The 56,834-nt window shown below is 63.2% G+C and carries 55 protein-coding genes and 3 pseudogenes (1 of these 58 running past the window's edge); 31 read left to right on the top strand and 27 right to left on the bottom strand.

Annotated features, from left to right (window positions below; all coding sequences use genetic code 11):
- Positions 1-375: the 3' portion of an SDR family oxidoreductase gene (locus INS93_RS21040; RefSeq protein ID WP_192985397.1), read on the top strand. It extends 603 nt beyond the left edge of the window; 375 of the gene's 978 nt are visible here — the last part of the coding sequence; the start codon falls outside the window, past its left edge; the stop codon is at positions 373-375.
- On the opposite strand, the gene INS93_RS21035 is transcribed toward INS93_RS21040, so the two are convergent.
- Positions 344-559 (bottom strand): dodecin, encoded by a 216-nt coding sequence (locus INS93_RS21035; RefSeq protein WP_160018592.1) that lies wholly within the window; start codon positions 557-559, stop codon positions 344-346. The genes INS93_RS21040 and INS93_RS21035 overlap by 32 nt on opposite strands.
- Positions 560-683: 124 nt before the next feature.
- Here INS93_RS21035 and INS93_RS21030 point away from each other — a divergent pair, with 124 nt between their 5' ends.
- The 6 genes from INS93_RS21030 (at position 684) to INS93_RS21005 (ending at position 9,108) form a co-directional block, all read left to right on the top strand.
- Positions 684-1,184 carry a sigma-70 family RNA polymerase sigma factor gene (locus INS93_RS21030; RefSeq protein ID WP_256667065.1) on the top strand — a complete coding sequence of 167 codons (501 nt, stop codon included), beginning with the start codon at positions 684-686 and terminating at the stop codon, positions 1,182-1,184.
- A complete protein-coding gene (locus INS93_RS21025) occupies positions 1,181-2,131 on the top strand; it encodes a FecR domain-containing protein (protein WP_192985395.1) in 951 nt (316 codons plus the stop codon). The genes INS93_RS21030 and INS93_RS21025 overlap by 4 nt, the downstream gene beginning before the upstream one ends.
- A gap of 207 nt (positions 2,132-2,338) precedes the next feature.
- Complete coding sequence (locus tag INS93_RS21020; RefSeq protein WP_192985394.1) at positions 2,339-4,762, top strand: TonB-dependent siderophore receptor; 2,424 nt, start codon at positions 2,339-2,341, stop codon at positions 4,760-4,762.
- Between the two features lie 234 nt (positions 4,763-4,996).
- Positions 4,997-5,515: a sigma-70 family RNA polymerase sigma factor gene (locus INS93_RS21015; protein WP_160018596.1), complete on the top strand. Its 519-nt coding sequence runs from the start codon at positions 4,997-4,999 to the stop codon at positions 5,513-5,515.
- Positions 5,512-6,468 carry a FecR domain-containing protein gene (locus tag INS93_RS21010; RefSeq protein ID WP_192985393.1) on the top strand — a complete coding sequence of 319 codons (957 nt, stop codon included), beginning with the start codon at positions 5,512-5,514 and terminating at the stop codon, positions 6,466-6,468. Before INS93_RS21015 ends, INS93_RS21010 begins: the two co-directional genes overlap by 4 nt.
- A 198-nt stretch (positions 6,469-6,666) precedes the next feature.
- Positions 6,667-9,108 (top strand): TonB-dependent receptor, encoded by a 2,442-nt coding sequence (locus tag INS93_RS21005; protein ID WP_192985392.1) that lies wholly within the window; start codon positions 6,667-6,669, stop codon positions 9,106-9,108.
- A gap of 157 nt (positions 9,109-9,265) precedes the next feature.
- On the opposite strand, the gene INS93_RS21000 is transcribed toward INS93_RS21005, so the two are convergent.
- Both INS93_RS21000 and INS93_RS20995 read right to left on the bottom strand, forming a co-directional pair.
- Entirely contained in the window at positions 9,266-10,168 is a 903-nt protein-coding gene (locus INS93_RS21000) for a LysR family transcriptional regulator (protein WP_192985391.1), read from the bottom strand.
- A 72-nt stretch (positions 10,169-10,240) separates the two neighbouring features.
- Positions 10,241-10,840 carry a DUF3592 domain-containing protein gene (locus INS93_RS20995; protein ID WP_192985390.1) on the bottom strand — a complete coding sequence of 200 codons (600 nt, stop codon included), beginning with the start codon at positions 10,838-10,840 and terminating at the stop codon, positions 10,241-10,243.
- Between the two features lie 123 nt (positions 10,841-10,963).
- On the opposite strand from INS93_RS20995, the gene trpB reads away from it, so the two are divergent.
- Positions 10,964-12,190, top strand: a complete 1,227-nt coding sequence (gene trpB, locus INS93_RS20990; RefSeq protein ID WP_192985389.1) for a tryptophan synthase subunit beta — start codon at positions 10,964-10,966, stop codon at positions 12,188-12,190.
- The gene (gene trpA / locus INS93_RS20985) at positions 12,187-12,996 is read left to right on the top strand and encodes a tryptophan synthase subunit alpha (RefSeq protein ID WP_192985388.1); all 810 of its coding nucleotides are present in this window, start codon (positions 12,187-12,189) and stop codon (positions 12,994-12,996) included. Before trpB ends, trpA begins: the two co-directional genes overlap by 4 nt.
- Before the next feature lie 158 nt (positions 12,997-13,154).
- Here the strand turns inward: trpA and INS93_RS20980 are convergent, their stop codons facing one another.
- From INS93_RS20980 to ybaL, 5 genes are all read right to left on the bottom strand, one after another.
- The gene (locus tag INS93_RS20980; RefSeq protein ID WP_192985387.1) at positions 13,155-13,595 is read right to left on the bottom strand and encodes a hypothetical protein; all 441 of its coding nucleotides are present in this window, start codon (positions 13,593-13,595) and stop codon (positions 13,155-13,157) included.
- Positions 13,585-14,187, bottom strand: coding sequence for a nucleotidyltransferase domain-containing protein (locus tag INS93_RS20975; RefSeq protein ID WP_192985386.1), 603 nt, complete (start codon positions 14,185-14,187; stop codon positions 13,585-13,587). Before INS93_RS20975 ends, INS93_RS20980 begins: the two co-directional genes overlap by 11 nt.
- Before the next feature lie 132 nt (positions 14,188-14,319).
- Positions 14,320-15,756 carry a SulP family inorganic anion transporter gene (locus INS93_RS20970; protein WP_192985385.1) on the bottom strand — a complete coding sequence of 479 codons (1,437 nt, stop codon included), beginning with the start codon at positions 15,754-15,756 and terminating at the stop codon, positions 14,320-14,322.
- A 151-nt stretch (positions 15,757-15,907) separates the two neighbouring features.
- The gene (locus INS93_RS20965) at positions 15,908-16,315 is read right to left on the bottom strand and encodes a hypothetical protein (RefSeq protein ID WP_192985384.1); all 408 of its coding nucleotides are present in this window, start codon (positions 16,313-16,315) and stop codon (positions 15,908-15,910) included.
- Between the two features lie 173 nt (positions 16,316-16,488).
- The gene (ybaL, locus tag INS93_RS20960; RefSeq protein WP_192985383.1) at positions 16,489-18,219 is read right to left on the bottom strand and encodes a YbaL family putative K(+) efflux transporter; all 1,731 of its coding nucleotides are present in this window, start codon (positions 18,217-18,219) and stop codon (positions 16,489-16,491) included.
- Between the two features lie 279 nt (positions 18,220-18,498).
- Between ybaL and INS93_RS20955 the strand changes: the two genes are divergently transcribed.
- A complete protein-coding gene (locus INS93_RS20955) occupies positions 18,499-19,242 on the top strand; it encodes an SDR family oxidoreductase (RefSeq protein WP_192985382.1) in 744 nt (247 codons plus the stop codon).
- Between the two features lie 332 nt (positions 19,243-19,574).
- On the top strand, positions 19,575-20,468 hold the full coding sequence (locus INS93_RS20950) for a LysR substrate-binding domain-containing protein (RefSeq protein ID WP_192985381.1): 894 nt from the start codon (positions 19,575-19,577) through the stop codon (positions 20,466-20,468).
- Positions 20,469-20,609: 141 nt separating this feature from the next.
- Here the strand turns inward: INS93_RS20950 and pbpG are convergent, their stop codons facing one another.
- Positions 20,610-21,512: a D-alanyl-D-alanine endopeptidase gene (gene pbpG / locus INS93_RS20945; RefSeq protein WP_192985380.1), complete on the bottom strand. Its 903-nt coding sequence runs from the start codon at positions 21,510-21,512 to the stop codon at positions 20,610-20,612.
- Between the two features lie 112 nt (positions 21,513-21,624).
- Positions 21,625-22,545, bottom strand: coding sequence for a choline sulfate utilization transcriptional regulator (locus INS93_RS20940; RefSeq protein WP_160018612.1), 921 nt, complete (start codon positions 22,543-22,545; stop codon positions 21,625-21,627).
- Positions 22,546-22,658: 113 nt separating this feature from the next.
- Here INS93_RS20940 and betC point away from each other — a divergent pair, with 113 nt between their 5' ends.
- From betC to INS93_RS20925, 3 genes are read left to right on the top strand one after another with little or no spacing between them, the layout of a single operon-like run.
- Positions 22,659-24,167: a choline-sulfatase gene (betC, locus tag INS93_RS20935; protein WP_192985379.1), complete on the top strand. Its 1,509-nt coding sequence runs from the start codon at positions 22,659-22,661 to the stop codon at positions 24,165-24,167.
- Between the two features lie 47 nt (positions 24,168-24,214).
- Positions 24,215-25,135, top strand: a complete 921-nt coding sequence (gene choX, locus INS93_RS20930) for a choline ABC transporter substrate-binding protein (RefSeq protein ID WP_160018614.1) — start codon at positions 24,215-24,217, stop codon at positions 25,133-25,135.
- A gap of 58 nt (positions 25,136-25,193) precedes the next feature.
- A complete protein-coding gene (locus INS93_RS20925) occupies positions 25,194-26,765 on the top strand; it encodes a SulP family inorganic anion transporter (protein ID WP_192985378.1) in 1,572 nt (523 codons plus the stop codon).
- Positions 26,766-26,955: 190 nt separating this feature from the next.
- On the opposite strand, the gene aroE is transcribed toward INS93_RS20925, so the two are convergent.
- On the bottom strand, positions 26,956-27,777 hold the full coding sequence (gene aroE, locus INS93_RS20920) for a shikimate dehydrogenase (RefSeq protein ID WP_192985377.1): 822 nt from the start codon (positions 27,775-27,777) through the stop codon (positions 26,956-26,958).
- Between the two features lie 160 nt (positions 27,778-27,937).
- A complete protein-coding gene (gene hemF / locus INS93_RS20915; protein WP_192985463.1) occupies positions 27,938-28,855 on the bottom strand; it encodes an oxygen-dependent coproporphyrinogen oxidase in 918 nt (305 codons plus the stop codon).
- A 147-nt stretch (positions 28,856-29,002) separates the two neighbouring features.
- Here hemF and INS93_RS20910 point away from each other — a divergent pair, with 147 nt between their 5' ends.
- Positions 29,003-29,980: an NADPH:quinone reductase gene (locus INS93_RS20910; RefSeq protein ID WP_192985376.1), complete on the top strand. Its 978-nt coding sequence runs from the start codon at positions 29,003-29,005 to the stop codon at positions 29,978-29,980.
- A gap of 73 nt (positions 29,981-30,053) precedes the next feature.
- Here the strand turns inward: INS93_RS20910 and INS93_RS20905 are convergent, their stop codons facing one another.
- From INS93_RS20905 to INS93_RS20895, 3 genes are all read right to left on the bottom strand, one after another.
- Positions 30,054-30,611 carry an L-threonylcarbamoyladenylate synthase gene (locus tag INS93_RS20905; protein ID WP_160018619.1) on the bottom strand — a complete coding sequence of 186 codons (558 nt, stop codon included), beginning with the start codon at positions 30,609-30,611 and terminating at the stop codon, positions 30,054-30,056.
- Between the two features lie 65 nt (positions 30,612-30,676).
- Positions 30,677-31,792 carry a DNA-processing protein DprA gene (gene dprA, locus INS93_RS20900; RefSeq protein WP_192985375.1) on the bottom strand — a complete coding sequence of 372 codons (1,116 nt, stop codon included), beginning with the start codon at positions 31,790-31,792 and terminating at the stop codon, positions 30,677-30,679.
- An 81-nt stretch (positions 31,793-31,873) separates the two neighbouring features.
- The gene (locus INS93_RS20895; RefSeq protein ID WP_192985374.1) at positions 31,874-32,911 is read right to left on the bottom strand and encodes a LysM peptidoglycan-binding domain-containing protein; all 1,038 of its coding nucleotides are present in this window, start codon (positions 32,909-32,911) and stop codon (positions 31,874-31,876) included.
- Between the two features lie 153 nt (positions 32,912-33,064).
- On the opposite strand from INS93_RS20895, the gene def reads away from it, so the two are divergent.
- From def to INS93_RS20870, 5 genes are all read left to right on the top strand, one after another.
- The gene (def, locus tag INS93_RS20890; RefSeq protein ID WP_013713230.1) at positions 33,065-33,571 is read left to right on the top strand and encodes a peptide deformylase; all 507 of its coding nucleotides are present in this window, start codon (positions 33,065-33,067) and stop codon (positions 33,569-33,571) included.
- Positions 33,572-33,623: 52 nt separating this feature from the next.
- Positions 33,624-34,568 (top strand): methionyl-tRNA formyltransferase, encoded by a 945-nt coding sequence (gene fmt, locus INS93_RS20885; protein WP_192985373.1) that lies wholly within the window; start codon positions 33,624-33,626, stop codon positions 34,566-34,568.
- Entirely contained in the window at positions 34,565-35,878 is a 1,314-nt protein-coding gene (gene rsmB, locus INS93_RS20880; protein WP_192985372.1) for a 16S rRNA (cytosine(967)-C(5))-methyltransferase RsmB, read from the top strand. The genes fmt and rsmB overlap by 4 nt, the downstream gene beginning before the upstream one ends.
- 11 nt (positions 35,879-35,889) lie before the next feature.
- Positions 35,890-37,263 (top strand): Trk system potassium transporter TrkA, encoded by a 1,374-nt coding sequence (trkA, locus tag INS93_RS20875; protein WP_192985371.1) that lies wholly within the window; start codon positions 35,890-35,892, stop codon positions 37,261-37,263.
- A 78-nt stretch (positions 37,264-37,341) separates the two neighbouring features.
- Entirely contained in the window at positions 37,342-37,656 is a 315-nt protein-coding gene (locus tag INS93_RS20870; RefSeq protein WP_192985370.1) for a tetratricopeptide repeat protein, read from the top strand.
- A 237-nt stretch (positions 37,657-37,893) separates the two neighbouring features.
- Here INS93_RS20870 and INS93_RS20865 read toward each other — a convergent pair whose 3' ends face one another.
- The 7 genes and pseudogenes from INS93_RS20865 to INS93_RS20840 form a co-directional block, all read right to left on the bottom strand.
- The gene (locus INS93_RS20865; RefSeq protein WP_192985369.1) at positions 37,894-38,544 is read right to left on the bottom strand and encodes a 7-cyano-7-deazaguanine/7-aminomethyl-7-deazaguanine transporter; all 651 of its coding nucleotides are present in this window, start codon (positions 38,542-38,544) and stop codon (positions 37,894-37,896) included.
- A gap of 245 nt (positions 38,545-38,789) precedes the next feature.
- The gene (locus INS93_RS20860; protein WP_420707336.1) at positions 38,790-39,161 is read right to left on the bottom strand and encodes a C40 family peptidase; all 372 of its coding nucleotides are present in this window, start codon (positions 39,159-39,161) and stop codon (positions 38,790-38,792) included.
- A 434-nt stretch (positions 39,162-39,595) separates the two neighbouring features.
- Positions 39,596-39,729: pseudogene (locus INS93_RS24725) on the bottom strand (Lrp/AsnC family transcriptional regulator); the annotation flags it as partial.
- A gap of 48 nt (positions 39,730-39,777) precedes the next feature.
- Complete coding sequence (locus tag INS93_RS20855) at positions 39,778-40,044, bottom strand: PilZ domain-containing protein (RefSeq protein WP_192985367.1); 267 nt, start codon at positions 40,042-40,044, stop codon at positions 39,778-39,780.
- 127 nt (positions 40,045-40,171) lie between these two features.
- On the bottom strand, positions 40,172-41,059 hold the full coding sequence (locus INS93_RS20850) for a lysophospholipid acyltransferase (RefSeq protein WP_192985366.1): 888 nt from the start codon (positions 41,057-41,059) through the stop codon (positions 40,172-40,174).
- Positions 41,060-41,115: 56 nt separating this feature from the next.
- Positions 41,116-41,724, bottom strand: coding sequence for a pyridoxamine 5'-phosphate oxidase family protein (locus INS93_RS20845; protein WP_192985365.1), 609 nt, complete (start codon positions 41,722-41,724; stop codon positions 41,116-41,118).
- On the bottom strand, positions 41,721-42,275 hold the full coding sequence (locus tag INS93_RS20840) for a DNA-3-methyladenine glycosylase I (protein ID WP_192985364.1): 555 nt from the start codon (positions 42,273-42,275) through the stop codon (positions 41,721-41,723). The genes INS93_RS20845 and INS93_RS20840 overlap by 4 nt, the downstream gene beginning before the upstream one ends.
- A 172-nt stretch (positions 42,276-42,447) precedes the next feature.
- Here INS93_RS20840 and glyQ point away from each other — a divergent pair, with 172 nt between their 5' ends.
- From glyQ to INS93_RS20785, 11 genes are all read left to right on the top strand, one after another.
- Positions 42,448-43,395: a glycine--tRNA ligase subunit alpha gene (gene glyQ / locus INS93_RS20835; RefSeq protein ID WP_037001019.1), complete on the top strand. Its 948-nt coding sequence runs from the start codon at positions 42,448-42,450 to the stop codon at positions 43,393-43,395.
- Positions 43,392-45,446, top strand: coding sequence for a glycine--tRNA ligase subunit beta (gene glyS, locus INS93_RS20830; protein ID WP_192985363.1), 2,055 nt, complete (start codon positions 43,392-43,394; stop codon positions 45,444-45,446). Before glyQ ends, glyS begins: the two co-directional genes overlap by 4 nt.
- 75 nt (positions 45,447-45,521) lie before the next feature.
- Positions 45,522-46,058 carry a D-glycero-beta-D-manno-heptose 1,7-bisphosphate 7-phosphatase gene (gmhB, locus tag INS93_RS20825; protein ID WP_192985362.1) on the top strand — a complete coding sequence of 179 codons (537 nt, stop codon included), beginning with the start codon at positions 45,522-45,524 and terminating at the stop codon, positions 46,056-46,058.
- A gap of 13 nt (positions 46,059-46,071) precedes the next feature.
- Positions 46,072-46,839 carry a lysophospholipid acyltransferase family protein gene (locus INS93_RS20820; protein ID WP_160018653.1) on the top strand — a complete coding sequence of 256 codons (768 nt, stop codon included), beginning with the start codon at positions 46,072-46,074 and terminating at the stop codon, positions 46,837-46,839.
- Positions 46,840-47,082: 243 nt separating this feature from the next.
- Positions 47,083-47,688: a CDP-alcohol phosphatidyltransferase family protein gene (locus INS93_RS20815; protein WP_192985361.1), complete on the top strand. Its 606-nt coding sequence runs from the start codon at positions 47,083-47,085 to the stop codon at positions 47,686-47,688.
- Positions 47,689-47,714: 26 nt separating this feature from the next.
- A complete protein-coding gene (locus INS93_RS20810) occupies positions 47,715-49,469 on the top strand; it encodes a bifunctional alpha/beta hydrolase/class I SAM-dependent methyltransferase (protein ID WP_192985360.1) in 1,755 nt (584 codons plus the stop codon).
- A complete protein-coding gene (locus INS93_RS20805) occupies positions 49,469-50,806 on the top strand; it encodes a phosphatase PAP2/dual specificity phosphatase family protein (RefSeq protein WP_192985359.1) in 1,338 nt (445 codons plus the stop codon). Before INS93_RS20810 ends, INS93_RS20805 begins: the two co-directional genes overlap by 1 nt.
- Positions 50,796-51,230: a hypothetical protein gene (locus tag INS93_RS20800; RefSeq protein WP_192985358.1), complete on the top strand. Its 435-nt coding sequence runs from the start codon at positions 50,796-50,798 to the stop codon at positions 51,228-51,230. Before INS93_RS20805 ends, INS93_RS20800 begins: the two co-directional genes overlap by 11 nt.
- A gap of 9 nt (positions 51,231-51,239) precedes the next feature.
- On the top strand, positions 51,240-51,860 hold the full coding sequence (locus INS93_RS20795) for a lysophospholipid acyltransferase family protein (RefSeq protein ID WP_074677272.1): 621 nt from the start codon (positions 51,240-51,242) through the stop codon (positions 51,858-51,860).
- A 1-nt stretch (position 51,861) separates the two neighbouring features.
- Positions 51,862-52,794, top strand: coding sequence for a phosphatidate cytidylyltransferase (locus INS93_RS20790; RefSeq protein ID WP_192985357.1), 933 nt, complete (start codon positions 51,862-51,864; stop codon positions 52,792-52,794).
- 68 nt (positions 52,795-52,862) lie between these two features.
- Positions 52,863-54,014 carry a GGDEF domain-containing protein gene (locus INS93_RS20785; RefSeq protein WP_192985356.1) on the top strand — a complete coding sequence of 384 codons (1,152 nt, stop codon included), beginning with the start codon at positions 52,863-52,865 and terminating at the stop codon, positions 54,012-54,014.
- Between the two features lie 378 nt (positions 54,015-54,392).
- Here INS93_RS20785 and INS93_RS25165 read toward each other — a convergent pair.
- The 5 genes and pseudogenes from INS93_RS25165 to INS93_RS20760 all read right to left on the bottom strand — a co-directional run.
- Positions 54,393-54,581 (bottom strand): annotated as a pseudogene (locus INS93_RS25165) (RHS repeat-associated core domain-containing protein); the annotation flags it as partial.
- 103 nt (positions 54,582-54,684) lie between these two features.
- A complete protein-coding gene (locus INS93_RS20775; protein ID WP_192985355.1) occupies positions 54,685-55,089 on the bottom strand; it encodes an immunity 22 family protein in 405 nt (134 codons plus the stop codon).
- Between the two features lie 395 nt (positions 55,090-55,484).
- A pseudogene (locus INS93_RS20770) lies at positions 55,485-55,787 on the bottom strand (RHS repeat-associated core domain-containing protein); the annotation flags it as partial.
- Between the two features lie 80 nt (positions 55,788-55,867).
- Positions 55,868-56,302 (bottom strand): hypothetical protein, encoded by a 435-nt coding sequence (locus tag INS93_RS20765; RefSeq protein ID WP_192985354.1) that lies wholly within the window; start codon positions 56,300-56,302, stop codon positions 55,868-55,870.
- Between the two features lie 8 nt (positions 56,303-56,310).
- Positions 56,311-56,834 (bottom strand): RHS repeat-associated core domain-containing protein (locus INS93_RS20760; RefSeq protein WP_264294432.1); only part of this gene is annotated, 524 nt, incomplete at its 5' end.

The raw sequence follows: 56,834 nt of genomic DNA, 5'->3' as shown, positions 1-56,834 counted from the left end.
AGCCGTTTCGTGTTCATCTGGGAGCAGGATGTGGTCAGCATCATCCGTCAGGGCCTGGAAGAGAACCGCGAAGGTATCTACAACCTGGCCGGCGATGGCGCGTTGAGCCTCAAGGAAATCGCCGAGATCCTCGGCAAACCTTATCGGCCGCTACCAGCGCCGCTGCTCAGCGGCGCGCTGCGCCTGCTCAAGCCACTGGGGCTGAGCCAGTACGGCCCGGAGCAGCTGGATTTTCTGCGCTACCGGCCAGTGCTGGCCAATCAGCGGCTAAAGGAAGAGTTCGGCTACCAACCGCGCTATTCAAGCCGCGAAGCGTTCTTCGCCTTCCTCGCCGCCCAGGGCATCAGCTACCACTCAAGCGAAAGCCAATCTTGAGCGTGACCTGGTAGTGACCCACCTTGCCATTCTCGATATGGCCACGGGTATCGACGACCTCGAACCAGTCCATGTTGCGCACGCTCTTGGCGCATTCGGCCAAGGCGTTCTCGATGGCCTCCTCGATACTCGTGCGGGACGAGCCGACGATTTCGATCTTCTTGTAGGTGTGATGGGTGGACATGATGGGCTCCTGAGTCTTGAGGGTTCATCCTTGAGACTAGCCTGCTGAGCATTAGTGTCATTTACAGGCAGCTCGTTACATCGTTAAGATGCGACAAATTCTCATTCGTCATGAGACGATTGCCGTGTCGACTGCTTCCAAATTGGGCTTTCTCTTTAGCGACCACCATCGCTGGCTACTGCAGTATGTTCAGCGCCAATTGCGTAACCGCGCTGACGCCGAAGACACCGCTGCAGAAACCTTCTGCCAACTGCTCACCGCCCGTGTCGATCCGGAAAGCCTCGAACAGCCTCGCGCCTTTCTCTCCACTGTCGCCCGGAGGCTGATCTACGATCGCTACCGCCGCCAGCGTCTGGAGCAGGCCTACCTGGAGCGCCTGGCGCTGCTGCCCGAAGAGTTCGCCCCCTCGCCCGAGGAAAAGATCCTCCTGTTGGAAGCGCTTACCAGCATCGACCGCACGCTTTCAGACCTGCCCCTGGCAGTGAAACAGGCGTTCCTCTACAGCCAGCTCGATGGTTTTTCCTATGCAGAGATCGGCCGGCGCCTTGGTGTCTCCGAGCGTACGGTGGGCCGCTACATGACCCAGGCCATTCGCCAGTGCTGGCTGAGCGGTATGCAGCCGTGAAAAGCGAAGCGCTCGACCCCGTCGTCGAACAGGCCATCGACTGGATGGTGCGCTTGCGCTCGGGCCGTGTTGACGTACGTACCGAGGATGCCTTCCAGAACTGGCTGAATGCCGCACCCGGCCATGCCCATACCTGGCAACAGCTGCAGAGTCGGTTGGGCGAGCCCTACGACATCGTGCGCCGCGCGCCGAGCGCCCTGCGCGAGCCCTTGTTGCAACCCACCCATGGCCGCCGCGATGTATTACGTGGGCTGGTTGGTGTCGGCCTGCTCGGTGGCGGCCTCTGGCTGGCGGCGCGCAGCGACAGCGGCCAGACCCTGCTGGCCGATCTGCATACGGGCACGGGCGAGCGGCGCAACCTGACACTGGCCGATGGCAGCCGTTTGAGCCTGAATGCCGGCAGTGCTGTGGATCTTGATTTCTCCGCCGGGCAACGCTTGCTCCGCCTGCGTCGCGGAGCACTGGTGGTGCAGGTGGCGACAGATCCGTCGCGGCCTTTCATCGTGCGTACCGAGCAAGGTGATGCACGCGCACTGGGTACCCGCTTTCTGGTCGAGCGCCAGGACGAGTCGACCCGTGTGGTGGTTCTGGAGCACTCCGTGCGGGTCTCCCTGCCCACGGGCAGCCAGCTCGACCTGCAGGAGGGGCAGTCCGCTGTACTGCACGCGGCACGCATCGAGCGTCTCGACAGCGACCAGCGCTTCCGTGCCGACTGGCAGGAGGGCCAGCTCAGCGTGCTTGATGAGCCGCTGGATGCGGTGATCGAGGCCCTGAGGCCTTATCGTCGCGGTCTTCTGCGCCTCGACCCACAGATACGCAACCTGCGGGTGCAGGGCGTATTCCCACTGGACGACAGCGACCGCGCGTTGAACGCACTGGCTGAGACGCTGCCGCTCAAGATCGAGCGTTATGGCCCCTGGCTGACCCTGATCAGGCCGCGCGGCTAGGAGCCAGGCCGTACAAGGTGCTGAAGCGGTTGCCGGATGATCGATCCAGACGGCGGTGGCGCAAGCAGATCGCCGACTTGTCCACGAATGTGAATACAGACCTCATGATCAGCCCGGGAAAAGAATGAAAACTCTTCGCATCCGTGTCCGGTTTTCATATTTCGCGGCACCTCTCTCCTGACGACACACATATTCAGGAGAATTTCCGTGCTCAAACCCTGGCCACTCGCCCTGGCAGTCGCGCTTTCCTCCGGCCTGCCGCTTGCCATTGCTCATGCCGAATCTACCGTGCAACAGCAGGTGCTGACCTTCGATCTAGCCGCCGCCAGCCTGGGCGAAACGCTCAACGCCATTGCCCGCCAAAGTGGCCAGGTGATCTCTCTCGATCCGCAACTGGTCAGCGGCAAACGGGCGTCTGCCGTACGCGGTTCGATGACCGCCCAGCAGGCCATGCAACAGGCGTTGGCAGGCAGTGGGCTGCAATTGGTGGTGACTGCCGGTGGCAATTTGAGCGTGCAGCCCAAAGCAGATAACGCCGACGCACTGGAGCTCGGCGCCATGACCGTGAATGCCGCTCAACTGAGCGCAACCACCGAAGCCAGCGGCTCCTACACCTCCAATGCCGTGTCGCTGGGCAAAGGCGTGCAACGCCTGAAGGACATCCCACAGTCGATTACCGTGATGACCCGCAAGCAAATGGATGATCAGAACACCCAGACGATCTCCGAACTGGTCAGCCGCACCCCAGGACTTACCGCGACCCGCTCACCGGGTTCGGGTCTGTTCATCTACTCCCGTGGTTTCAGCATCGACACCTTGCAGTACGACGGCGTGCCGATCCCGCGCAACACCTACTCGCTAGGGAGCTACCTTACCGAAGACCTTGGTTTTTACGATCGTGTCGAGGTACTGCGTGGCCCAGCTGCGCTGTTGCAAGGCGGCGATAGCCCGGGCGGCGCGATGAACCTGGTGCGCAAGCGTGGCCAGCAGCAGGCCGCAGCCACTCTTACCGGCAAGGCGGGCTCATGGGATCGCTATGGTCTTCAGGTGGATGCTGGCGGGCCACTGAACGACAGCGGCACGCTGCGTGGTCGTACCGTGGTCAGCTACAACGACAGCGACTCCTTCATCGACTATGTGGGGGGCTGGAACCAGACGGTCTATGCCGCAGTGGACTACGACTTCACCCCGGATCTAACCGTGGGCGTCGGCGTGGCCAACCAGAAAGGCCACGCGCGCCCGGCAATGCTCGGTCTGCCACGCTACGCCAATGGCAGCGACCCGGATTGGTCGCGTTCGACCTACGTCGGTGCCGACTGGAACCGCTCCAACAACGACCAGACCAGCGTCTTTCTCGATGCCGCCTATCGCCTCAACGACAACTGGCAGGTCAAGGCCGCCAGCGTCTACATGAGCGAACATAACGGCGCCACCTACCAGGCCCTGTGGGATGCCTTGCCGACCAACGGCTCGACCGACAACACCTACATCGACTGGAGCACCGACTTCACTACCCACAGCAAGGGCCTCGATCTCTACCTGGATGGTGATTTCACCGGCTTCGGTTTCGAGCAGACCTTCCTGCTGGGCGCCAACTACTCGCGCATCAACACCGACGACCGCTGGGCGCGCGCGCCCACCTTCGGTGCCGATTCGTCCAACGTCGACCATCACCGGCCGATGCCGAACATCTACGACCTGGCCAATCGTGGCCATGGAGAAACGCCCCAGTATGAGGTGGAGCAGAAAGGCCTCTACTCGCGCTGGTCGATCAACCTGACCGATCCACTGAAACTGATCGTGGGCGCCCGCGTCAGCTGGTACGACTACAGCTACGGGTCGGAAAACTTCGACGGCAGCAATCCCAGCGAAACCACCACCAAGAGCACCGGCAAGGTCTCGCCCTACGCGGGCCTGGTCTATGAACTGGATCAGCAGTGGTCGGTGTACGCCAGCTACACCGATGTGTTCCAGCCGCAGAGCACACTCGCCTCGCCGACCTCGGTGGTCGAGCCGATCATTGGCACTAACTACGAGCTGGGACTCAAGGGCGAACTGCTGGACGGCGCCGTAAACACCTCGATCGCCCTGTTCCGTTACGACCATGAAAACCGTGCCGTGCAAAACCGTAACGGACCGATGGATTGCAACGGCTGGTACTGCTCGACGGCGTCGGGCAAGGTGCGCAGCCAGGGCCTGGAAGCGCAGATCAGCGGTGAAGTGCTGAGCGGCCTGCAGGTGATGGCCGGTTACGTCTTCAACACCACCCGCTATCTGGAAGACGGCACCTACAAGGACAAGGTCTTCAGTACCTGGACGCCCAAGCACCAGCTCAAGCTGTGGGCTGACTACACCTTGCCAGGTGACTGGAGCCGCACCTCGGTGGGTCTGGGTACCACGGCCGTCAGCGGCACCACGTCCTATGACCATGTGTTCGACCTGCCCGGTTACACCGTCTGGGATGCGCGGGTGGCCTACAAGGTCAGCGACGAGATCAGCGTGGCAGCCAACCTGAACAACCTGCTCGACAAGAAGTACTACGTGCCTGCGTACAGCACCATCGACTACAACAACTACTATGGCGAGCCGCGCAACGTGATGTTTAGCGTCCAGTACACGCCGGAGTTCTGAGCCGTAGAGGCATCGACTGACGAGTATTGATCGTCGATCGTTCCCACGCTCTGCGTGGGAACGAAGCCCAGGGCGCTCCGCGCCCGTGCGCTATACGAGAGAAACCACCCACAGCGCCCTGGCGCAGCCGTCCGAATATTCAGCCAATTCTCACTGCAGCTGTTCCCAAACCCGTGGCGCCTCCATGCAATCGCGATCAATTCTTATCTGCATCGGCGCGCCAGGGAGTTTCGGGTGTCCAGCGTTCTGCCGCCTTCATCGCTGCACGATGACGTACACAGGCTTTACAACAATCACCATGGTTGGCTGCAAGGCTGGCTACGCCGCCGCCTGGGCGATCGTGAACGGGCCGCCGATATTGCCCAGGACACCTTCCTCCGCCTGCTGGTAACACGGCGCATGCCGCAACACGGCGAAGGCCGCCGCTTCCTCGCGCAGATCGCCCGCAACCTGATCATCGACCAGTGGCGCCGTCAGCGTATTGAACAGGCCTATCTGGAAAGCCTCGCCGCTCTGCCGGAACCGGAAACCCCGTCGCTGGAGACCCGTGCCATGGTCATCGAAACCCTGATGCAGATCGACGCCATGCTCGACGGCATGCCGGCCAAGGTGCGCGAGGCCTTCCTACTGTCGCAGTTCGAGGGGCTGACTTATCCACAGATCGCCGAGCGCCTCGAAGTCAGCGTCAGCTCGGTGCAGAAGTACATGCTGCGCGCCATCGCCGCCTGCTATCAGGTGCTCTACGCCGAATGAAAACCGCCCAGGACGCGCCCATCGCTCCCGCCATCGTCGAGCAGGCCAGCCACTGGCTGATGCTGCGCTGGGGCGGCGAACTGGATGATGAACAGCAGCGCCGTTTTACCGAGTGGCAGGCCGCCGACCCGGAGCACAACCGTGCCTGGCAGCGCCTGGAGCAACTGCAAAGCACCCTGACCGGCGTACCGAGCGACACCGCCCGCGCCGTCTTGCGTGAAATGCCCGATGCACGCAGGCGGCAGGCACTCAAACTGCTCGGAGCGCTACTGGTAACCGGCGGCAGCGGTTTTCTCGCCCACTCGCAACTGCCCTGGCGCGAGGTCATGGCCGACCTGCGCAGCGGCACCGGCGAACGCCTGCAACGCACCTTGCCGGATGGCAGTCGACTGAGCCTGAACAGCGGCAGCGCGGTGGACATCCTGTTCGGCGCGAGCGAGCGACGCATCCGCTTGCTCGACGGCGAACTGCTGCTCGACAGCGGCCACGATGCGACCCATCGTCCGCTGATCGTGGAAACCGCCGCCGGGGAGATCCAGGCGCTGGGCACACGCTTCTCGGTGTACCAGCAGGGCGGCGGCAGCCAGGTCGAACTGTTCGAGGGCCAGCTGGAATTGCGTCCACGGCATGCACCGCCAGTGCGCCTGCAAGCCGGACAAAGTCGCTGGTTCTCCGCCACGCGCCTGGGTGAGGTTGCTCCGGCAAACGCCAACGCCATCGCTTGGAACGACAGCCGCTTGATCGCTGAGCGCATGCCACTGGGCCAGTTTATCGCTGAGCTGTCACGCCATCGCCCTGGTGTGTTGCGCTGCGACCCGGCAGTCGCCAGCCTGCCGCTGACTGGCGTATTCCCCCTGGCCGACACCGACCGGGTGCTGACGGCGCTGCAGCAGTCGCTGCCGGTCAGGGTGCACAGCCTGACGCGCTACTGGGTCACGGTAGGGCCGGCGTAGAAGCCTTCCCCGGAGACAGCGCAACCGTGGGAGGGGCTTTAGCCGCGACCGTTACGGGCCTGAAGCGCCTCTCACAAGTGCCTGCTTAAGTGCTGAAGGCGATTGAAAAGATTTCTGCAGACCCTTGTCGGTTTTGCCGGGTCGTCCGGGATACCTCTTGAAACTAACAAAGAAGCATTCTCAAGAGGATTATCCAGAATGCCGCATCTGCCCACTTCGACCCATTCCCGGCTTAGCCTCGCGGTTCGCCACGCCCTGTTCGCCGGCCTGCTGGCCGGCACTCCGCTGCTCCTCGCCACGCCCATCGTCCAGGCCCAGCCGGCTGCCAGCGAGCAGGTACGTGCCTACGCCATCCCCGCCGGCCCGCTGGATCAGGCGCTAAACCGTTTTGCGAGCGAAGCCGGCATTCTGCTGTCCGTCGATGCACAACTTACGGCCGGTAAACGCAGCCCGGGGCTCAATGGCAGTTACTCGGTGGAGGAAGGCTTCCCCCTGCTGCTGGCCGGCACCGGTCTGCGCCCCCTCAACCAGGGCGGCAATTATGCGTTGGCCGTAGCGGTGCAAGGCGGCGATGCGCTGGAGTTGGCGGCAACCACGGTGACTGGTACTCGGCTTGGCGCCACCACCGAGGGCACCGGCTCCTACACCACCGGCTCAAGCAACACCGCGACCAAGATGGCCATGAGCCTGCGCGAAACACCGCAGTCGGTCACCGTACTGACGCGGCAGAAGATGGACGACCAGAATGTCCAGTCGCTGGACGATGCGGCGCGCACCACCACCGGCATCACCTACACCAAGATCGGTACCGGGCGCTCCACCTACTACTCGCGCGGCTTCGAGGTCAGCGACCTGCAATTCGACGGCATTCCGAGCAACATCTCGGAAAACTACTCGATGGACGTCATGTCCACGGCGAACATGGCGATCTACGACCGCGTCGAAATCGTGCGTGGCGCCAACGGTTTACTGCAAGGCACCGGAAACCCCTCCGCGACCATCAATCTGGTGCGCAAGCGGCCGACGGAGGACTTCCGCCTGGGCGCTGAACTGGGTGCCGGCTCCTGGGACAACTACCGCAGCCAGATCGATGTGTCTGGCCCACTCACCGACAGCGGCAACATCCGTGGCCGGGCAGTGGCCTACTACAACAACGCCAACAGCTACCGCGATGGCTCGGAGAACGACAACCAGCTGCTGTACATGATCGGCGAAGCCGACCTGAACGACTCCACCGTGCTCACCCTGGGCGCCAGCGCGCAGAAGGACAACAGCAACGGTTACGACTGGGGCGGCCTGAATACCCGTGCCGACGGCTCGTTCTATCCGCTGTCGCGCTCGACCAACTTGGCCGGCGAATGGGCCTATCTGGATCGCAACAACTACACCCTGTTCGGCGACATCACCCACCACTTCGCCAACGAGTGGAAGCTGACCCTGGCACTGAACTCGATCTGGTCCGACGCTGGCTTCCTCTCCTCGTACCCGGCGCGCACCAGCGGCGACAACTACCGGCTGGTGGTGTCCCAGGCCGACTACAAGGATCGCCAAATGGGCGTCGATCTGTACGCTACCGGCCCCTTCGAACTGTTCGGTCGCAAACACCAGCTGATGCTGGGCGCCAATGATCGCAAGGACGAGTTCGACGTGGGCATCCACACCGCCAGCAACACGCCGACCATCGACATCACCGATTTCGATCACAGCGCAATTCCCGCACCCAACCTCAACGCCGCCCAGTCCGACTACGCCTACGTGCGCAAGGAGCGCGGCCTGTATGCCGCCTCGCGCTTCAGCCTCAGCGACGACCTGAGCCTGATCATCGGCAGCCGCGCCAGCTGGTCCGACTACAAGGTAGACAGCCCCTACGTGCATGACCAGTACAAGGAGGACGGACGCCTGATTCCCTATGCAGGCGTGGTGTACGACCTCGAACAAAACCACTCTCTGTACGCCAGCTACACCGAGATCTACAAGACCCAGAGCTATTACAGCGTGGGCGACACGCTGCTCAATCCGATCGAGGGTGAAAACTACGAATTGGGGCTCAAGGGTGAATATTTCGGCGGCCGCCTCAACACCGCCGTCGCGCTGTTCCAGACCGACCTGCTGAACATGCCAGAGGCACAGGTGGCGGCCCCAACCTGCGGTGTGACCGGAACGAGCAGATGCTATGAAGAAGGGGCCAAGGTGCGTAACCGCGGCTTCGAGCTGGACATTTCCGGCGAGCCGCTCGAAGGCTGGAACGTCAGTGCCGACTACACCTACAGCGACCCCGAGTATGTCGGGGGTGCGAGCAAGGGGTCAGACTACTACCGGCGCATCCCACGCCGCTTGCTGAAGGTGTCGACCAACTACCGCCTGCCCGGCGTGCTGGAGAAGTGGCGCGTAGGGGGCGACGTCTATGCGCAAAACCATACCGCTGCCGACGTCACCTCATACACCATCGAGCAGGGCGGCTACACGCTGCTCAACCTGTACGCCAACTATCAGATCAACCATCAGTTCAGCGTGCAGTACAACCTCAACAACGTCCTGGACAGGAGCTACTACCAGTCGCTGCCAACCTCCAACAACTGGGGCGGCCTGCATTACGGCGACCCGCGCAACTTCAGCCTGACCCTGCGTTACACCTACTGAGATGGCTTGCCGGGCTCAGAACAATATGGCGACGCCAAGCAAGCCGTAAAGAAGGTGACTGGCCACCCGTGGAAGGCCACAAAGCGTCTTCCACCAGCCCGGCGCCATACCCTGCAACGGTGGATAAGCTGGCGCTGCGGCTGAAGGAGCAGTGAGCTCAGCCCGAGAAGCTCTCGCTACCCAGCTCCGCGCGTAGCCACTCGGCCAGACGTTCGGCGCGCGGATCGCGGGCGCGACCAGGCACCCAGAGCGCCAGCCGCGCAGCGGTTTCGACGAAGCCCCAGGGCGCGACCAGGCGGCCGGCGGCCAGGTCGTCGGCCACCAGCGGCTGCGGCGCGATGGCCACGCCCAGGCCGGCGGCGGCCGCCTCCAGCAGGTAGTAGAGATGCTCGAAACCCTGGCCCTGTTGCAGCCGCGCCGGCTCCAGGCCCTGCGCCGCGGCCCACTGCGGCCAGGCCTGGGGGCGCGAAGCGGTGTGCAGCAACGGTTCCTCGAGCAGCGCCGCAGCGGGCGCATCGCGCAAGCGCGCATAGCCGGCAAAGCGCGGACTGAGCACTGGCCCGATCCGTTCGATATCGAGCTCATGCACCTGCATGTCCGCCGGCCAGGGCGGCGCGGCGAAGCACAGGGTGGCGTCCACCCCGGGGCGGCGCGGGTCCAGCTCGCCCTCACTGGCCGATAGCTGCAGGCGCAGCTCCGGCAGCTCGCGATTGAGGCGATCCAGGCGTGGGATAAACCAGCGTGCCAGCAGGCTACCGGGGCAAGCGAGGACGAAGGGCGCATCGTCCTGGCGTTGCCGGAGCTCGGCGCAGACCCCACGCAGGCGCTCGAAGGCGTCGCCGGCAGCATCGCGCAAACGCATGCCGGCATCGGTGAGCTTCACCCCACGACCGTCCTTGTCAAACAAACTGACGCCGAGCTGTTCTTCCAGCGCACGAATCTGCCGACTGATCGCACCATGGGTGACATGCAGCTCCTCACCCGCACGACTCACACTCTGCAGGCGGGCGGCGGCCTCGAAGGCGCGCAGGGCGTTTAGCGGGGGCAGATCTCGATTCATGTCATCAATCTGCAAGGCGCGGAAGGAAGCTGGTATCGACGCTGTAACGTCGAGGGTCATTGGGGTCGACCATTACCTGCAGAAATTCATTCCCGATAAACGGCTGCGGGTCGAACCACAGGTCTTCGCTGTAGAACAGATGTACTTCGCCGGTACTCGGGTTGCACCACTGACAGACCAATTGCCAGGCCGGCACATTGTTGAAGGTGGAAAACGGGTTGCGCCGGATTTCCACGAACTGTGCCTGTACGGCCTGGCCTTTAGTTTGAGCCGTTTGCGCCGGCTGTCGACCAGCGCCTCCGGTATTAACAGCACCAGCCCGATCAACGTGAAGAACAAACCAATGGCACCCAGTATCAGGCTGATGAACCAGTTCTGCAGGAAGCTATCGATATGCGCGTGCTGCGGCTCCAGGGGGTCGTAGAACAATTCGACCGTGTCGCCTTCGGCATAGCCAGGCCGACTGCAGACCTCGCCCGTAAAGGTAATGCGCTCCCCCGGGCGGGGAAAGAATTCGACGAGAGGGCAGCCCCGGCCCATCAACGCCACCACACTGCCAGTCGTTCGCACCATGCGTTCCTCTTCATTCCATCTGTGATTTTGTAGAACCAATGCGATGGCAATAAGAAAAGCGCCTACCACAGGAAAAGTCCATAACCAGCGATCATTCATGCTATTCATCCATGATTAATATGTCAGAAAAAATCACATGTTTAAGCAAATTAATCAGTTTTTATCTACCCCCTTCAAGCCTTAAGCTACCTCCATTGTCTGACCAACCAACGGATGACAGCCATGCCTGGTTCACAGAATTCCTTTCGCACCGGCCCCGACGCTCGCGGCCTGTTCGGTCGCTTCGGCGGCCAGTTCGTCGCCGAAACCCTGATGCCGCTGATCAACTCACTGGCCGCCGAATACGAGAAGGCCAAGAGCGATCCAGCCTTCCTCGAAGAACTCGCCTACTTCCAGCGCGACTACATCGGCCGTGCCAGCCCGCTGTACTACGCCGAGCGCCTCTCCGAGCACTTCGGCGGAGCGAAGATCTACCTCAAGCGCGAAGACCTGAACCACACCGGCGCGCACAAGATCAACAACTGCATCGGCCAGATCCTGCTGGCCAAGCGCATGGGCAAGCAGCGCATCATCGCCGAGACCGGCGCTGGCATGCATGGCGTGGCCACCGCCACCGTGGCTGCACGTTTCGGCATGCAGTGCGTGGTGTACATGGGCACCACCGACATCGACCGCCAGCAGGCCAACGTCTTCCGCATGAAGCTGCTCGGCGCCGAGGTGATCCCGGTCACTGCCGGCACCGGCACCCTCAAGGACGCCATGAACGAAGCCCTGCGCGACTGGGTGACCAACGTCCACAACACCTTCTACCTGATCGGCACTGCCGCCGGCCCACATCCGTATCCGGCCATGGTGCGCGACTTCCAGTCGGTGATCGGTAACGAAGTGCGTGAGCAGATCCTCGACAAGGAAGGGCGCCTGCCCGACTCGCTGGTGGCCTGCATCGGCGGCGGCTCCAACGCCATCGGCCTGTTCCACCCCTTCCTCGACGACAGCGGCGTGCAGATCGTCGGCGTCGAGGCGGCCGGCCACGGCATCGACACCGGCAAGCATGCGGCGAGCATGGCTGGCGGCGCACCGGGCGTGCTGCACGGCAACCGTACCTTCCTGTTGCAGGATGACGACGGCCAGATCACCGACGCCCACTCGATTTCCGCCGGCCTCGACTACCCGGGCGTCGGCCCGGAACACGCCTGGTTGCACGAGATCAAGCGCGTCGAATACGTGCCGATCAGCGATGACGAGGCCCTCGAAGCCTTCCACCAGTGCTGCCGCCTGGAAGGCATCATCCCGGCCCTGGAAAGCGCCCACGCGCTGGCCGAAGCCTTCAAGCGCGCACCCAGGCTGCCCAAGGATCACCTGATGGTGATCAACCTGTCCGGTCGTGGCGACAAGGACATGCAGACCGTGATGCACCACATGCAGGACAACCAGGAGAAGCACGCATGAGCCGCCTGCAGAACCGTTTCGCCGAACTCAAGCAGGAAAACCGCGCCGCACTGGTGACCTTCATCACCGCCGGTGACCCCGACTACGCCACCTCGCTGAGCATCCTCAAGGGCCTGCCGGACGCCGGCGCCGACGTGATCGAGCTGGGTATGCCCTTCACCGACCCGATGGCCGACGGCCCGGCTATCCAGCTCGCCAACATCCGCGCGCTGGCCGGCAAGCAGGGCATGCAGCAGACGCTGCAGATGGTTCGCGAATTTCGCACCAGCAACCAGAGCACGCCGCTGGTGCTGATGGGCTACTACAACCCGATCTTCGTCTACGGCGTCGAGCGCTTCATCGCTGACGCCAAGGCCGCTGGCGTCGACGGCCTGATCGTGGTCGACCTGCCGCCAGAGCACAACGACGAACTGTGCGAGCCGGCGCAGAGCGCAGGCATCGACTTCATCCGCCTGACCACCCCGACCACCGACGACGACCGCCTGCCCACCGTACTGGCTGGCAGCTCCGGCTTTGTCTACTACGTGTCGGTAGCGGGCGTGACTGGCGCCGGTGCGGCGACCATGGATCACGTCGAGGAAGCCGTGGCGCGCCTGCGTCGTCACACCGACCTGCCGCTGTGCATTGGCTTCGGCATCCGCACCCCGGAGCACGCCGCCGAAGTGGCCAGGCGCGCCGAGGGCGCGGTGGTCGGCTCCGCTCTTATCGACAAGATCGCCGAAGCGCAAAGCCCGCAACAGGCCATCGACGGCGTACTCGGCCTGTGCCGCGAACTGGCCGAAGGGGTACGTGGCGCGCGGCGCTGATCGCATCTCTGGCAAGTTAAAAAGCCGCTGGCGGAGCGACCCGTCAGCGGCTTTTTCATGGGCATGTCGTAGCCAATAACTCGGTGACCTGGATTGAGGACAGCGATACCCCGGAAATTGACTATTGGGTTTCGCGAGGCTCACCCCATCCTATGCGCTCACGTAGACCAAGCCATCGCCATAGCTTTTTGTACCTCAAGCAAAAGCGCATCAGTCGCCGCAACCAACTCAGCCAGCAGCGGTTCATCTATGTCCATATACCCTTCGTACTCTGCCAGATTGCGTCGCTCATGGCACAGCGCAAACAGGCGCACTTGTGCCTTGCTGACGGAGAGCGTGTGCGCCAGGCATTGGAATACCAAGTAGCGGCGGTCGGAGCGATAACCTTGGAGGCGCAATGCAGTCAGTGCCAGTGCATGTGCATGTGCGGCGTTGTAGGCAAGGTCGAAGCGGCTGGCGAATGACAGCGAGGGTGTATGAGCATCCTGCAGGCGATCAATAGCCGAACGCAGCAGTCCTTCACATTCCTTGCAGTCTGGCGGTTCGGCCTTGAGGCTACCCGTGCGCAACAGGTTTTCCAGATTGTCGTTATTGCCCATGTTCGGTTCCTTCCGGATCGTGGCCAATCAGCTCGATCTTGCCCTGCTGCGCCACACGCAGCACGAAGCTGTTACCAGCGGCTTTCCTGGCCTTCCACTCGTCTGGAGTGTACAGCGTCGGGTTGATGGTGCGCCCTAGTTGCGCCTCGACCGACAGCAAAAGCTCCATCACTTCGGCATAGCTGAGGCCGTCGCCGATAAGCATCAGATCGATATCGCTGCCAGCATGTTCACTGCCTTTGGCCAGCGAACCATAGACGAACGCCCACGTCAGTTTCCCGGCCAGCGGTGCGAGCGCGTCACGCAGCGGCGCACCGATTCCAAATGTCTTGCGCACGATGCCTTGCAACTCGACGTAGATCGGACATTTCCGGTTGGCCTGGTAATGGGTCTGGTTGCCGTGGCGGCTCATGGTCAGGATGCCCACCTGCTGCAACCGCTCCAGCTCACGCATCAGGCTGCCTTTACCTACCTGTGCATAGCGGGCGATTTCATTGGCATAGAAGCTCTGCTCTGGATTGCCGTAAAGCAGCCCCAACACCTTACGCTGTGTGCCCGTGAACAGCGTCTCGCTTAATGAAAGAGTTGGCATAGAAGATCCATTGAGTCCCAGTTAGGGAATGATAAGTCCCAAAATAGGACTGCTCAAGGCTCTTTCAACAGAATCCGCAGGGCTGCAGATGGCGCCGCCCGATGCTTACGCACCGCAACGGCGAAGGCGACTCTACTCGCCCGCACGCTTGAGCAACTGCTTGCAACGCTCGGACAGGTGCACCACGCGCAGGTGCTTGCCGGCGCGCTCGTAGCGCTCGCGCAGGGTTTTCAGCGCGGCGATGGCCGAGTAGTCGACGAAGCTCAGGTGGCGGCAGTCGAGAGTCACCTGTTGCGGGTCGTCGGCGGGCTCGAACTGCGCGAGGAAGGTGGTACAGGAGGCGAAGAATAATGTGCCATGCACACGGTACAGCTTGCTGCCATCGGCCTGCATATCGCTGTCGGCGTAAAGCTCACGCGCATGCTGCCAGGCGAAGTTGAGCGCAGCGATGACGATGCCGCAGAGCACTGCCGTTGCCAGGTCGGTGGCTACCGTGATGGCGGTCACCGCGATGATCACCAGCACGTCGTTGGCCGGCACCTTGCCGGCGACACGTAGCGAACCCCAGGCGAAGGTCTGCTGCGCCACCACGAACATCACGCCGACCAGCGCGGCCAGCGGGATGCGCTCGATCAGCGGCGAGAGAAACAGCACGAAGAGCAGGATCATCACCCCGGCGACCACCCCGGACAGCCGCCCGCGCCCACCCGAGCCGAGGTTGATCACGGTCTGGCCGATCATCGCGCAGCCGCCCATGCCACCGAACAGGCCGGACGTCATGTTGGCCACCCCGAGCGCCACGCACTCGCGATCCGGGTGGCCGCGCGTGGCGGTGATTTCGTCGGTCAGGTTCAGGGTCAGCAGGGTTTCCAGCAGGCCGACCAGAGCCATCAGCACGGCGTATGGGGCGATGATGACGAGGGTTTGCAGACTCCAGGGAATGTCCGGCCACACCAGGCTCGGCAGGCCGCCGGCAATCTGCGCCATGTCGCCGAGGGTATGAGTCGGCAGATCCATCAGGTAGACCAGCGCGCCGATCCCGAGGATTGCGACCAGCGCAGGCGGCACGGCGCGGGTCAGGCGTGGCAGCAGATAGACGATGAGCATGGTCAGCGCCACCAGCCCGAGCATCAGGTACAACGCGTTGCCTTGCAGCCAGTGGCCGTCGTGCTGGAAGTGCTCGAACTGGGCCAGGGCGATGATGATCGCCAGGCCGTTGACGAAGCCCAGCATCACCGGGTGCGGCACCATACGAATCAGCTTGCCCAGGCGCAGCAAACCGAACGCCAGCATGATCAGACCACCGAGCAGCACCGTGGCCAGCAAATACTGCACGCCGTGCTGTATCACCAGCGCGACGATCACCACCGCCATCGAGCCGGCCGCGCCGGAGATCATCCCCGGTCGGCCACCGAACAGGGCGGTGAGGGTGCAGATGATGAAGGCGCCATACAGGCCCATCAGCGGGTTGACCTGGGCCACCAGGGCGAAGGCGATGCACTCGGGCACCAGGGCGAAGGACGAGGTCAGGCCGGCCAGCAGGTCGGCGCGTAGGCGTGCGGGTTTCATGAGAGGGCGTGTGAACAGGCTAAAGGGCGCGCATGTTAGCGCCCGAAGCAACTTGCCGTCATGCGCCCAGAGATGACCGGGGGATCAGCAACCTGGTCCATACCTTGTGGGTGCATGGCAATCACAGGGCAGAGGCTCTGTCAGGCATCGCTTACCGATACAAAGCGCACAGCGGCTCGATCTTGTCGCCTTTGACGTAGGAGAAATTCAGCTTGAGGCCTTCGATCTCCATGCCCAGCTCCATGGTCTTGGCATTGAAAGCCAGGACCTGCAGATCGAAGCTCTGATAGGGCGAAGTGATGTGGATGGTCTGGCCATCCTCGCTGAGGCGATAGTCGGAGACTTCCACCTCCTGCTCGCCCGGCTCTGCGCAATTGAACGGATGCAGGTTGCTCTTGCCGTCGCCCTTGAACTCCACCACGTTGGCGATGCCGTTGTTCAGCGGCGTCATGGCCCAAATGCCGAGCAGTTGATCCGGGTTGTCGACCTTGGCGGAGCTGGCCAAGACGTTCGCGCTCGAGACAGCGGCAAGCAGGGATACGAACAGCAGTTTGGTCATGGGACTTCCTTATCGAGTAATGAGGCACGCTCACAGCGAACGAGCGGAGCAGATGCTACTGATATTCAGGTGGTTTGTGCACAGGGACGACGCCCCAGCCATCTCGCCGATAACCGGCCCGCACGAAAAAGCCGCTGCGGGATCGCGCCAGCAGCGGCTCGTTCAACGCGATCTCAGTGGCCGTGCGCCGGACTGTGCGCTGAGCGCGGCTGAGTCGGAGCGAACTTCGACAGGACATGGTCCTTCATCCCGCGCGCCAGTTCTTCCTCATCGAAGAACACCTCGCCAAAACCTTCGCGGCGGAAGATTTCCATCGCATCGGCGCTGTGCGTGCGGATCACGATTTCCACCTGCGGATTCAACGCCCGCGCGGTTTCGACCATGCGCTGCACGTTCAGCGGATCGGGCGTGGCGATCACCAGCATCGACGCCTTGGCGATATGCGCCTGGATCAGCGTGCCCGGCTCGGCCGAATCACCGCTGACCGCAGCGATGCCCTGACCACGGATCTGCTCGACTCGCTCGCGATTCTGCTCGACCACGACGAAAGGAATGCCACGCTCAAGCAGGGCCTTGGCGATACGCCGACCAACACGACCGTAGCCAACCACCACCACTTGCCCCTCAAGGTATCTGCGCTCGGTGCTGGCCGGCAGCACTGCCAGCGGGTCTTCGCGAAATTCCAGGCGTCGAGCCAGAGCAGAACGCCGCAGAGCCAGCTCTTTGATCGGTTTGATGCAAGCGAACACCAGAGGGTTGAGCGCAATCGAAATCAGCGCGCCGGCCAGCACCAGGCTCATGCCCTCGGCCGACAACAGGCCCAGATCCTTGCCCAGGCCAGCGAGGATGAAGGAGAACTCACCGATCTGCGCCAGGCTCGCCGCCACGGTCAGAGCGGTGCTCAAGGGATAACGGAAAGCCAGAACCAGCAGCGCCGCTGCCAGGCCCTTGCCGACGATGATGATGGCCACCACGGCTAGAACGCGCAGCGGCTCTTCGACCAGCACGGCCGGCTCGAACAGCATGCCTACCGAAACGAAGAACAGTACCGAGAAGGCATCGCGCAGCGGCAGCGACTCCTCGGCCGCACGGTGCGAGAGGTCTGACTCGCGCATCACCGTGCCAGCGAAGAATGCGCCAAGAGCGAACGACACATGAAACAGAACAGCGGCGCCGTAGGCGATACCGATAGCAGCGGCGACGACCGATAGCGTGAACAGCTCGCGCGAGCCGGTCTTGGCGATCTGCAGCAGCAACCAGGGCAACACGCGGCGCCCGACCACCAGCATCAGAGCGATGAAGACCGCCACCTGCAGGAGGGTCCCACCCAATACCTGCCACAGCGGCGTACCGGCATCGACACCGACTACTTTGCCCCCGAGCATACCCGCCAGCGGCGGCAGCAGTACCAGCACCAATACAGTGGCCAGATCTTCCACCACCAACCAGCCGACGGCGATACGGCCATTCATCGAATCAGTGATACCGCGCGTATCCAATGCCTTGAGCAACACCACGGTGCTGGCACAGGACAGCGACAACCCAAGCAGCAGGCTCTCACCAAAGGTCCAGCCCCACCAACTGGCCACGCCGAGACCGAGCACGGTGGCCATGCTCATCTGCACGACCGCACCCGGCAGGGCGATCTTCTTCACTGCCAGCAGATCGTTCAGGGAGAAATGCAGACCGACGCCGAACATCAGCAGCATCACGCCGATTTCCAGCAACTGCGGGGCCAGTTCCATGTCCGCGACCATACCGGGGGTCGCCGGGCCGAGTGCGATACCCGCCAACAAATAACCTACCAACGCCGGCAGCTTCAGCTTTTCCGCGACAAAGCCAAAGATCAAAGCCAGACCGAAGCCACCGGCCAACATGGTGATGAGAGATATGTTGTGCTCCATCGCACCTCCTGCTTGCATGAGTTTGCCTGTTGCAGCAACTGCGCCATGGCTATATGTCAATAAAGAATAAAAAGACTAACTTATATCACGATAAATTTAATCCCTCGGTTTCAGTCGACTATTCGTTCAGCAAGTGTTGTGCAAATGACCTGCTGGATACCTGCCGCCCCCGGGATAGACGTGAATGACCGGCACCTACCATTCATCGGAACAAACCCGCGCTAGCGAGCCCGCTGCAAAGCCGGCAACCTGAATGCAAACAAGACGAGGAGCCCAGCCATGAGCAAGAATCTACTGATCACCGGTGCCAGCCGCGGCATCGGCCGCGCCACTGCCCTGCTGGCCGCGGCTGGCGGCTGGACGGTCGGCGTCAACTACCGCAGCGACCGCGAAGCCGCCAATGAGGTGGTGGCGCAGATCGAAGCCATGGGCGGCAACGCCATTGCGCTGCCTGGCGATGTCGCCAACGAGGACGATGTGCTGCGCCTGTTCGAGGCCATGGACAAGCTCGGCCCGCTGCACGGCCTGGTAGTAAATGCCGGCATCGTCGCCCCGCCCATGTCGCTGCTGGAGATGAGCGGCGAACGCCTGCAACGGATGTTCGACGTCAATGTGCTGGGCAGCTACCTCACCGCGCGCGAAGGGGCTCGGCGCATGGCCCGCAGCCGTGGTGGAGAGGGTGGTTCGATGGTGCTGGTGTCGTCTGTGGCCGCCAGTCTCGGTTCACCTTTCGAGTATGTCGACTACGCCGGAGCCAAAGGCGCCATGGACGTGCTGACTCGCGGCCTGGCCAAGGAATTGGGCGGCGAGGGCGTGCGGGTCAACGCCGTGCGGCCGGGACTGATCGATACCGAGATTCACGCCAGCGGTGGCCAGCCGGATCGCGCCGAGCGCCTGGGCAAGGCGACACCGCTGGGCCGCGCCGGGCGCGCCGAGGAAGTCGCCGAAGCCATCGTCTGGTTGCTCGGTGAAAAGGCCAGCTATACCACTGGCGCGCTGATCGACATCGCCGGCGGGCGCTGAGGCACGCTCTGCAACCGGTGCGCACGGCGCACCCTACGCCTCCAACAGCAAGTAGGGTGCGCCATGCGCACCGCTGGCAACCCAGACGAAGTTCCAGGTGCTCAATCCCAGCGCGGTGCGAAGCCGGGCTGGGATTGAGCGAAGGTAAAGATGGATGACCGGTCAGCAAACCGGACGCTGGGACTGAATGGTTCGGCCTGACTCAGCGAGTAAAAGTTGCAGGCCCAAGGCAAAGGGCGAGCAGCAGGCAGGCTTGATGGAAAACAGTATCCGCGCCAGACTCATGCGGAAAACCTATCAAATCAGCAAATACCTTTGACTGAAGGTCAACAATGAAGACCAGCCTGGAAGAAATGCTCGCCTTCACCAGCGTGGTCGACTGCGGCTCGATCAGTGCCGCCGCCGAGCAGCTCGAACAAACTGCGTCCGGCGTAAGCCGTGCCCTCAGCCGGCTGGAGGAAAAGCTTGCCGTCACCTTGCTACGCCGCACCACCCGGCGCCTGGAGCTGACCGAGGAGGGCGAGATATTTCTGGCCCAGGCGCGGCGCATCCTCGCCAGTGTCGAGGATGCGGAGGAGCAGATGACCCTGCGCCGCCAGGCACCGGCCGGGCGCCTGCGAATCAACACCGCCTCGCCATTCATGCTGCATGCGATCGTGCCGCTGATCGGCGAGTTTCGTGCGCTTTATCCGCAGATCGAACTGGAGCTGAACAGCGACGACCGTATCATCGACCTGCTGGAACGCCGCACCGACCTGGCCATCCGCATCGGCAACCTGCCGGACTCCAGCCTGCATGCCAGGCCGCTGTGCCACAGTCGCCGCCGCGTGCTGGCCAGCCCCGAATACCTGCGCCGCCATGGTACGCCAGCGCGTACCGAGGATCTGACCGGGCACAGTCTGATCGGCTTCACCGAGCCGGACAGCCTCAACGAATGGCCGCTACGCCACGCCCTCGGCGAGCGCTGGCGCATCACCCCAAGCCTGCGCGCCTCCAGCGGCGACACCATTCTCGAACTGGCCCTGGCCGGCGAAGGCCTGGTGTGCCTGTCGGACTTCATGACTGACGGCACCCGCGCCAGCGGCGCGCTGGTCGAGGTGCTGGCCGAGCAACGCGTGGAGGTGCGCCAGCCGATCAACGCGGTGTACTACCGCAACACCGCGCTGGCGTCGCGCATCACCTGCTTTCTCGATTTTCTCAGCGAGCGGCTGGGCTGCCCGACCTGACGCACCACGACTGAGAAAAATCGACCGTAGCCTGGATGCAATCCGGGGAAACAGTTGAAAGGCCCCGGATTGCATCCGGGCTACATGACAGCACAACGAAAAAGGGCGACTCAACGAGTCGCCCTTTCTGTCACCGCTGCATCACTGCTTGGCCTGCAGACTCCACTCGGCCAGTTTCTGCTGCTTGTAGCTGAGCGCCGCAGCCGGTACCGGGGTGACCTTGCCAGTTTCCATCCAGCGCTTGAGACGGTTGGCGTCGGCCATGTGGGTGTACTTGCCGAAGGCGCCGAGTACCACGAAGGCTACCGGGCGATTGGCGATGGTGGTGGCCATCACCAGGCAGCGACCAGCGGCATTGGTGAAACCGGTCTTGCTCAGGTTGATGTTCCAGTCAGGCTTGCGCACCAGCGCGTTGGTGTTGCGAAAGCCGAGGGTGTAGTTGGGCTTGCGGAAGGCCACGGTCGCTTCGGAATCGGTGCTGAACTGGTGGATCAGCGGATACTGGTTGGCTGCCTTGACCATCAGTGCCAGGTCACGGGCGGTGGCGACGTTCAGCTCGGACAGGCCGGTGGGTTCGACGAAGTGGCTGTTGTGCATGCCCAGCGCCTTGGCCTTGGCATTCATCGCCGCGACGAAGGCCGAGTGGCCGCCTGGGTAATGGTGCGCGAGGCTGGCGGCGGCGCGGTTCTCCGAGGACATCAGCGCCAGGTGCAGCATCTCGCGACGAGTGATTTCGCTGCCGATACGCACACGAGAGAACACGCCCTGCATTTCCTGGGTGTCGCGGATGTTGATCGGCAAAACCTGGTCCAGCGGCAGCTTGGCATCCAGCACCACCATGGCGGTCATCAGCTTGGTGACCGAAGCGACCGGCAGACGCAGGTCCGGGTTGCTGGAATAGAGCTCCTGGCCAGTTTTCAGATCGATCAGCAATGCACTACCGGCGGCCAGCTCCTGCTTGGGCTGGGCGGGCGCGGCCTGGAGGTTCGAAACAACAAGGCTGCCGCACAGCAGCAGGCCCAAAATCGAATGATGGAGTTTCACGGTTTACTTCACCGGTTGGAGTGTGGGAGCCGCTGGCAGAATTGGAAAACGACTGACCAGAGCGGCGGCGACCAGTATAGGGATCACGCTTGGCTATTGCAGTATGGCCCGGTCAAACGGTTGCTGCTGGCGAATCCAGCTCGGCCTGCAACCAGTCGACGAAACGCGCGGTAAGGCGCTGGCGACGCTTGCGCTCGGGCAGCACCAGGTAATAGCCCAACGCCGAATGCACCTGGGCCTCACCCAGACGACAGAGCAGCCCCTGAGCCAGAAGCTCATCGACCAGATGGCGCCAGCCGATGGCCACGCCCTGCCCGGCAATCGCCGCCTGGATCAGCAGGGTGTAGTTGTCGAAACGCAACGCGCCGGGCGTTGGCAGGCTGGCGATGCCCAGCGCGCGAAACAGGCCATCCCAGTCGAACCAGCGCGAACGGTGCTCCGGACGCAGGTGCAGCAACGGTAGTTCAGCCAGCACTGCGACCGGCAGCGGCGGCTGAAGCTCGCCGAGCAGACGCGGACTGCACACCGGGAACACCTCCTCGCGAAACAGCAGGTGCGCCTCGCCATGCTTGAAGCGGCCATCACCGAAGCGGATCGCCACGTCGATGTCGCTCGGCACCGTGGCCGGGTCGCGCTCGCTGGTGATCAGGCTGACGTCCACCTCCGGGTACAGCCTGTTGAAGCGCTGCAAACGTGGCATCAGCCAGTAGGCGGCGAAGGCGAAGTCGGTGGCCACCTGCAGCACTTCATGCTGCTGGCGCGCGGTGACGGCGACGAGCCCCGCATCGAGGCTCGCCAGCCCTTCCTGCACATGGGCCAGCAACAGCTCGCCGGCCTCGGTCAGCACGATGCCTCGGTAGACGCGGTCGAACAGGCGCGTGGCCAGTTGCTGCTCCAGACGCTTGATCTGCTGACTGATCGCTGGCTGACTGCTGCCCAGTTCGCTGGCGGCGGCAGTGAAACTGAGCTGGCGCGCCGCCGACTCGAACACCCGCAGTGCGTCGAGCGATAGTCCATCGATGGCTTTAAACATAAGCTCTGCTTATCCGAGGCATGTTTCGCAGCCGGGTTTACCCTGCCGCCGTTCTACCGGAATCATGGTGCCCGCACTGTCGCATAAACCAACAGTATGGAATACCCGCCACCATGAAGCGCCCGAACATCCTCTTCATCATGGCCGACCAGATGGCCGCGCCGATCCTGCCGCTGCACGATGCCGCCTCGCCGGTGCAGATGCCCAACCTGATGAAGCTGGCCGAGCAGGCCGTGGTGTTCGACTCGGCCTACTGCAACAGCCCGCTCTGTGCGCCGTCGCGCTTCACTCTGGTCAGCGGGCGGCTGCCGTCGAAGATCGGCGCCTTCGATAACGCCGCTGACTTTCCCGCTGATGTGCCGACCTACGCCCACTACCTGCGCCGCCTCGGCTACCGCACCGCGCTGTCGGGCAAGATGCACTTCTGCGGCCCGGACCAGTTGCACGGCTACGAGGAGCGCCTGACCAGCGACATCTACCCGGCCGACTACGGCTGGGCAGTGAACTGGGACGAGCCGGACGTACGCGCCAGCTGGTACCACAACATGTCTTCGGTGCTGCAGGCCGGCCCCTGCGTGCGCAGCAACCAGCTGGACTTCGACGAGGAGGTGGTATTCAAGGCACGCCAGTACCTATACGACCACGTGCGCATGACCCCGGATCAACCGTTCTGCCTGACCGTGTCGATGACCCACCCGCATGACCCCTACACCATCCCCCGCGAATACTGGGATCGCTACGAGGGCGTGGACATTCCTCTGCCGCGCCAGCACATCGAGCAGAGCGAGCAGGACCCGCACTCGCAGCGTCTGCTCAAGGTCATCGACCTGTGGGACAAACCGCTGCCCGAGGACAAGATTCGCGACGCCCGCCGTGCCTACTTCGGCGCCTGCAGCTATATCGACGACAACATCGGCAAGCTGCTGAAGACACTTGAAGAATGCGGCCTGGCCGAGGACACCCTGATCGTCTTCTCCGGCGACCATGGCGACATGCTTGGCGAGCGCGGCCTCTGGTACAAGATGCACTGGTTCGAGATGTCCGCCCGCGTGCCGCTGCTGGTGCATGCGCCGCAGCGCTTCACCGCGCATCGGGTCAGTCAGTCCGTCTCCACTCTCGATCTGCTGCCAACGCTGGTGGAACTGGCCGGCGGCCAGGTCGAGCAGGGCCTGGAGCTGGAGGGCCACTCCCTGCTGCCGCACCTGCAAGGCACGGGTGGCCACGACGAAGTGCTCGGCGAATACATGGCCGAAGGCACTGTCAGCCCACTGATGATGATTCGTCGCGGCCCCTGGAAGTTCGTCTATTCCGAGCAGGACCCACTGCTGCTATTCAACCTGGACAATGACCCGCTCGAGCGTCAGAACCTGGCCGAGTGCAGCGAGCACAGGGGTATCCTCGCCGGCTTCCTGGCCGAGGCCCGCGAACGCTGGGATATTCCGGCCATCCACGCCGCCACCCTGGCCAGCCAGCGCCGCCGCCGCCTGGTGGCCGAGGCCCTGAGCCAGGGCAAGCTGACCAGCTGGGATCATCAGCCCTGGGTCGACGCCAGCCAACAGTACATGCGCAACCATATCGATCTCGACGACCTGGAACGCCGCGCCCGTTTTCCCCAGGCGTGAACCTTTACCGACTGCCGCCCCCCAAAGAAGAAAAAAGGAGAGACGCCATGAACCGATTCAGTGTGCTGTTACTCGCCACTGCGCTCACCAGCGCCGGCAACGTCTGGGCTGAGGACGCAGCCTGTGCCACGGTCAAGCTCGGTGATCCGGGCTGGAGCGACATCGCCGTGACCAACGGCATCGCCAGCTTCCTGCTCGACGGCCTGGGCTACAAGCCGCAAACCCAGACCCTGGCCGTGCCGATCATCTTCGCCGGCCTGCAGAAGGGCCAGGTCGACGTGTTCCTCGGCAACTGGATGCCGGCGCAGCAAAGCAACTATGACAAGTTCGTCGCCAGCGGCGAGGTGGATAAGCTGGCGCAAAACCTCGAAGGCACCGAGTACACCCTGGCCGTACCGACCTATGCCTTTGATGCCGGGGTGAAGACCTTTGCCGACCTGGACAAGCACGCCGACAAGTTCGGCAAGAAGCTCTACGGCATCGCCTCCGGCTCACCCGCCAACGAGTCGATCAAGCAGATGATCGCCGCCGACGAATTCGGCCTGGGCGACTGGACGCTGGTGGAGTCCAGCGAACAGGCGATGCTGGTGCAGGTCGGCCGCGCGGTGAAACGCGATCAGTTCGTGGTCTTCCTCGGCTGGACGCCGCACCCGATGAACGTGCAGCACGACATGAAATACCTGAAAGGCGGCGAGAAGTACTTCGGCGACAGCGGCCAGGTCAACACCCTGGCGCGCAAGGGCTACGCCGCGCAGTGCCCCAACGTCGGCAAGCTGCTGAGCAACCTGACTTTTACCCAGGAGATGGAGAACAGCATCATGGATCAGGTGCTGAGCAAACAGGCCAGCAACGACGCCGCGATCAAGGCCTGGCTCCAGGCCAACCCGCAGCTACTCGATGGCTGGCTGCAGGGCGTCAAGACCCTAGACGGTGGCGATGGTCTGGCCGCTGTGAAGGCGCGGCTTTGAATTAACCGCGGCAAGTGAGTAGGGTGGAGTCGCCTGCGGCCCACCCTCGACCCGAATCATGCACCTACCTGACCGACAGACCCTGCTGCCGTTTCTCCGCTGGTTGCCTGGCACCAGCCGCAAGACCCTCGGCAACGACCTGCTGGTGGGCCTGACCGGTGCAATCCTGGCTCTGCCGCAATCGTTGGCCTACGCGCTGATTGCCGGGCTACCTGCCGAATACGGCCTGTACGCCGCCATCGTGCCGGTGATCATCGCCTGCCTGTGGGGCTCCTCCTGGCACCTGATCTGCGGACCGACGGCTGCGATCTCCATCGTCCTGTTCACCAGCGTCAGCCCCATGGCGCGCATCGGCAGCGACGAATTCATCGCCCTGATCCTGCTGCTGACCTTTCTCGCCGGGCTCTTCCAATGGCTGCTCGGTCTGCTGCGCTTCGGCGCACTGGTGAACTTCGTCTCGCAGTCGGTGGTGCTCGGCTTCACCCTCGGCGCGGCCCTGGTGATCGTCATCGGACAGATGCCCAATCTGCTCGGCGTCGAGGTCACCAGCCAGCCCACGGCGCTAGCCAGTCTGCTGCAGATCGGCCAACACCTGCCCGAGGCACACTGGCCGAGCCTGGCGCTGGCGGCCTTCACGCTGCTGCTCAGCGTGGCCGTGCGAAAGCTCTGGCCAAAGGCGCCTGCGCTGCTGATCGGCCTGGTCTGTGGCAGCCTGCTGGCCTGGTTGCTACCTGCGCGTCTCATCGCTGACATTGCCCTGGTCGCACCATTTGCCGGCGGCCTGCCACCACTGACGATGCTGAGTTTCGACCTCGACGATGTGCTGCGCCTGCTGCCGGCAGCCGTGGCCTGCGGCATGCTCGGGCTGGTCACCAGCCTGTCCATCGCCCGTGCGCTGGCGGTGAAGTCCCATCAGTTTCTCGATGCCAACCAGGAGGTGCGCGCCCAGGGCCTGTCGAACATGCTCGGGCCGTGGTTCTCCGCCTCACTGTCGGCCGGCTCCTTCACCCGCTCGGCGCTGAACCTGCAGGCCGGCGCGCGTACGCCATTGGCCGGGGTGTTCTCGGCGCTGCTGGTGGCGCTGTTCGCGCTGTTCGGCGCAGCGCTGCTGACGCATATCCCACTGCCAGTGATGGCGGCCGGCATCCTGCTGATCTGCTGGGGCCTGGTAGATCTGCCTGCGATCCGCGCACTGCGCCGGGTCAGTCGCGCCGAGTTCATGGTGATGCTGCTGACTTTCACCGCGACCCTGGTGCTGGAGCTGCAGACCGCGATCTACGCCGGTGTGCTGGCCTCACTGTTCTTCTACCTCAAGCGCACCTCGCAGCCGCGCGTGCGCCTGTGGCAGGACGGCGACGACGAGGTGTTGCGCATCGAGGGCTCGATCTTCTTCGGCGCCTGCCAGTACATCCAGCAATTGCTGCAACGCAGCCGAGGTCAGCGCCTGGTGATCGATGCGCGGCACATCAACTTCATCGACTACGCCGGCGTGGAGATGCTGCACCAGGAGGCGCGACGCCTGCAGGCGCTGAAACGCAGCCTGGTGCTGCGTCAGGCGCGGCCACAGGTAGTGGAGGAAATCCTCAAGCTCGAAGGCGCCGAGCGCTGCCCGGTGCAGTTCGAGGATTGAGTGAGCGGCCTCGAACTCGTAGGGTGGGTTAGCGGCGCAATACACGAACGACCTGACAGCGCGATGATGGCGCGCCGCGTAACCCACCAGGCGATCTTCCCGCGTGACACTAATGGTGGGTTACGGCGCGTCGGAACTTGCGGGGTCATCGGTATCTACGCAGCGGCGCTCTGCACGAACTTCGGGAAGTTCAGCCCGCCAGCTGGCGGCGCAGTTCGGCCAGCACCGGCGCGGTATCCGGGCGCACGCCACGCCATAGCTCGAAAGCCTCGGCAGCCTGCTCGACCAGCATGCCCAGGCCATCGAGACAACGCGTCGCGCCCTGTTCGGCAGCCCAGCGGTTGAAGGCGGTCGCCTCGCGGCCGTACATCATGTCGTAGCAGACCGTATGACCGGGCTGGATCAGGCTTGGCGCGATCGCTGGCAGCTCACCGCCGAGGCTGGCCGAAGTACCGTTGACGATCAGGTCCACCGGCGCATCGATCCAGTCGAAGCCGGCGGCGACCAGTGGGCCGAGATCGGCGAACTCGCGCACCAACTGTTCGGCCTTGGCCACGGTACGGTTGGCGATCACCAGCACGGCCGGTTTCTGCGCCAGGAAGGGTTCGAGCACGCCACGCACGGCGCCACCGGCGCCAAGCACGAGGATGCGCTTACCGGCCAGGCTGAAACCGGCGTTGTCCTGCAGGTCACGGGTCAGACCGGCGCCATCGGTGTTGTCGCCGAGCAGACGACCGTCTGCCAGCTTCTTCAGAGTGTTCACCGCGCCAGCGCGGCGCGCACGCTCGGTCAGTTCGTCGGCCAGGCGAAAGGCCTCTTCCTTGAACGGTACGGTGACGTTGCCGCCAAGCCCCTCGGCGAAGAAGGTACGGGCATCACCGACGAAATCGTCCAGCGGCGCCAGGCGCGCGTCATACGTCAATGCCTGGCCGGTCTGCTCGGCGAACAGACGATGGATCAGCGGCGATTTGCTATGGCCGATGGGGTTGCCGAAGACGCAGTAGCGGTCCATGGGAAATCCTGTTTGTGTAGGAGCCAGCTGGCTGGCGATTCGCTCTGGGGCCAGATCGCCTGCAAGGTGGGCTCCCAACGGGGAAATGTTGCCAGTTCGTAGCCCGGATGCAATCCGGGGCAGCCTATGAACGGCCCCGGATTGCATCCGGGCTACAGGATCACGGCGTCTTCTGCAGCCAGTCGCGATCGGTGAGGAAGTACTCGGTCAGGCGCGCTTCCTCGCTGCCCGGCTCCGGCTTCCAGTCGTAGCCCCAGCGCACGTGCGGTGGCAGCGACATGAGGATCGACTCGGTGCGCCCGCCCGACTGCAGGCCGAACAGGGTGCCACGGTCGAACACCAGGTTGAACTCCACGTAACGACCGCGACGGAAGGCCTGGAACTCGCGCTCGCGTTCACCAAAAGGCGTCAGCTTGCGGCGCTGGACGATGGGCAGGTAGGCCTGGATGTAGGCATCACCGATGGCACGCATGAAAGCGAAGCTGGTATCGAAGTCCCACTCGTTGAGGTCGTCGAAGAACAGCCCGCCAATGCCACGCGGCTCGCCGCGATGCTTGAGGTGAAAGTAGCGGTCGCACCAGGCCTTGAACTTCGGATAGACCTCGGCGCCGAACGGTGCGCAAGCGTCATGCGCGACCTGGTGCCAGTGCACGCAGTCTTCTTCATTGGCGTAGTAGGGCGTCAGGTCGAAGCCGCCACCGAACCACCACACCGGCTCCTCGCCTTCCTTCTCGGCACTGAAGAAGCGCACATTGGCATGCGAGGTCGGCACGTAAGGGTTTTCCGGGTGGATCACCAGCGACACGCCAAGGGCCTGGAAGCCACGCCCGGCCAGTTCGGGGCGATGGGCACTGGCCGAGGGCGGCAGGCTGTCGCCGAACACGTGGGAGAAATTCACCCCGCCTTTTTCGATCAACGCGCCGTTCTCGATCACCCGCGTGCGCCCGCCACCACCGGCCGGACGCTGCCAAGAGTCCTCGGCGAACACGGTCTGGCCGTCTTCGGCTTGCAGGGCGGAGCAGATGCGGTCTTGCAGGTCGAGCAGGTAGGCCTTCACGGCCTCGGTACGGTCAGTCACGGCGGCACCTTGAACAGAGAGCAGGTCGAAATCGGCGGGCAGCATAGCATTCACCCAGGCACATCCGCAGTTGACGTCGGTCAATCAGGACGATTGGATAGGCTCTTTCGCCGCTTGCAGCGGCTCAAGTCAGACAAGGAATCCGAGATGGCCAAGCGTATTCAGTTCAGCCAGCACGGCGGCAGCGACGTGCTGGAATACCGCGACTACCAGCCGGCAGCACCAGGCCCGCGCGAGGTTCGCGTGGCCAACCGGGCCATCGGCCTGAACTTCATCGACACCTACTTCCGCAGCGGCCTGTATCAGCCACCGGCGCTGCCTTCGAGCCTGGGCACCGAAGGTGCCGGTGTGGTCGAGGCGATTGGCAGCGAGGTAGAAGGCCTCAAGGTCGGTGACCGCGTCGCCTACGCCACCGGTCCGCTCGGCGCCTACAGTGAGCTGCACGTGCTACCCGCCGACAAACTGGTGAAACTGCCGGACAACATCAGCTTCGAGCAAGCCGCAGCGGTGATGCTCAAGGGCCTGACCGTGCAGTACCTGCTGCGTCAGACCTACGAGCTCAAGGGCGGCGAGACCATCCTGTTCCACGCTGCGGCCGGCGGCGTCGGCTCCTTTGCCTGCCAGTGGGCCAAGGCGTTGGGCGTTAACCTTATCGGCACTGTCAGCTCGGCCGAGAAAGCAGCACGGGCCAAGGCGCAGGGTGCCTGGGCGACCATCGACTACAGCCATGAAAACGTCGTGCAGCGCGTGCTGGAACTGACCGACGGCGCCAAGTGCCCGGTGGTCTATGACGGCGTCGGCAAGGACACCTGGGAAACCTCGCTGGACTGCGTGGCGCCACGCGGCCTGCTGGTGAGTTTCGGCAACGCCTCCGGCGCGGTCACCGGGGTCAACCTGGGCATCCTGGCGCAGAAGGGTTCGCTGTACGTCACCCGCCCGACCCTGGCCGGCTACGCCACCAGCGCACAGCGCCTGCAGGCCATGGCTGACGAGCTATTTGACATGATCGCCAGCGGCAAGCTGCAGGTGGAAATCAGCAACCGCTACGCGCTGAAGGACGCCGCCGCCGCACAGGATGCGCTGAGCTCACGGCAAACCACCGGTTCGACCATTTTGATGCCGTAAAACAGTCGCGGCTAAAGCCCATCCCACAGCCGCCACAATCGTGGGAGGGGCTTTAGCCGCGAGCATTGGCCCGTCAGGACGGACGAATCACATCGCCCGTGCGCAGGTCACGAATCAGGCTGGGGTTCTTGCGTCCGCCAAGCGCGCCACCAAGGACCTTGTCCAGTTCGCCCGGGAAGTACTGCTCGACGCGCAGGCGCGAACGCGCCGAAGGGCGCCCCGCCGGGTTGGCCGAGGTGGAAATCAGCGGGCCGGTGTAGCGGCACAGCGCGCGAACCAGCGGATGGTCACTGACGCGCAGGGCAACGCTGTCGTGCTGGCCCGTGACCCACTCGGGCAGGCGATTCTGATGCGGCACCAGCCAGGTATTCGGGCCAGGCCAGGTGCCGGCCAGGCGCTCCTGCCAGACCTCTGGCAGATCATCGAGCAGGAAGTCGAACTGCTCGATGTCATCGGCAACCAGAATCAGCCCCTTGTGCATCGGCCGCTCCTTGAGCGCCAAAAGACGATACACCGCCTCTTCGTTCCAGGGATCGCAGCCAAGGCCCCAGACCGCCTCGGTCGGATAGGCGATCACGCCACCTTCACGCACCACTCGCGCCGTTTGCTGTATCTGCCAGTTGCTGGCCATCGACTGTCTCCCACGGAATCAATGGGCGGCAGTCTATCCAAGCCAATCGAGACCTGCCACGGCACTTAAGGTCTGCGCGCCAGCCAACGCCCCGCCTCGTTGCACACCAGGCCATCGAGCTCCAACTCGGTCAAAGCCGCCAGCACCTGTGACAACGGCCAGCCAATCGCCTGCACCAGCGCCTCGGTGCTGTGCGGCGCGGCATGCAGCAAAGCCAACAACGGATGCTCAACGCCAGCCAGCGACGCCGATGTGGATTCGACGGCCGGCGCCTGCCAGCCACGCAGAGCTTCGAGGATGTGTTCGATGCTTTCCACCAGAGTGGCGCCATCACGAATCAGCTGATGGCAGCCACGCGCGCCAGGGTGATGGATCGAACCGGGAATGGCATAGACCTCACGCCCCTGCTCGGCGGCCAGGCGTGCAGTGATCAGCGAGCCACTCGAAGGGCTGGCCTCGACAACCAGTACACCCAGCGAAAGCCCGCTGATGATCCTGTTGCGCCTCGGAAAATTGCTCGCCTGTGGCGGACAGTCCAGCGGCAGCTCGGAGACCAGCGCACCGCCGTGCTCGATGATCTGCGCCGCCAGCCCCACATGCCGCTGCGGATACAGGCACTGCAAGCCGGTGCCCAGCACGGCCACCGTTTTACCGCCCCCTTCCAGCGCCCCCTGATGCGCGGCGCCATCGATCCCCAATGCCAGACCGCTGGTAATGACGAAACCACCGCCCGCCAGGCTGCGGGCAAAGGCCCGTGCGTTATCCAGGCCGGGCCGCGAGGCGCGCCGACTGCCGACCATGGCCAGTTGCGGCGCCTCCAGCACGCTCGGCTCGCCCGCCACGAACAACAGCGGCGGCGCATCCGCCAGCTCGCCGAGCAGAGCTGGGTAGCCTGGATCGTCCCACATCAGCACATGCTGACCAGGCTCATCCAGCCAGTGCAGGGCGGCAGCCGCTCGCTCGCGGATTTCCGCACTGCGGCGAGGCTCGGCACAGGCAGCCGGCAACCCCAGTGCACGCCAGGCACTGGCCGGCGCTCTGAGTGCAGCCGAGGCGCTATCGAAAGCGCTCAGAAGTTTGCGAAAGCGTCGCGGCCCCACCTCTGGCAGCAGATGCAGACGCAAGCGGGCTTCGAGTTCGGCAGGAGAAACGGCGGGGGAAAGCGAGGAGGATGCAGGCATGGCGACTCTTCCCTGAACAGTTGCACCGCCATCCTGGCGGCCTGAAAGCACGAGCCCCGCTAGTGCGGGGCTCGTTGGGCATTACGGGTTGCGGACCTTGTCCATCACCGCCAGTTGGCGGCTGGCCTGCAATACCAGACCGTAGCTGAGCTTGTCGTAAGCACGGAACACCATCAGCAGACCGGAACGCTCGTCCGGAATTTTCACGCTTTCGCCGGTAACGCGGTCACGTACGGTTTCGCCGGTCTTGTAGATCGCAAGTACGTTGCCGATTTCCAGGCCATCACGGCCACCCTTGTTCAAAGTGACCACGTCGAACTGACCGATCTGGGTCACACCACGCGGCACATCGAGGATCAGGCCGTTGATTTCACTGGTAGGCTCACTGGGCATGAAAGTGGAGTTGATCGCACGCTCCTCGGTAGGGAACAGGCGATCTCCGAGGCGCACTTCCTGAGTCGAACGGCTCAGCACCAGGGTACCGACATCACCTTCCTCAGCTACGATCTCACCGGTACCAATGTCATCCGCGTTGATGCCGAGAAACTCCTCGGTGTCTGGATCCACATAGGTCTTGCCCTGGCGGAAGATGCCATAGATCGGGTTCTGTTCGTCGAACTGGCCACGGGCGTAGACGCGATCACCAGCGCCGCTGACCACGCGCTCGGCGTTACCGGCGACGACGTAAGGCTTGCCGTTGAATTCTTCCGGCGTGTCGACGATGCGGTTGCTCAGCAGGAAGCTGTTGATCGCCTCCAGCGGGATGGTCGGAATCGCTTCGGCCATCGGCGTGCTGCGCACCTGCGGCGACAGCTTGATGGTGCCGCGCGACTCGCCGCGGTTGAGCATCAGGCGCGGCTGACCGTCAACGTAGACCAGATTGAGCGTATCGCCGGGATAGATCAGGTGCGGGTTGGCGACCTGCGGGTTGGCGTGCCAGATCTCCGGCCATTTCCACGGCTGGCGCAGGAATTTGCCGGAAATGTCCCAGAGAGTATCGCCCCTGACCACAGTGTAGCGGTCCGGGTGACCGTCCTTGAGTTGCACTTCGGCCTGAGCCAAGCTGGTCAGGGCCAGTCCGCCAGCTGCAAAGAGCAGGGCGAGTAGTGATTTCCTCATACGGTGAATCCCTTTATTATGTGCCTTCACGTGAAGCGCCCTAGCGCCGCGTGCCAAACCCGCTGAATACGCGGCGTGAAGCCGTTTTTCAATGCTGTTCATCATCTTAGCAGCGGATTTTGACTTTATTCCACAAGTGCATCACAAACGCATATGGCGATCCTGAATATCCTCGAATTTCCTGATCCACGCCTGCGTACCATCGCCAAACCGGTGGACGTCGTGGATGACTCCATCCGTCAACTGGTCGACGACATGTTCGAGACCATGTATGACGCTCCGGGTATCGGCCTGGCCGCGACGCAGGTCAACGTGCACAAGCGCGTGGTGGTCATGGACCTGTCCGAGGACAAGTCCGAGCCACGGGTGTTCATCAATCCCGAGTTCGAGTCACTGACCGACGAAATGGACCAGTACCAGGAAGGCTGCCTGTCGGTGCCTGGTTTCTACGAGAACGTCGACCGCCCGCAGAAGGTCAAGATCAAGGCACTGGATCGCGATGGTCAGCCCTACGAGCTGATCGCCGAAGGTCTGCTCGCCGTGTGCATTCAGCACGAGTGCGATCACCTCAACGGCAAGCTGTTCGTCGACTATCTGTCCAACCTCAAGCGCGACCGGATCAAGAAGAAGCTGGAAAAACAGCATCGCCAACGCGCCTGACGCCCCATCCAGAAGGCTTGCTACGGCAAGCCTTTTCTTTTAGCGAGCCCCCATGCCTGACTCATTGCGTATCGTCTTTGCCGGCACCCCTGAATTCGCCGCTGAGCACCTCAAGGCTCTGCTGGCCAGCCCGCACGAGATCGTCGCCGTCTATACCCAGCCGGATCGCCCGGCCGGACGCGGCCAGAAACTGATGCCCAGCCCGGTCAAGCAGCTTGCTCTGGAGCACGGTATTGCCGTCTACCAACCGGCCAGCCTGCGCAATGAAGAGGCCCAGGCCGAGCTGGCGGCGCTCAAACCGGATCTGATGGTGGTGGTCGCATACGGTCTGATCCTGCCCCAGGCGGTGCTCGACATCCCGCGTCTGGGCTGCATCAACAGCCACGCCTCGCTGCTGCCACGCTGGCGCGGCGCCGCGCCGATCCAGCGCGCGGTGCAGGCCGGCGACGCCGAGAGCGGCGTTACCGTGATGCAGATGGAGGCCGGCCTGGACACCGGGCCGATGCTGCTCAAGGTCAGCACCCCGATCAGCGCCAGCGACACGGGCGGCTCGCTGCACGATCGTCTCGCCCAGCTCGGCCCACAGGCGGTGCTGCAGGCTATCGACGGCCTGGCGGCCGGCACGCTCATCGGTGCGGTACAGGACGATGCCCTGGCCAACTACGCGCACAAGCTCAACAAGGACGAGGCGCGTCTCGATTTCAGCCGCCCAGCCGTCGAACTGGAGCGCCTGGTTCGAGCCTTCCATCCCTGGCCGATCTGCCACACCACGCTGAACGGCGATGCCTTGAAAGTGCATGCAGCCGAGATCGGGGAGGGCAAAGGCAGCCCAGGCACCATTCTCGCGGCTGACAAGAGCGGTCTGACCGTGGCCTGCGGCGACGGTGCACTGCGCCTGACTCGCCTGCAGTTGCCCGGCGGCAAGCCGCTGGCGTTCGCCGACCTCTATAACAGTCGCCGCGACCAGTTCGCCGCCGGCCTGGTACTCGGTCAATGAACCCACGTCTGGCGGCCGCGCGCGCCCTGACCGCCGTGCTGTCCGGCAAGGCCTCGCTGGGCAGCAGCCTGCCGCCACAGCTGGACAAGGTCGAGCACCACGACCGCGCCCTGGCGCAGGACCTGGCATTCGGCGCGGCCCGCTGGCAGCCGCGCCTGCAATTGCTGGCCGAGAAACTGCTGGAAAAACCCTTCAAGGCCGCCGACAAGGACGTAGAAGCGCTGCTGCTGATCGGTCTCTACCAACTGCTGCACAGCCGCATTCCCGAACACGCCGCCATCGGCGAGACCGTCGGCTGCGCCGGCGCGCTGAAAAAACCCTGGGCCAAGGGCCTGCTCAATGCCGTGCTACGCCGCGCCCAGCGTGAGCACGAAGCCCTGTTTGCCGAACTCGATCGTGACCCGGTGCTGCACAGCGCGCATCCGCGCTGGTTGCAAAAAGCGCTCAAGGCGCACTGGCCGCAGCACTGGCAGGCCATCTGCGCCGCCAACAACGCGCACCCGCCGCTGATCCTGCGGGTCAATCGCCGCCACGGTTCACGCGATGCCTATCTCATTGAGCTGCGCAGCGCTGGCATCGAAGCCGAACCCTGCATCTTCAGTCGCGACGGCGTGCGCCTGCTGCAGCCCTGCGATGTCACCACACTACCCGGCTTCAGGGACGGCCGCGTCAGCGTGCAGGACGAAGCCGCGCAACTGGCCGCCGACCTGTTGGAGCTGGCGCCCGGCCAGCGCGTGCTGGACGCCTGCGCCGCACCAGGCGGCAAGACCTGTCACCTGCTGGAAGCCGAGCCGGAGCTGAGCGAAGTGGTCGCCGTGGATCTGGAAGCCAAGCGCCTGACGCGCGTGCGCGAGAACCTCGAGCGCCTGGGCCTCGACGCCACCCTGATCGCCGCCGACGGCCGCGATACCGCAGCCTGGTGGGACGGCCGGCCGTTCCAGCGCATCCTGCTAGACGCGCCCTGTTCGGCCACCGGCGTGATCCGCCGTCACCCGGACATCAAGCTGACCCGCAAGCCCGAGGACATCCCGGCCCTGGCCCAGCTGCAAGGCGAGCTGCTCGATGCCCTGTGGCCGACCCTGACGCCCGGCGGCATCCTGCTCTACGCCACCTGCTCGGTGCTGCCAACGGAAAACAGCGAGACCATCGCCGCGTTCCTGGCCCGCACTGCCGACGCGCAGGAAGTCGCCATCGCCGGCGACTTCGGCCTGCAGCCGGAGCACGGTCGCCAACTGCTGCCACAACTGGAAGGCCACGACGGCTTCTACTATGCCAAGCTGATAAAGACCGCTGTGACCAGCCACAGCTAACGGAGCGATCAGTGAAAATCATCATTCTCGGCGCCGGCCAAGTGGGCGGCACCCTGGCGGAACACCTCGCCAGCGAGGCCAACGACATCACCGTGGTCGACACCGATGGCGACCGCCTGCGCGACCTCGGCGACCGCCTGGACATCCGCACCGTACAAGGCAAGGGCTCCTTCCCCACCGTTCTGCGCCAGGCCGGCGCTGACGATGCCGACATGCTGGTGGCGGTGACCAACAGCGACGAAGTCAACATGATGGCCTGTCAGGTGGCCTACACCCTGTTCCACACGCCGACCAAGATCGCCCGGGTGCGCGAGGCGGCCTACCTGACCCGTGAGGCGCTGTTCGACAACGAAGCGATTCCGGTCGACGTGCTGATCAGCCCCGAGCAGGTGGTGACCAACTACATCAAGCGCCTGATCGAATACCCTGGCGCCCTGCAGGTGATCGACTTCGCCGAAGGCAAGGCGCAACTGGTGGCAGTCAAGGCCTACTACGGCGGTCCACTGGTGGGTCAGCAACTGCGTCAGCTGCGCCAGCACATGCCCAACGTCGACACGCGCGTGGCGGCCATCTTCCGCCGCAACCGGCCGATCATGCCCAAGGGCGATACCGTCATCGAGGCCGATGACGAGGTGTTCTTCATCGCCGCCAAGGCGCATATCCGTGCGGTAATGAGCGAGATGCGTCGTCTCGAGGACAGCTACAAGCGCGTGGTGATCGCCGGTGGCGGCAACATCGGCGAACGCCTGGCCGAGGCCATCGAAAGCCGCTATCAGGTAAAGATCATCGAGATGAACCCGGCACGCTGCCGCTACCTGTCGGAGAACCTCGACAGCACCATCGTGCTGCAAGGCAGCGCCTCGGATCGCGACCTGCTGGTGGAAGAGAACATCAACGACGCCGACATCTTCCTCGCCCTGACCAACGACGACGAGGCCAACATCATGTCGTCGTTGCTGGCCAAGCGCCTGGGCGCGCGCAAGGTGATGACCATCATCAACAACCCGGCCTATGTCGACCTGGTGCAGGGCGGCGAGATCGACATCGCCATCAGCCCGCAGTTGGCCACCATCGGCACACTGCTGACCCACGTGCGCCGTGGCGACATCGAAAGCGTGCACAGCCTGCGCCGTGGTGCAGCGGAAGCGCTGGAAGTGATCGCCCACGGCGATGCCAAATCGAGCAAGGTGATCGGCCGCGCCATCGAAGACATCGCCCTGCCGCCGAGTACCACCATCGGCGCCATCATCCGCGACGAAGAAGTGCTGATCGCCCATGACGACACGGTGATCGAGTCCGGCGACCACGTGATCCTGTTCCTGGTCGACAAGAAGTACATCCGCGACGTCGAGCGCCTGTTCCAGGCCGGCCTGACGTTCTTCTGAGTCCCTTATCGCATCCGGCTACGAATTCGTAGCCCGGATGAAATCCGGGAATGCCCACACGACGATGCAGGAGCCGCGATGAGCAGCGAAGCACTGGAAAAAATGCTGGCCAAGGGCATGGACAGTGCTCTGCTGCGCTTCGGTCTGGGCAAGGCCCATCTCGATGGCGGCAATGCCGCGCAGGCCGCCGAACACCTGCAACGCTGCGTCGAATTCGACCCCGGCTATTCCGCTGCCTGGAAACTGCTGGGCAAGGCGCTGCAGGCCGAGGGCAACCACGACGGCGCACGCCAGGCCTGGCAGCAGGGCATCGCTGCAGCCCAAGCCAAGGGCGACAAACAGGCCGAGAAAGAAATGACGGTGTTCCTGCGCAAGCTGGACAAGCAACGCTGATCGACAAGGCCCGCCGCATCCTGTGGGAGGCGCTTCAGCGGCGAGCTTCCAGGCATTTCTGCATGTCACCGATCCGGGATCAGGGCTCAAGCCGTCGTGGCTCAAACCCCTCCCACACTCTCGCCACCAGCTACCGGGGGAGACGCTTCACGCCGCGCACACCGCTGCGGCAGCCCGGATGAAATCTGCGGGCAAGCTGCAGGCCCGTCCCGGATTGCATCTGGCCTGGGGCTTCACTCACGCCGCGGCAGTACGCTGCGGCAACGCCCGTACGATGGCGCTGAGCAGCATGCCGTACAGCGGCACGAAGAGAATCAGGCTGATGGCCAGTTTGATCACGTAGTCCACCGTGGCGATCTCCACCCAGTTGGCCGCCATGAACGGATCGTCGCTGCGCCAGAAGGCCACCGAGAAGAACAGGAAGGTATCGAGCAGGTTGCCGAGGATGGTCGAGGCTGTCGGCGCGACCCACCACTGGCGCATCTGCCGCAAACGGTCGAACACCTGGATATCCAGCAACTGGCCGAAGGCGTAGGCAAGGAAGCTGGCCACGGCGATACGAAAGACGAACAGGTTGAATTCACCCAGCGTCGCCAGGCCGCCGAAGGCACCTTCGTGGAACAGCACAGACACCACATAGGAGGCGATCAATGCCGGCAGCATCACCCGGGCGATCACCACGCGCGCGGCATGCTTGCCGATCAGGCGCACGGTGAGGTCGGTAGCCAGGAAGATGAACGGGAAGCTGAACGCACCCCAGGTGGTATGCCAGCCGAACAAGGTGATCGGCAGCTGCACCAGGTAGTTGCTGGCGATGATGATGAGGATATGGAAGGTGATCAGGCCGGCCAGCACGGGCCGACTGACCGACGCAGGAATCAGGGTCATGTCGATGTCCTTTTTCATGGAGTGGGGTTAGGGAACCCACTGCCGCAGCCGACATGGCCGCGAGCGGCGCGCATTCTAGCGCGTTGTTGACCCGCGGGATAGGTTTTGCCGCAGACGGCCACGCCGCTCGGATGAAAGGTCGTGCCTTCGCGTAATGCTGTGCACTGGAGAAATGATTCTGTGCGATAAGCTCCTCTGGGGAGAGGGGAGCCAATCACGCCGACCTTGAACGCGCCGTCGCTGACTCAAGCCTCCGGCACCACCCGCTTGGCCAACTGGAAATGACGCTGCCAGTACGAATTGTCGAGGAAGTCGATGCGCACGTTCGTGCCGCGACGCGGCGCATGGACGAAGCGACCCTCACCGATGTAGATGGCCACGTGATCCACCGAGCGGCTGCGAATGCGGAAGAACAGCAGGTCGCCCGGCTGCAGGTCGCTGCGCTTCACCGAGGGCGCATCCAGGCGCGACAGCTCGCGGGAGGTGCGCGGCAGTTCGAGGTCGTCCTGGGTCTTGAAGGCGTATTGCACCAGGCCGCTGCAATCGAAACCATGGCGCAGGCTGGTACCGCCCCAGCGGTAGGGCGTGCCCAGTGCGCCGAGGGCGCGGTCGATCACTTCGCCGGCCGGTTTGGGCGCGACCGCTGGCGCGGTGGCAGGAATGGTGTGGATACGAAACGTGGCGGAGGCTTGGGTACAAATTCCCAGTAAAAGAGCGCCTCCCAGGCAAAATGACATTAAAAATTTATTCAAACCCAGTGACCCTGGTGATTGGCCTTTGCGCGGAAGCCCTTCCTGATCAAGGCATTGCATCGGAAACGAGCCGCCTGCCCGTCCCGGAGAGGGACTGCCTGAAAAAGCCTTTGGTTCATTTCCAAGCGAGACGAGTCGACGAACGGTTTACCGCTGATGCCTTCGTATTCCCGACCAATCGCGCCCAATTACGCCCCGACAGTTGAGTCGCACGCTCCACTGACTTCCTCGATCTCGCGACTGGCGCGTCTCCAATCGTCCCGCTCGGCGGGGGCGCCAGCGGTGCCGGGTGTGACGGTCTAGGTGAAGTAGCGATCGATACCGAGGTCTTCCAGCAGCAACTGGTCGATGAAGCGCTGATAGGGGGTTCGATGTAGCGGGCAAGGATCATGGCGATGCAGTCGACACCGCCAGTGGCGTAGCAGAAACCTAAGGCCAGGCGTTACTCGAAGCGGCGAACGTCCAGGCTGGCTGCCGCCGTTCAGGCCTCGCCGAGAAAGCGCAAGCCGGCCCCCTCGGCATCTACACGCATGACTTCCATCTTCAGCACCGGGGCGGGGAAGGGCAGATCCTGCACCTGGCCGATCACTTCGGTGCCAACCGACAGGCTGGCCATGTCCGGGTGCTTCACGTAGACGCCGCTATCGGACAGGTCACGAGTCTGCGCCACCAGCTCACCAAAACTGGGGTGGCTGATCTTGATCCGGCACTTCATCGGGGTACGCACCTGCTGGCGCTGGTTCGGCATGGAGACTCCGGGGGTAGGCGGACGATGCAGCCTTTAATAACGCAAAATCGAAGCAATTCCCAACGCCCGACAGAAAAAAGGCGCCATCGAGGCGCCTTCATTCGTTGTCATGCCGGCTGGCAGTACATCAGTACCACTTGGCCTCACCCTCGGGCCGCTTCTTGAAGCGCTTCATGCTCCACATGTACTGGCTCGGGTAGTTGCGTACATAGCGCGATACCACTTCGCTCATCGCCGCCACGCCTTCTTCCACATTCTCGCTGTACATGCCTTCCGGCGCCGCTTCGAGGATCACCTTGTAGCCGCTGCCGTCCGGCAGGCGCAGCGCATGCAGGAACACGCCGACCGCCTTGCCGCCGGTAAGCATTCCGGGTACGAATTTGCTGGTCAGCGCGGTAGTGCCGAGGAAGGGCACGAAAACCCCCGACGAGCGGCTCGGCTCCGGGTCGGCAGGAATGCCTACGGCGCCGCCCCTGCGCACTTCCTTGATGACGCTGAGGATGCCTTCCTTGGTCGAGGGCGCGACGCGGTTACCCATCTGCACGCGCTGCTGCTGCAGCAGCTCGTCGACCGCCTTGAGCTTCGGCGGGCGGTAGAAAATGATCGGTTTGCACTGGTTGCAGTAGAAGTGGTTGAGCACTTCCCAGTTGCCCAGGTGGCTGGTGATGCCGACCACACCCTTGCCCGAGGCCAGGGCCTGTTGCAGCACTTCCAGGCCTTCGACTTCGCGGACCAGCTTGAGTGACTTGTGCGCCGGCCAGATCCAGGCGCAGGCGCTTTCGGTCAGTGTCTTGCCGATGTCCTTGAGGCTTTGCCCGACCAGCCTGTCCAGCTCGGCCTCGTTCAGCTCGGGGAAGCACTTGCTCAGGTTGATGCGCGCCACGTCGCGCGAGCCGTTCGGCAGCTTCCACATCAGCCAGCCGATGGCATTGCCCACGGCCTGCACGGCAGGCCAGGGCAGCAGTGCGAACAGGCGCAGGAAACCGACCACCAGGGCGCCCTTGAGTTTTTCCACGACAGACTCCAACCGTTTCCGCAAAGCGCCCAGTGTAACGGCCAGGGCCGAGCCAGTCAGTACAGGCTCGTCCGAAGCCTCTGCTGCAGATCGCGCTCGTAGGCCTCGACGTCGAACTCCTCATAGATACAGCGGAAGATATCGCCGGCACTCGGCAGACTGGCGCGCTCGACCTGACGCGAGGCATCCCACAGGCCGGAACGCACTGCCGCCTTGGAACACTGGAAGTAGCAGGTATCGATATGGATGCGCAGCACGCTGCGCGGCAGCTTGCCCTGGGCACGGCCCAGTTCGAGCAGCTCGGGGTCGAGGGAAATCTCGGCGCGACCGTTGATGCGCAGGCTCTCGCCAACGCCGGGAATCAGGAACAGCAGCGCCACGCGCGGGTTCAGCACGATGTTGCGCAGGCTGTCGATGCGGTTGTTACCGGGGCGATCCGGCAGCAGCAGGGTCTGGTCATCGAGAATTCGCACGAAACCTGGCGCATCGCCGCGCGGTGAGCAATCCAGGCCATCCGGGCCCACGCTGGCCAACACCACGAAGGGCGAGGCCTGGATCAGCGCACGGTAGGGCTCGATCAGCCGCGGCAGTTCCTTGCGCCGCGAGCGTTCATGGCTTTCGCCGTACAGTGCCTGCAGTTCGTCCAGCGTGGTGATGGTGGTCATGAGCCCTTCAGTTGCGCATAGCGGTCGCAGTCGGTGGTGTGGTCCATCACCATACCCGTGGCCTGCATGAAGGCATAGCAGATGGTCGGCCCGACGAAGGTGAAACCGGCCTTCTTCAGCGCCTTGCTCATGGCCTCGGCCTCGGGCGTCACTGCCGGCATCTGGCTACGGTCGCTGAAATGATTGATCTTCGGCGCACCGCCGACGAACGACCAGAGCAATGTCACCGGGTCCTCCAGCTTCAGCCAGGCCTGGGCGTTCTGCCGCACGGCCTTGAGCTTGAGGCGATTGCGGATGATGCCCGGGTCCTGCATCAGCGCCTCGATCTCTTCATCGCCGAGACGGGCCAGGCGCTCGGGATCGAAACCGTGCAGCACCTGGCGATAACGCTCGCGCTTCTTCAGCACGGTGATCCACGACAGGCCAGCCTGCGCACCTTCGAGCAGCAGCATCTCGAACAGATGACCGGCATCGCGCTGCGGCACACCCCATTCCTCGTCGTGATAGGCCTGGTAGAGCGGATCGTCGGTACACCAGAAGCAGCGGGGCATGGCTGTGAACCTCGGTCAGGGTCGAAGCGGTGACTATAACGGCAAAACAACTGGATATAAATACAGTCGCGCTACGCGTCGGATGATGCCGATATGCCGTACCCTGCGGCCTGCGCCGAGTTTCGATATACTCTCCGGCTTTCCCTCGCAAGCCTCCACAGGTGATTTTTTCGTGAGCCAGACCAAGCCTGCCGTGCGCACCTTCCAGGACCTGATCCTGGCCCTGCAGAACTACTGGGCCGAGCAGGGCTGCGTGGTGCTGCAACCCTACGACATGGAAGTAGGTGCCGGCACCTTCCACACCGCCACCTTCCTGCGCGCCATTGGCCCGGAGACCTGGAATGCCGCCTACGTGCAGCCTTCGCGTCGCCCGACCGACGGCCGCTACGGCGAAAACCCCAACCGCCTGCAGCACTACTACCAGTTCCAGGTGGTCCTCAAGCCCAACCCGGAGAACTTCCAGGAGCTGTACCTGGGTTCGCTGAAGGCCATCGGCCTCGACCCGGAAGTGCATGACATCCGCTTCGTCGAAGACAACTGGGAGTCGCCGACCCTCGGCGCCTGGGGTCTGGGCTGGGAAATCTGGCTCAACGGCATGGAAGTCACCCAGTTCACCTACTTCCAGCAGGTCGGTGGCATCGAGTGCTACCCGGTGACCGGCGAGATCACCTACGGCCTGGAGCGCCTGGCCATGTACCTGCAGGGCGTGGACTCGGTCTACGACCTGATCTGGACCGACGGTCCGTTCGGCACCGTGACCTACGGCGACGTGTTCCATCAGAACGAGGTGGAGCAGTCCACCTACAACTTCGAGCACGCCAACGTCGAGAAGCTGTTCGAGCTGTTCGACTTCTACGAGAGCGAAGCCAACCGTCTGATCGAGCTTCAGCTGCCGCTGCCGACCTACGAAATGGTGCTCAAGGCCTCGCACACCTTCAACCTGCTGGACGCCCGCCGCGCCATCTCGGTGACCGCGCGTCAGCAGTACATCCTGCGCGTGCGCACCCTGGCCCGCGCGGTAGCGCAGAGCTACCTGCAGGCGCGCGCCAAGCTCGGCTTCCCCATGGCCACCCCCGAACTGCGTGACGAAGTACTGGCCAAGCTGGAGGCGCAAGCATGAGTGCGAAAGATTTCCTGGTCGAACTGGGCACCGAAGAGCTGCCACCGAAAGCCCTGAAGAGCCTCGGTGAGGCCTTCCTCGCCGGTATCGAGAAAGGCCTCAAGAGCGCCGGCCTGAGCTACACCGCCAGCCGCGTGTACGCCGCGCCGCGCCGCCTCGCGGTGCTGGTCGAGCAGCTCGAAGAGCAGCAGGCCGACCGCAGCATGAACCTCGACGGCCCGCCCATCCAGGCCGCCTTCGACGCCGACGGCAACCCGACCCAGGCCGCCCTGGGCTTCGCCCGCAAGTGCGGCGTGGACATCGCCGAGATCGACCGCAGCGGTGCGAAACTGCGCTTCGCCCAGCACATCCCTGGCCAGCCGGCGGTCAACCTGCTGCCGACCATCGTGCAGGATTCGCTGAACGACCTACCGATTCCCAAGCGCATGCGCTGGGCCGCCCGTCGCGACGAATTCGTGCGCCCGACGCAGTGGCTGGTGATGCTCTTCGGCGACGCCGTGGTCGACTGCGAAATCCTCGCGCAGAAGGCTGGTCGCGTCTCCCGTGGCCACCGCTTCCACGCCAACCGCGACGTGCGTATCAGCGCCCCGGCCAACTACGCCGAAGACCTGCGCAGCGCCTTCGTGCTGGCCGACTTCGCCGAGCGCCGCGAGCTCATCAGCCGCCGCGTCGACGAGCTGGCTGCGGCTGAGCAGGGCACGGCCATCGTGCCGCCGGCGCTGCTGGACGAAGTAACCGCCCTGGTCGAATGGCCAGTACCGCTGGTCTGCTCGTTCGAGGAACGCTTCCTCGAGGTGCCGCAGGAGGCGCTGATCAGCACCATGCAGGACAACCAGAAGTACTTCTGCCTGCTCGATGCGAACGGCAAGCTGCTGCCGCGCTTCATCACCGTGGCCAACGTCGAGTCCAAGGACCCGGCGCAGATCGTCTCGGGCAACGAGAAGGTCGTGCGTCCGCGCCTGACCGACGCCGAGTTCTTCTTCAAGCAGGACAAGAAGCAGAAGCTCGAAGGCTTCAACCAGCGCCTGGCCAACGTGGTGTTCCAGGCCCAGCTGGGTTCGGTATTCGAAAAGGCCCAGCGCGTCTCCGCCCTGGCCGGCTTCATCGCCCGCGAAGTCGGTGGCGACGCCCAGCGTGCCGCCCGTGCCGGCCTGCTGAGCAAGTGCGACCTGGCCACCGAGATGGTCGGCGAATTCCCCGAGATGCAGGGCATCGCCGGCTACTACTACGCGCTCAACGACGGTGAGCCGCAGGACGTCGCCCTGGCCCTGAACGAGCAATACATGCCACGCGGTGCCGGCGCGGAACTGCCAAGCACCCTGACCGGTGCTGCCGTGGCGGTGGCCGACAAGCTCGACACCCTGGTCGGCATCTTCGGCATCGGCATGCTGCCGACCGGCTCGAAAGACCCCTACGCCCTGCGTCGCGCCGCCCTCGGCGTGCTGCGCATCCTGATCGAGAAGGGCCTGGACCTGGACCTGGCCGCTGCAGTCGACTTCGCTGTCGCCCAGTACGCCGGCAAGATCAAGACCGAAGGCCTGGCCGCCCAGGTGCTGGAGTTCATCTTCGACCGCCTGCGTGCACGCTACGAAGACGAAGGCATCGAAGTGGCCGTGTACCAGGCGGTGCGTGCGGTCAACCCGACCTCACCGCTGGACTTCGACCAGCGCGTGCAGGCCGTGCAGGCCTTCCGCACGCTGCCGCAGGCCGCTGCCCTGGCCGCCGCCAACAAGCGTGTGTCGAACCTGCTGAGCAAGGCCGAAGGTGGCGTCGCCGCCCAGGTCGAAGCGCACTACTTCGACAACCCCAGCGAGTTCGCCCTGCACGCCGCCATCCAGCAAGCCGACCAGGCCGTACAGCCGCTGGCCGCCGCCCGCCAGTACAACGAGGCCCTGGCCAAGCTGGCTGGCCTGCGCGAGCCGGTGGATGCCTTCTTCGAGGCGGTGCTGGTCAACGCCGAAGACGCACGCGTGCGCGCCAACCGTTACGCCCTGCTGGCCCGCCTGCGCGGGCTGTTCCTCGGCGTGGCGGACATCTCGGTACTGGGCTGACCCCAGCAGCGGCAAGCTACAGGCTTCAAGCGGCAAGCAGGCCGCTGCTGCCTTGTAGCTTGCGGCTTGGAGCTTGTGGCTATGAAGTTACTGATCCTCGACCGCGACGGTGTCATCAACGAAGACTCCGACGCCTATATCAAGACGCTCGACGAATGGCTGCCAATCCCTTCGTCGATCACCGCCATCGCACGCCTGTCGAAAGCCGGTTGGACGGTGGCGGTGGCCACCAACCAGTCCGGCATCGCCCGTGGTTATTACGACCTGGCGACCCTGGAGTCGATGCACACGCGCCTGCGCGAGTTGGTGGCGGAGCAGGGCGGTGAAGTCGGCCTGATCGTTCATTGCCCGCACGGACCGGACGATGGCTGCGAGTGCCGCAAGCCGAAACCGGGCATGCTCCGGCAGATCGCTGCGCACTACGCCACGGAACTGGCAGGAATCTGGTTCGTCGGCGATACCGGCGGTGACCTGCAGGCCGCGCTGGCCGTCGATTGTCAGCCTGTGCTGGTGAAAACCGGCAAGGGCGAACGAACCCTGGCCAAGCCGTTGCCGCCGGGAACCCTGGTATTCGATGATCTGGCGGCTGTTGCCGATCAACTGCTTTCATAAGGTGCGAAGTTCAATGGCGATCCTGCAGGCACTCAGAGTCACGCTTTTCTACCTGCTGCTGTCGTCCAGCTCCTTCTTCTGGTGCCTGATCAGCCTGGTGGTCGCGCCGCTGCTGCCGTTCCGCCAACGCTACCGCTTCGTCGTCCAGGCCTGGTGCAACTGCGCCGTGTGGCTGGCCAAGGTGATCGTCGGTATCCGCTATGAAGTGCGCGGCCTGGAGAACATCCCGGAGCGCCCCTGTGTGATCCTCGCCAACCACCAGAGCACCTGGGAAACCTTCTTCCTCTCCGGCTTCTTCGAGCCACTGTCGCAGGTGGTCAAGCGTGAATTGCTGCGCGTGCCCTTCTTCGGCTGGGGCATGGCGCTGCTCAAGCCCATCGCCATCGACCGCAGCAACCCCAAGGCGGCGCTCAAGCAGTTGGCCAAGCAGGGCGACGAACGCCTCAAGCAGGGCGCCTGGGTGCTGGTGTTCCCCGAAGGCACGCGGATTCCACCAGGCCAGATCGGCAAGTTCTCCCGAGGCGGCACCTCCCTGGCGGTGAATGCCGGACTGCCAGTACTGCCCATCACCCACAATGCTGGTGAGTTCTGGCCGAAGGCAGGCTGGGGCAAGCGCCCGGGCACCATCCAGGTCATCATCGGCCCGCCGATGTATGCCGAGGGCGAAGGCCCGCGTGCCATCGCCGAACTCAACGAACGTGCCTTTCAGTGGGTGCGCCAGCAACAAACCGAACTGCGCGGCGAAGAGCCGCAGCTGAGCCGCCTGGGCGAAACGGCCTGATCTGTGGATAAGCTGTGCGTCAAATGCAAGCAAAGCGCCACCATCGATCACATCCGGCTGATTTTCCTGACGAATCACCAGCGCTAGGAAAATCCCACGACGGGGTATAAGTTGTGATTCACAGGTAGGGCGGGTCGTACCTGCGCTACGAATGCCGTCGATGAATCCACTTCTACCTCGACGGGTTCACAGTCTCGCCCTCGGCAATGGCCGAAGATGGGACAAGAAAAGGAATTCGCTGCCATGCCCTCGATCTACCAGCTCAAACCGGCCTTCCAGAACCTGCTGCGCCCCGGCGTCGAACGTCTTCACGCACGCGGCGTCACCGCCAATCAGGTCACCCTGGCGGCAGCCGTCATCTCCGCGCTGCTCGGCGCCCTGCTCGCCGCGTTCAGCCACATCACCTGGCTGTTCGCCCTGATTCCGCTGTGGATGCTGCTGCGCATGGCGCTGAACGCCGTCGACGGCATGCTCGCGCGCGAGTTCGGCCAGCAATCGAAGCTCGGCGCCTACCTCAACGAACTCTGCGACGTGATCGCCGACAGCGCCTTGTATCTGCCCTTCGCCCTGCTGGCCGGCGTCTCGCCGCTGCTGGTGATTCTCGTGGTGCTGCTGGCGGTGATCAGCGAGTACGCCGGCGTGCTTGGCCCGATGGTTGGCGCTTCACGTCGATATGACGGGCCGATGGGCAAGAGTGACCGCGCCTTCTGCTTCGGCGTGCTCGGCGCTGGCGTCGCCACCGGCCTGCTTCCGGCTTTGTGGATCAACCTGCTGTTGGCCCTGATCCTCGCCTTGCTGCTCTATACGCTGTACAACCGCGTTCGCCACGGGTTGGCCGAAACGGCCTGAACCCTCTCAAGGAATAAGGAGATTCCATGCGCCCCGTACAACTTCACAGCTTCACCACGCATGACGGCGTCGAGCTGAGCTATCGCCACTGGCCGGCGACAGCGCCCGGCGATGGCCCGCGCCAGGCCGTCGTGCTGTTTCATCGCGGCCATGAGCATGGTGGGCGCATGGCCCACCTGGTGGACGAACTGGAGCTGCCGCACTGCGACTTCTTCGCCTGGGATGCCCGTGGCCATGGCCTTTCACCCGGCGCACGCGGCGACAGCCCGAGCTTCGCCACCAACGTGCGTGACGTGCAGACCTTCGTCGAGCATATCGGCAGCCAGCACGGCATCGCCGAAGAGGACCTGGCTGTGGTGGCGCAAAGCGTTGGCGCGGTGATCATCTCCACCTGGGCCCACGACTACGCGCCCAAGGTGCGCTGCCTGGTACTCGCCTCGCCGGCGTTCAAGGTCAAGCTCTACGTGCCCTTCGCCCGCCCCGGCTTGAAGCTGCTGCACACCCTGCGCGGCAACTTCTTCGTCAACAGTTACGTCAAGGCGCGGTTCCTCAGCCACGATCCCGAGCGTATCGCCTCCTTCGAGAACGACTCGCTGATCGCCCGGCCAATTTCGGTGACCATGCTGCTCGGTCTGTACGAGGCGGCCGACCGTATCGTCGCCGACGCCCAGGCGATTCAGGTGCCGACCCAGTTGCTGATCTCCGGTGCCGATTTCGTCGTCCACCGCAAGCCGCAGGAAGACTTCTTCGCGCGCCTCGGCAGTCTGCGCAAGGAAAAACACCTGCTCCCGGGTTTCTTCCATGACACCCTTGGTGAACGTGACCGCGCCCATGCCCTGAGCCGCGCGCGGCGCTTCATCCTGCGCAATTTCGAGGAGCCGGTCACACGCCCCTCGCTGCTCGATGCCGATCGCCTGGGCGCCACCTGCGCCGAAGCCGAAGAGCTGGCCGCACCGCTGCCGAAACACTCGCTGCGTGACCTCTACTGGCGCGCCACCCGCGCTGGCATGCGCCTGGGCAGCAGTGTGTCGGCCGGGGTGAAACTGGGCTTCGACACCGGCTTCGATTCCGGCAGCACGCTCGATTATGTCTACCGCAACCAGCCCACCGGCAAGGGCACACTGGGCCGACTCATCGACCAGAACTACCTGGATTCCATCGGCTGGCGTGGCATTCGCCAGCGCAAGCTGCACGCCGAGGAGCTGCTGCGCCTGGCCATGAGCAAACTGCGCGAAGCGAACAGCGCGGTGCGCATCGTCGATATCGCCGCCGGCCATGGCCGCTACATCCTCGAATCGCTGGAAAGCCAGCAGCAGCGGCCCGACTCGATCCTGCTGCGCGACTACAGCGACATCAACGTGCGCGACGGCAATGCCCTGATCGCGCAGAAGGGCCTGGGCGATATCGCCCGTTTCGTCAAAGGCGATGCCTTCGACCGTGACGACCTCGCCGCACTCGACCCGAAACCGACCCTGGCGGTGGTCTCCGGCCTGTACGAACTGTTCGGCAGCAACCAGATGGTCGGCGACTCGCTGGCCGGCCTGGCGGCGGCAGTCGAGGAGGGCGGTTATCTGGTCTACACCGGCCAGCCCTGGCACCCGCAGCTGGAGCTGATCGCCCGCGCCCTGACCAGCCACCGCGACGGCCAGGCCTGGGTCATGCGTCGGCGCAGCCAGGCGGAGATGGATCAGTTGGTCGAAGCCGCCGGCTTTCGCAAGGTGGCGCAGCGCATCGACCAATGGGGCATCTTCAGTGTGTCCCTGGCACAACGGGTGAAGTGATGGAGCACGCCCGCGAACAAGGATTGTGGAAGCGCGGCGTACTCTGGCTGCTGCTGCTCGGCCCGCTGTTCTTCGCCAGTTATGGCTTCGCCAACTGGTTCAGCGGGCAGCGCGATGACGTCGGCAGCCTGGTCTTCGCCTGGGAGCCGCAGATACCCCTGTGGCCCTGGAGCATCGTCCCGTACTGGTCGATCGACCTGCTCTATGGTTTGTCCTTCCTGCTGCCGGCCTGCCGCCGCGAAATGGATCGCCACGCCCTGCGCCTGCTTGCCGCCCAGGTGATCTGCGTCGCCTGCTTCCTGCTCTGGCCACTGCGCTTCACCTTCGAACGACCCGCGCTGGACGGCACCTTCGGGCTGATGTTCGACGTACTGATGGGCTTCGACAAACCCTTCAACCAGGCGCCTTCGCTGCATATCACCCTGCTGGTGATCATCTGGGCGATGTTCGCCAATCACACGCGCGGCCTGTTCTGGCGTGCCCTGCTGCACGGGTGGATGGCGCTGATCGGTATTTCCGTGCTGACCACCTGGCAGCACCATTTCATCGATGTACCCACCGGGCTGCTGGCCGGGTTCCTCTGCCTGTGGCTGTTGCCGCTGCAAGGTGATACGCCGCTGAAGCAGATACGCCTGGCCAGCGATCCGCGCCGTTGGCGCCTGGCACTGCGCTACGGGCTTGGCGCAACGCTGAGCGCCGTGCTAGCGGTCAAGCTGGGCGGTGCCTGGCTGTGGCTGTTCTGGCCGGCCGTGGCCCTGGTGCTGGTTGCGCTCAACTACCTGCTGTTCGGTGCTGGCGGCTTCCAGAAACAAGCCAATGGGCGCCTCAGCCCGGCCGCCACGGCGTTGCTCGCCCCCTATCTGATCGGCGCCTGGATCAACTCGCGGCTGTGGACATACCGCCAGCCTGCGCCCAGCCAGGTCGTGGAAGGCATTCATCTCGGCCGCCTGCCCGCCACGGGCGATCTCGATGGATTTACCGCCCTGGTCGACCTCTGCGCCGAGCTGCCGCTGCTGCATACGCCGCAGAACTATTGCAGCCTGCCGTCACTGGATCTCGTGGCGCCGGATACGCTGACCTGCCAACGCGCCGCCGAGGCCATAGAGCGTCTGCGTCATGAGGGCCCGTTGCTGGTGTGCTGCGCTCTGGGCTATTCGCGCAGTGCCACCGCCGTGGCGGCCTGGCTGCTGCACAGTGGCCGCTGCCAGAGCGTGGAGTCAGCCGTGGCGCTGATCCGCCAGGCGCGGCCGCAGATCGTGCTTGGCCCGCAGCACCTGGCCGCGTTGCAGGGCATGCTCGATGCCGGGCCCAGACTGGAGGTCGCTCATGCAGGCTGATCTGCTGCTGGTCGCGGCACTGTTGCGGCGGGGGCGCAGCCTCGATCATTGCTCCGGCGCGCTCAGCCTGCTCGCCGTGCTCTTCGGCCTGGCGCCTTGGCTGGGTGCGCCGCCCAGCCTGACCCTGGCGCTGCTGTGCGCCGCGCTGCTGATCACCGGACTGGCCGAGAAATACTGGGCGCTGCGCGTGGCGCTGGACGCCGAACTCTTTCAGCGCCTGGCCCAGGCCGGTGAACAGCTCGACAGCCAGACTCATGCGCTGGATCAGGCGCTACAGAATCTGGGCCTGCAGAATGCACAGCAGGCTGGCCGTACCTGGAGCCTTCGCTCTCAGGGCGCACTCGGCCTACTGCGTAAACAGGCGCTGTGCCTGTTGCTACAGATCGTCATCGTTGTACTCGGGATCTTCATCGTTTTCGCTTAAGGAGTCGCCATGCTCGCTGCATTGACCGCTTTCGCCATCACCTCGGCAGCTCGCCTGCTGACCGGCGCACGAGCCCTGTGGCTCGGCAGCACCGCGCAGGCAACGCAACGCCTGTACTACGCCAACCACAGCAGCCATGGCGATTTCGTCCTGCTCTGGGCCTCGCTGCCGCCAGAACTGCGCAAACGCACCCGACCGGTGGCCGGCGCCGACTACTGGCAGAAGCCGGGCGTACGCAGCTTCCTGATCAACAAGGTATTCAACGGCGTGTTGGTCGACCGCGAGCGCAAGGAAGGCGCCAACCCGCTGCAAGCGATGCTCGACGCGCTGGACGGCGGCGACTCGCTGATCATCTTCCCCGAAGGCACACGCAACCTCGGCGACGAGCCGCTGCTGCCCTTCAAGAGCGGCCTTTATCACCTGGCTCAGGCGCGCCCGGACGTGGAACTTGTGCCGGTGTGGATCGCCAACCTCAACCGGGTGATGCCCAAGGGCAGGGCGCTGCCCTTGCCCCTGCTATGCACACTGAGCTTCGGCGCTGCGCTGGAGCCCATCGAGGGGGAAGGCAAGGACGCCTTCCTGGAACGCGCGCGTAACGCCCTGCTGGCACTGGCACCCGAGGAGGCCTGAGATGGATCGTAATACCCTGTTGTTATTCGCCGGTATCGGTGCCCTGCTCCTGCTGGCCAGCCTGGTCGGCTTCATCCTCAAGAAACGCAGCGGCGACCGCCCCAACCCGGTGGTCGACAACCTCAACGCGCGGATCAACGCCTGGTGGGTGATGGTGCTGGTGATCGGCATCGCCTTCCTGTTCGGCAACACCGGCGTTGTGGTGCTGTTCTACTTCGTATCCTTCTATGCCCTGCGCGAGTTCATGACCTTGACGCCGACCCGGCGCAGCGACTACCCGGCGCTGGTGGCGGCCTTCTATTTCGCCCTGCCGATGCAGTACGTGCTGATCGCCTTCGGCTGGTACGGCCTGTTCGCCATCTTCATCCCGGTCTACCTGTTCCTGCTGCTGCCGATCCTCGCTTCGCTGGGCGGCGACACCACGCGTTACCTCGAACGTGCGGCCAAGGTGCAGTGGGGCCTGATGATCGCGGTTTACTGCATCTCCTCGGTGCCCGCCTTGCTGACCCTGGACATTCCCGGCTACGAGGGCCGCAACCTGCTGCTGATCGCCTGGCTGATCATCGTCGTGCAGCTCTCCGACGTGTTGCAGTACGTGTGCGGCAAGCTGGCCGGCAAACACAAGATCGCGCCCAACCTCTCACCCTCGAAAACCGTGGAAGGCTTTGTCGGCGGCGTGGCACTGGCCACCCTGATCGGCGCCATGCTCTGCTGGATCACCCCGTTCGCCTTCTGGCAGGCCGCACTGTTCGCCCTGCTGGTGTGCATGCTCGGCTTTGCCGGCGGCCTGGTGATGTCGGCGATCAAGCGCGACCGTGGGGTGAAGGACTGGGGCCACATGATCGAAGGGCACGGCGGCATGCTCGACCGCCTCGATTCGGTGTGCTTCGCAGCACCGGTGTTCTTCCATATGGTGCGCTACTGGTGGGCCTGACCTGACGCAAGCACTGGGACAAAGGATTGCACTAGAGTTAAGCAACTCCTGAAAACAAGAAGGCCGACATGATCGCCCACACCCAGACCCTGTTCGGAGCCGTCGCGCTGGTCGCCGTGATCATGGGCAGTTGCCTGATCCTGGTCGGCCAGTTGCGTCACCGCGACGGCATGCTCACCACGGGTTTGGGCATGCTTTCCCACGCGCTGGCCTACATCGGCTTCACCCTGTTCGGGCAGGCTTCAATTTGGCTGACCTATGTGCTGGCCAACACACTGCTGTCGACGGCACTGGCGTTCTACACCGTCAGCCTGCCGCTGATCCATGGTCGGCGCCCGCCCTGGCGGTTGGCCTTCGCCTTTCCGCTGCTGCTGGGCGTGCTGCTCAGCCTGCTGGTCGACACCCAGGAACCCCGCCAGCTGGTGGCCTGCCTGCTGCTGTTCACGCAATGCCTGGTGATCCTGCGCCTGAGCCGCATCCATGCCGTGGCAGGTGGCCGTGCCCATCGCATCCTGATCATTGGCGCAGGCATCAGCCTGTTCGGGCTGGGCATTCGCGTAGCGGTCATCCTCAGCGGCGCGCCGGCAGAGATGCACTACGACGTGAGCAACCTGAAGCAGACCGTATCGGTCGCCCTCGGCGCCGCCACCATCATCATGTTCTCCTTCGGCCTGGTGCTGCTGTCGCGCGAGCGTATCGAATCGGAACTGCGGCAGACCGCCCTGCGTGACACGCTTACCCGGCTGCCCAATCGCCTGGCGATACTCGAGCGACTCACCGACGAACTGGAGCGTGCTCGCCGTCAACACACACCACTGTCCATCGCCATGCTCGATCTGGATCACTTCAAGCAGATCAACGACAGCCATGGCCACCTGGTTGGCGATGACGTGCTCAGGCACTGCGCGGACCATCTTCAGCAGCGTCTGCGGCGTAACGACAGCATTGGTCGTTACGGTGGTGAGGAATTCCTGCTGATCCTGCCCGGTACCGATGCCAGTGGCGCGCTGGAGCTGGTCGATCAGCTGCGCCAGTCGCTTACCCAACACCCGGCGCAGATCGACGACAAGAACATCGCCTTGAGCTTCAGTGCCGGTATTTACGGGCTGACACCCGCCCTGGACGATGACATCACCAGCATGCTGCTCAAGGCCGACGGCGCGCTCTATCGCGCCAAGCATGCCGGGCGCAATACGCAGGTACTGGCCACGGCGCAGTGAGGCAATGGCGGGAACTGGCAGGCGATGCTCGATGGAGCCTTTCACCGGTCTCCCGGCAGCGTTGAACCATGCTTGGCTGCCGCGCAGCCTGACCCGACTTTTTGCAGACAACAAAAAACCCGCCGAAGCGGGTTTTTTAATGACCTTCCGACATCCTGTCGTTTGCCATCCTGGCGCGGTCTGTCTTCCTTGACCCGGGACATCCAGTTCCCGGCAGGTGTGTGTAGATTAGCCAGCCTACGCATAAGACGGGAGAGGCTCATTGCGCTTCGGCGTGTAAGCCTTTTGCCATAGCGGTAGACATGAGAACGATGCGTGAAGGCCTGACCCGGCTCGCGTGGCGGCAACACGATCAGCTCCCCTCTCATTTATTGGGGGCACGCCAATCGGATCAGGGCTGATAAACCGCCCGATATCCGGATCGTAGAACCTGAACGTGTTGTAGTGCAGCCCCGTTTCGCGGTCCAGGTACCGACCCTGGAAGCGCAGGTTCTGCTCTTCGACGAAGAAGCTTTCCTGCGTTTCGGCCAGGGTGTTGCCCCAGACCTGGTAGCGCGCCTGCCAGATGCACTTGGGAAAAGGGGCGGATTTATTTATTGACTATCATGTCGGGCTGTCAAAAATAAATCCTTCCTATTTTTGAGAGCAATAAACCCGTCCCTCTTTTCGCTTAATCTCCTTGAAATACGCCTATGTATTTCAGGCCGTTATAACTATCTTTAATAGGCTGCTTGAGAACCAGATCTGCGTCTTGGTACCAAAAAATCGCATTGGCCTTCTTGATTCCAAGTGTCTCACAACGAGCTTTGACCAATGGCAGTTCATCTTCATCCACAGCGGCTTCGGTCAGAATTTCATCTAGCGAAACCTCATGCTCGCAACGAGGGATAATGCCAATGAAATCCTCGTCATACCAAACAATACCAATATCTCTGCAAAAGCCACAGAGCTTGTAGTTTGGATCATCAAAATCACCTTCGGTAGAGTGATCGATCTCGAAATAGCTCATGTATTCATCATCTTGCGAGAAATTACTACCTACCCAAACATGAATACTTTTATTTTCACTTGGCATTTATGTGCACCTACTTAGTTTCATATGAGCTCTATGATGTTTGGCAATAAGCATCTTAGCCTCTCTTTTGCTGGTAGAGCCTTACAAATCTGCGATTAATTTATTATGGAAATGTCTACCCGCACGGCTTCCATGGTGTGAACCATCAGGAACAGGCCTTCCCTTTGAGTCGGTGACATTAACAAAGGTAATCCTGTTGGTCTCAACAACATATTTTTTAGCTCCTGAGCAGTGAAACCTAGCTCTTTAGCTTTGGCTGCGAGTGATACTGGGAACATTTCATGCATTTTTCCTGCGCCTCGCAGCGCTTCAGAGACAGCCGCTTTATTACTATTGATATCGTTTATAGATGCGGCATTGAACCAGTCATCAAATTTTCCACGAGCCCATGGAGCCCAGCCTAACGGGTCTGACCACGCCAGCGGATTAGGAGCGTACTGATAAAGATTGGCACCTCCCAGCAACCCAATCGGGTCCGGGCTGATAAACCGCCCGATATCCGGATCGTAGAACCTGAACGTGTTGTAGTGCAGCCCCGTTTCGCGGTCCAGGTACTGGCCCTGGAATCGCAGGTTCTGCTCTTCGACGAAGAAGCTTTCCTGCGTTTCGGCCAGGGTGTTGCCCCAGACCTGGTAGCGCGCCTGCCAGATGCAGCGGCCGTCGTCTTCGGTGAGTTGCTGCGGCAGGCCGTTAGGGTCGGTGGAACAACAGGGGACAGACCTCGATTTACGGATAAATTAATCGTGGTCTGTCCCTGTCGTCCCCTATTCCCCTTTCTTCAAATTTCTTTTAACTTGAAGAACTCGTAATATTTCTTTGGCTCTTCCTTAAAAACTCTAGCCTTGCCGAAATCAAAAGCCTTCTTGAAGTAGTTGAAGGCTGCATCATGATCGTTGAGCTCGTAACATACTTTCCCTAGGTTCATCCAAGGACCCACATCAATATCTGACTCCCTGATATCCAACTCAATAGACGCCCAATGTAGTGCGCTCTTAAAGTCTTCGAGTTGAAAAAAAGACTCATAAAAACAGCCAGCCAACCAGCTGCTAATCATGGTCCATTCTATTTTAGGGTCAGGTAGAAGATTCCAAGCTTGATTATAAGCAGCCAGCGCTTTCTCGTGCGCGCCTTCATCTGCCATCATATTACCTGACTCAATAACGTTGATAATTTTCTCTGCTAGGTCTGGCTGTTCTACTTCTAGATCTCTCATTTCTCACCTTAGAAATAGGTTGATTTTTCAGCAGGTCCAATAAAGCCTCCAGGATCTCTGTAAGTTTCCCCGAGACTTGCACCTTTAGAACGATTATGTGAAAAGTACTCTAGCTCATAGTTGTCTGAGTCTCGCATCCATGCACGGACCTCTTTCGACTTGGCACCGTGGAACCCACCTTTCTTGTTCCAATAGCTGACCGCATCTGTTTTATGTGCCATATCAGCATACTTGACGTTATGCCACTTCCCGTCAGAACTCTTGAATTTCATATTGGCGCCTGTACCTCGAATGCGCCCCTCAGTTCGCATTCGTGCGATAACAGCCTTTCCGGTTTTACTATTTTTACTCGGTGTTCTACCAACGTAATTCAAGCGACACGACCACCCCCACGGATCCACCCACCCATACGGCTCCGGCGCGTACTGGAACAGGTTGATCCCACCCGCCAACCCAATCGGGTCCGGGCTGATAAACCGCCCGATATCCGGATCGTAGAACCTGAAGGTGTTGTAGTGCAGCCCCGTTTCGC

The organism is Pseudomonas sp. EggHat1 (assembly GCF_014892995.1).
Classification (GTDB): Bacteria; Pseudomonadota; Gammaproteobacteria; order Pseudomonadales; family Pseudomonadaceae; genus Aquipseudomonas; species Aquipseudomonas chaetocerotis.
The sequence above is the reverse complement of the archived record's forward strand: the minus strand, read 5'-3'. Positions and strand labels throughout refer to the sequence as shown.

Coding starts and splice junctions, on each gene's coding strand:
- INS93_RS21035 (WP_160018592.1), bottom strand. CDS start 559: ATGTCCACCCATCACACCTACAAGAAGATCGAAATCGTCGGCTCGTCC.
- INS93_RS21010 (WP_192985393.1), top strand. CDS start 5,512: ATGAAAACCGCCCAGGACGCGCCCATCGCTCCCGCCATCGTCGAGCAG.
- INS93_RS21005 (WP_192985392.1), top strand. CDS start 6,667: ATGCCGCATCTGCCCACTTCGACCCATTCCCGGCTTAGCCTCGCGGTT.
- INS93_RS21000 (WP_192985391.1), bottom strand. CDS start 10,168: ATGAATCGAGATCTGCCCCCGCTAAACGCCCTGCGCGCCTTCGAGGCC.
- INS93_RS20995 (WP_192985390.1), bottom strand. CDS start 10,840: ATGAATGATCGCTGGTTATGGACTTTTCCTGTGGTAGGCGCTTTTCTT.
- trpB (WP_192985389.1), top strand. CDS start 10,964: ATGCCTGGTTCACAGAATTCCTTTCGCACCGGCCCCGACGCTCGCGGC.
- trpA (WP_192985388.1), top strand. CDS start 12,187: ATGAGCCGCCTGCAGAACCGTTTCGCCGAACTCAAGCAGGAAAACCGC.
- INS93_RS20980 (WP_192985387.1), bottom strand. CDS start 13,595: ATGGGCAATAACGACAATCTGGAAAACCTGTTGCGCACGGGTAGCCTC.
- INS93_RS20975 (WP_192985386.1), bottom strand. CDS start 14,187: ATGCCAACTCTTTCATTAAGCGAGACGCTGTTCACGGGCACACAGCGT.
- INS93_RS20970 (WP_192985385.1), bottom strand. CDS start 15,756: ATGAAACCCGCACGCCTACGCGCCGACCTGCTGGCCGGCCTGACCTCG.
- INS93_RS20965 (WP_192985384.1), bottom strand. CDS start 16,315: ATGACCAAACTGCTGTTCGTATCCCTGCTTGCCGCTGTCTCGAGCGCG.
- ybaL (WP_192985383.1), bottom strand. CDS start 18,219: ATGGAGCACAACATATCTCTCATCACCATGTTGGCCGGTGGCTTCGGT.
- INS93_RS20955 (WP_192985382.1), top strand. CDS start 18,499: ATGAGCAAGAATCTACTGATCACCGGTGCCAGCCGCGGCATCGGCCGC.
- INS93_RS20950 (WP_192985381.1), top strand. CDS start 19,575: ATGAAGACCAGCCTGGAAGAAATGCTCGCCTTCACCAGCGTGGTCGAC.
- INS93_RS20940 (WP_160018612.1), bottom strand. CDS start 22,545: ATGTTTAAAGCCATCGATGGACTATCGCTCGACGCACTGCGGGTGTTC.
- betC (WP_192985379.1), top strand. CDS start 22,659: ATGAAGCGCCCGAACATCCTCTTCATCATGGCCGACCAGATGGCCGCG.
- choX (WP_160018614.1), top strand. CDS start 24,215: ATGAACCGATTCAGTGTGCTGTTACTCGCCACTGCGCTCACCAGCGCC.
- INS93_RS20925 (WP_192985378.1), top strand. CDS start 25,194: ATGCACCTACCTGACCGACAGACCCTGCTGCCGTTTCTCCGCTGGTTG.
- aroE (WP_192985377.1), bottom strand. CDS start 27,777: ATGGACCGCTACTGCGTCTTCGGCAACCCCATCGGCCATAGCAAATCG.
- INS93_RS20910 (WP_192985376.1), top strand. CDS start 29,003: ATGGCCAAGCGTATTCAGTTCAGCCAGCACGGCGGCAGCGACGTGCTG.
- INS93_RS20905 (WP_160018619.1), bottom strand. CDS start 30,611: ATGGCCAGCAACTGGCAGATACAGCAAACGGCGCGAGTGGTGCGTGAA.
- dprA (WP_192985375.1), bottom strand. CDS start 31,792: ATGCCTGCATCCTCCTCGCTTTCCCCCGCCGTTTCTCCTGCCGAACTC.
- INS93_RS20895 (WP_192985374.1), bottom strand. CDS start 32,911: ATGAGGAAATCACTACTCGCCCTGCTCTTTGCAGCTGGCGGACTGGCC.
- def (WP_013713230.1), top strand. CDS start 33,065: ATGGCGATCCTGAATATCCTCGAATTTCCTGATCCACGCCTGCGTACC.
- fmt (WP_192985373.1), top strand. CDS start 33,624: ATGCCTGACTCATTGCGTATCGTCTTTGCCGGCACCCCTGAATTCGCC.
- rsmB (WP_192985372.1), top strand. CDS start 34,565: ATGAACCCACGTCTGGCGGCCGCGCGCGCCCTGACCGCCGTGCTGTCC.
- INS93_RS20870 (WP_192985370.1), top strand. CDS start 37,342: ATGAGCAGCGAAGCACTGGAAAAAATGCTGGCCAAGGGCATGGACAGT.
- INS93_RS20865 (WP_192985369.1), bottom strand. CDS start 38,544: ATGACCCTGATTCCTGCGTCGGTCAGTCGGCCCGTGCTGGCCGGCCTG.
- INS93_RS20855 (WP_192985367.1), bottom strand. CDS start 40,044: ATGCCGAACCAGCGCCAGCAGGTGCGTACCCCGATGAAGTGCCGGATC.
- INS93_RS20845 (WP_192985365.1), bottom strand. CDS start 41,724: ATGACCACCATCACCACGCTGGACGAACTGCAGGCACTGTACGGCGAA.
- INS93_RS20840 (WP_192985364.1), bottom strand. CDS start 42,275: ATGCCCCGCTGCTTCTGGTGTACCGACGATCCGCTCTACCAGGCCTAT.
- glyS (WP_192985363.1), top strand. CDS start 43,392: ATGAGTGCGAAAGATTTCCTGGTCGAACTGGGCACCGAAGAGCTGCCA.
- INS93_RS20820 (WP_160018653.1), top strand. CDS start 46,072: ATGGCGATCCTGCAGGCACTCAGAGTCACGCTTTTCTACCTGCTGCTG.
- INS93_RS20815 (WP_192985361.1), top strand. CDS start 47,083: ATGCCCTCGATCTACCAGCTCAAACCGGCCTTCCAGAACCTGCTGCGC.
- INS93_RS20810 (WP_192985360.1), top strand. CDS start 47,715: ATGCGCCCCGTACAACTTCACAGCTTCACCACGCATGACGGCGTCGAG.
- INS93_RS20805 (WP_192985359.1), top strand. CDS start 49,469: ATGGAGCACGCCCGCGAACAAGGATTGTGGAAGCGCGGCGTACTCTGG.
- INS93_RS20800 (WP_192985358.1), top strand. CDS start 50,796: ATGCAGGCTGATCTGCTGCTGGTCGCGGCACTGTTGCGGCGGGGGCGC.
- INS93_RS20795 (WP_074677272.1), top strand. CDS start 51,240: ATGCTCGCTGCATTGACCGCTTTCGCCATCACCTCGGCAGCTCGCCTG.
- INS93_RS20790 (WP_192985357.1), top strand. CDS start 51,862: ATGGATCGTAATACCCTGTTGTTATTCGCCGGTATCGGTGCCCTGCTC.
- INS93_RS20785 (WP_192985356.1), top strand. CDS start 52,863: ATGATCGCCCACACCCAGACCCTGTTCGGAGCCGTCGCGCTGGTCGCC.
- INS93_RS20775 (WP_192985355.1), bottom strand. CDS start 55,089: ATGCCAAGTGAAAATAAAAGTATTCATGTTTGGGTAGGTAGTAATTTC.
- INS93_RS20765 (WP_192985354.1), bottom strand. CDS start 56,302: ATGAGAGATCTAGAAGTAGAACAGCCAGACCTAGCAGAGAAAATTATC.